Origin of the sequence: Nocardioides sp. Arc9.136 (assembly GCF_030506255.1) — a bacterium.
GTDB lineage: Bacteria > Actinomycetota > Actinomycetes > Propionibacteriales > Nocardioidaceae > Nocardioides.
In genome coordinates this window covers 2762110-2817960 of the sequence record NZ_CP113431.1, presented here as the reverse complement: position 1 = coordinate 2817960, position 55851 = coordinate 2762110, and the positions used below count along the sequence as shown (strand labels likewise).

Annotated in this window: 54 protein-coding genes and 1 pseudogene (2 of these 55 cut by a window edge); 35 read left to right on the top strand and 20 right to left on the bottom strand. The window is 74.9% G+C overall.

Annotated elements, in window-relative coordinates:
* Positions 1-148 carry the end of an ABC transporter substrate-binding protein gene (locus OSR43_RS13595; RefSeq protein ID WP_302267126.1) on the top strand. Its footprint begins 941 nt before the window's first position, so the window shows 148 of its 1089 coding nt (coding positions 942-1089); its start codon lies beyond the left edge, outside the window; it ends in the stop codon at positions 146-148.
* Positions 141-920 carry an ABC transporter ATP-binding protein gene (locus OSR43_RS13590; RefSeq protein WP_302267125.1) on the top strand — a complete coding sequence of 260 codons (780 nt, stop codon included), beginning with the start codon at positions 141-143 and terminating at the stop codon, positions 918-920. Before OSR43_RS13595 ends, OSR43_RS13590 begins: the two co-directional genes overlap by 8 nt.
* Positions 921-960: 40 nt before the next feature.
* Here OSR43_RS13590 and OSR43_RS13585 read toward each other — a convergent pair whose 3' ends face one another.
* The 3 genes from OSR43_RS13585 to OSR43_RS13575 all read right to left on the bottom strand — a co-directional run bounded on the left by OSR43_RS13585 (position 961) and on the right by OSR43_RS13575 (position 3635).
* A complete protein-coding gene (locus OSR43_RS13585; RefSeq protein ID WP_302267124.1) occupies positions 961-2136 on the bottom strand; it encodes a sorbosone dehydrogenase family protein in 1176 nt (391 codons plus the stop codon).
* 35 nt (positions 2137-2171) lie between these two features.
* Positions 2172-3026: a 3-methyl-2-oxobutanoate hydroxymethyltransferase gene (gene panB / locus OSR43_RS13580; RefSeq protein ID WP_302267122.1), complete on the bottom strand. Its 855-nt coding sequence runs from the start codon at positions 3024-3026 to the stop codon at positions 2172-2174.
* A gap of 99 nt (positions 3027-3125) precedes the next feature.
* Positions 3126-3635, bottom strand: coding sequence for a VOC family protein (locus tag OSR43_RS13575; RefSeq protein WP_302267120.1), 510 nt, complete (start codon positions 3633-3635; stop codon positions 3126-3128).
* Between the two features lie 97 nt (positions 3636-3732).
* Between OSR43_RS13575 and OSR43_RS13570 the strand changes: the two genes are divergently transcribed.
* From OSR43_RS13570 to OSR43_RS13515, 12 genes are all read left to right on the top strand, one after another.
* The gene (locus tag OSR43_RS13570) at positions 3733-5778 is read left to right on the top strand and encodes an NAD(+) synthase (protein WP_302271681.1); all 2046 of its coding nucleotides are present in this window, start codon (positions 3733-3735) and stop codon (positions 5776-5778) included.
* Between the two features lie 307 nt (positions 5779-6085).
* Positions 6086-6757 (top strand): TasA family protein, encoded by a 672-nt coding sequence (locus OSR43_RS13565; protein WP_302267118.1) that lies wholly within the window; start codon positions 6086-6088, stop codon positions 6755-6757.
* A 178-nt stretch (positions 6758-6935) separates the two neighbouring features.
* Positions 6936-7580: a hypothetical protein gene (locus OSR43_RS13560; protein WP_302267117.1), complete on the top strand. Its 645-nt coding sequence runs from the start codon at positions 6936-6938 to the stop codon at positions 7578-7580.
* Between the two features lie 90 nt (positions 7581-7670).
* The gene (locus OSR43_RS13555; protein ID WP_302267116.1) at positions 7671-9008 is read left to right on the top strand and encodes a glutamine synthetase family protein; all 1338 of its coding nucleotides are present in this window, start codon (positions 7671-7673) and stop codon (positions 9006-9008) included.
* A gap of 5 nt (positions 9009-9013) precedes the next feature.
* Positions 9014-9409, top strand: coding sequence for a hypothetical protein (locus tag OSR43_RS13550; protein ID WP_302267115.1), 396 nt, complete (start codon positions 9014-9016; stop codon positions 9407-9409).
* The gene (locus OSR43_RS13545; protein WP_302267114.1) at positions 9406-10140 is read left to right on the top strand and encodes a type 1 glutamine amidotransferase; all 735 of its coding nucleotides are present in this window, start codon (positions 9406-9408) and stop codon (positions 10138-10140) included. Before OSR43_RS13550 ends, OSR43_RS13545 begins: the two co-directional genes overlap by 4 nt.
* A complete protein-coding gene (locus tag OSR43_RS13540) occupies positions 10137-13112 on the top strand; it encodes a bifunctional [glutamine synthetase] adenylyltransferase/[glutamine synthetase]-adenylyl-L-tyrosine phosphorylase (RefSeq protein ID WP_302267113.1) in 2976 nt (991 codons plus the stop codon). Before OSR43_RS13545 ends, OSR43_RS13540 begins: the two co-directional genes overlap by 4 nt.
* Before the next feature lie 9 nt (positions 13113-13121).
* Complete coding sequence (locus tag OSR43_RS13535) at positions 13122-13943, top strand: isocitrate lyase/phosphoenolpyruvate mutase family protein (RefSeq protein WP_302267112.1); 822 nt, start codon at positions 13122-13124, stop codon at positions 13941-13943.
* Between the two features lie 97 nt (positions 13944-14040).
* Positions 14041-14751, top strand: a complete 711-nt coding sequence (locus OSR43_RS13530) for a hypothetical protein (RefSeq protein WP_302267111.1) — start codon at positions 14041-14043, stop codon at positions 14749-14751.
* Positions 14752-14850: 99 nt separating this feature from the next.
* A complete protein-coding gene (locus tag OSR43_RS13525; RefSeq protein ID WP_302267110.1) occupies positions 14851-16332 on the top strand; it encodes a PepSY domain-containing protein in 1482 nt (493 codons plus the stop codon).
* Between the two features lie 328 nt (positions 16333-16660).
* A complete protein-coding gene (locus OSR43_RS13520; protein WP_302267109.1) occupies positions 16661-17377 on the top strand; it encodes a signal peptidase I in 717 nt (238 codons plus the stop codon).
* Positions 17378-17382: 5 nt separating this feature from the next.
* The gene (locus OSR43_RS13515; protein ID WP_302267108.1) at positions 17383-17751 is read left to right on the top strand and encodes an Hpt domain-containing protein; all 369 of its coding nucleotides are present in this window, start codon (positions 17383-17385) and stop codon (positions 17749-17751) included.
* 2 nt (positions 17752-17753) lie between these two features.
* On the opposite strand, the gene OSR43_RS13510 is transcribed toward OSR43_RS13515, so the two are convergent.
* Entirely contained in the window at positions 17754-18482 is a 729-nt protein-coding gene (locus OSR43_RS13510; protein WP_302267107.1) for a response regulator transcription factor, read from the bottom strand.
* A 109-nt stretch (positions 18483-18591) separates the two neighbouring features.
* Here OSR43_RS13510 and OSR43_RS13505 point away from each other — a divergent pair, with 109 nt between their 5' ends.
* Positions 18592-19056 (top strand): hypothetical protein, encoded by a 465-nt coding sequence (locus OSR43_RS13505; RefSeq protein WP_302267106.1) that lies wholly within the window; start codon positions 18592-18594, stop codon positions 19054-19056.
* A 321-nt stretch (positions 19057-19377) separates the two neighbouring features.
* Positions 19378-19680 (top strand): STAS domain-containing protein, encoded by a 303-nt coding sequence (locus tag OSR43_RS13500; RefSeq protein WP_302267105.1) that lies wholly within the window; start codon positions 19378-19380, stop codon positions 19678-19680.
* Between the two features lie 97 nt (positions 19681-19777).
* Here OSR43_RS13500 and OSR43_RS13495 read toward each other — a convergent pair whose 3' ends face one another.
* The gene (locus OSR43_RS13495; RefSeq protein ID WP_302267104.1) at positions 19778-20587 is read right to left on the bottom strand and encodes a sigma-70 family RNA polymerase sigma factor; all 810 of its coding nucleotides are present in this window, start codon (positions 20585-20587) and stop codon (positions 19778-19780) included.
* Between the two features lie 339 nt (positions 20588-20926).
* Here OSR43_RS13495 and OSR43_RS13490 point away from each other — a divergent pair, with 339 nt between their 5' ends.
* Genes OSR43_RS13490 through OSR43_RS13475 form a run of 4 tightly spaced genes read left to right on the top strand, consistent with a single transcriptional unit; the run spans position 20927 to position 23716 of the window.
* On the top strand, positions 20927-21682 hold the full coding sequence (locus OSR43_RS13490) for an IclR family transcriptional regulator (protein ID WP_302267103.1): 756 nt from the start codon (positions 20927-20929) through the stop codon (positions 21680-21682).
* Between the two features lie 48 nt (positions 21683-21730).
* On the top strand, positions 21731-22507 hold the full coding sequence (locus OSR43_RS13485) for an SDR family oxidoreductase (RefSeq protein ID WP_302267102.1): 777 nt from the start codon (positions 21731-21733) through the stop codon (positions 22505-22507).
* Positions 22508-22518: 11 nt separating this feature from the next.
* On the top strand, positions 22519-23031 hold the full coding sequence (locus OSR43_RS13480; RefSeq protein WP_302267101.1) for a MarR family winged helix-turn-helix transcriptional regulator: 513 nt from the start codon (positions 22519-22521) through the stop codon (positions 23029-23031).
* Positions 23015-23716 (top strand): alpha/beta fold hydrolase, encoded by a 702-nt coding sequence (locus OSR43_RS13475; RefSeq protein WP_302267100.1) that lies wholly within the window; start codon positions 23015-23017, stop codon positions 23714-23716. The genes OSR43_RS13480 and OSR43_RS13475 overlap by 17 nt, the downstream gene beginning before the upstream one ends.
* Here OSR43_RS13475 and OSR43_RS13470 read toward each other — a convergent pair.
* From OSR43_RS13470 to OSR43_RS13455, 4 genes are read right to left on the bottom strand one after another with little or no spacing between them, the layout of a single operon-like run.
* Positions 23703-24479, bottom strand: a complete 777-nt coding sequence (locus OSR43_RS13470; protein ID WP_302267099.1) for an enoyl-CoA hydratase — start codon at positions 24477-24479, stop codon at positions 23703-23705. The genes OSR43_RS13475 and OSR43_RS13470 overlap by 14 nt on opposite strands.
* Positions 24480-24505: 26 nt before the next feature.
* Entirely contained in the window at positions 24506-25411 is a 906-nt protein-coding gene (gene mmsB / locus OSR43_RS13465; protein ID WP_302267098.1) for a 3-hydroxyisobutyrate dehydrogenase, read from the bottom strand.
* On the bottom strand, positions 25408-26490 hold the full coding sequence (locus OSR43_RS13460; protein WP_302267097.1) for an enoyl-CoA hydratase/isomerase family protein: 1083 nt from the start codon (positions 26488-26490) through the stop codon (positions 25408-25410). The genes mmsB and OSR43_RS13460 overlap by 4 nt, the downstream gene beginning before the upstream one ends.
* Entirely contained in the window at positions 26487-27638 is a 1152-nt protein-coding gene (locus tag OSR43_RS13455) for an acyl-CoA dehydrogenase family protein (RefSeq protein ID WP_302267095.1), read from the bottom strand. Before OSR43_RS13455 ends, OSR43_RS13460 begins: the two co-directional genes overlap by 4 nt.
* Positions 27639-27715: 77 nt before the next feature.
* Here OSR43_RS13455 and cobU point away from each other — a divergent pair, with 77 nt between their 5' ends.
* On the top strand, positions 27716-28267 hold the full coding sequence (gene cobU, locus OSR43_RS13450; protein WP_302267094.1) for a bifunctional adenosylcobinamide kinase/adenosylcobinamide-phosphate guanylyltransferase: 552 nt from the start codon (positions 27716-27718) through the stop codon (positions 28265-28267).
* Positions 28268-28311: 44 nt separating this feature from the next.
* Here cobU and cobS read toward each other — a convergent pair whose 3' ends face one another.
* On the bottom strand, positions 28312-29082 hold the full coding sequence (gene cobS, locus OSR43_RS13445; RefSeq protein ID WP_302267092.1) for an adenosylcobinamide-GDP ribazoletransferase: 771 nt from the start codon (positions 29080-29082) through the stop codon (positions 28312-28314).
* The gene (gene cobT, locus OSR43_RS13440; protein WP_302267090.1) at positions 29079-30107 is read right to left on the bottom strand and encodes a nicotinate-nucleotide--dimethylbenzimidazole phosphoribosyltransferase; all 1029 of its coding nucleotides are present in this window, start codon (positions 30105-30107) and stop codon (positions 29079-29081) included. Before cobT ends, cobS begins: the two co-directional genes overlap by 4 nt.
* A gap of 61 nt (positions 30108-30168) precedes the next feature.
* Here cobT and OSR43_RS13435 point away from each other — a divergent pair, with 61 nt between their 5' ends.
* Entirely contained in the window at positions 30169-30873 is a 705-nt protein-coding gene (locus OSR43_RS13435) for a SprT-like domain-containing protein (RefSeq protein WP_302267088.1), read from the top strand.
* Positions 30874-30889: 16 nt separating this feature from the next.
* On the opposite strand, the gene OSR43_RS13430 is transcribed toward OSR43_RS13435, so the two are convergent.
* Positions 30890-32827 (bottom strand): CocE/NonD family hydrolase, encoded by a 1938-nt coding sequence (locus OSR43_RS13430; protein WP_302267086.1) that lies wholly within the window; start codon positions 32825-32827, stop codon positions 30890-30892.
* Positions 32828-33053: 226 nt separating this feature from the next.
* The gene (locus OSR43_RS13425; RefSeq protein WP_302267084.1) at positions 33054-33314 is read right to left on the bottom strand and encodes a hypothetical protein; all 261 of its coding nucleotides are present in this window, start codon (positions 33312-33314) and stop codon (positions 33054-33056) included.
* 264 nt (positions 33315-33578) lie between these two features.
* Here OSR43_RS13425 and OSR43_RS13420 point away from each other — a divergent pair, with 264 nt between their 5' ends.
* From OSR43_RS13420 to OSR43_RS13410, 3 genes are all read left to right on the top strand, one after another.
* Positions 33579-34547, top strand: a complete 969-nt coding sequence (locus tag OSR43_RS13420) for an MsnO8 family LLM class oxidoreductase (protein WP_302267082.1) — start codon at positions 33579-33581, stop codon at positions 34545-34547.
* 73 nt (positions 34548-34620) lie between these two features.
* On the top strand, positions 34621-35814 hold the full coding sequence (locus tag OSR43_RS13415; RefSeq protein WP_302267081.1) for a 4-hydroxybenzoate 3-monooxygenase: 1194 nt from the start codon (positions 34621-34623) through the stop codon (positions 35812-35814).
* Positions 35815-35875: 61 nt separating this feature from the next.
* Positions 35876-37324, top strand: a complete 1449-nt coding sequence (locus tag OSR43_RS13410; RefSeq protein ID WP_302267080.1) for an aldehyde dehydrogenase family protein — start codon at positions 35876-35878, stop codon at positions 37322-37324.
* A gap of 18 nt (positions 37325-37342) precedes the next feature.
* Here OSR43_RS13410 and OSR43_RS13405 read toward each other — a convergent pair whose 3' ends face one another.
* Both OSR43_RS13405 and OSR43_RS13400 read right to left on the bottom strand, forming a co-directional pair.
* A complete protein-coding gene (locus OSR43_RS13405; protein WP_302267079.1) occupies positions 37343-38128 on the bottom strand; it encodes an IclR family transcriptional regulator in 786 nt (261 codons plus the stop codon).
* A gap of 31 nt (positions 38129-38159) precedes the next feature.
* On the bottom strand, positions 38160-39437 hold the full coding sequence (locus tag OSR43_RS13400; protein WP_302267078.1) for an aromatic acid/H+ symport family MFS transporter: 1278 nt from the start codon (positions 39435-39437) through the stop codon (positions 38160-38162).
* Positions 39438-39573: 136 nt separating this feature from the next.
* Between OSR43_RS13400 and pcaH the strand changes: the two genes are divergently transcribed.
* The 5 genes and pseudogenes from pcaH (at position 39574) to pcaC (ending at position 43424) form a co-directional block, all read left to right on the top strand.
* Positions 39574-40428: a protocatechuate 3,4-dioxygenase subunit beta gene (pcaH, locus tag OSR43_RS13395; protein WP_302267077.1), complete on the top strand. Its 855-nt coding sequence runs from the start codon at positions 39574-39576 to the stop codon at positions 40426-40428.
* Positions 40428-40985, top strand: coding sequence for a protocatechuate 3,4-dioxygenase subunit alpha (gene pcaG / locus OSR43_RS13390; RefSeq protein ID WP_302267076.1), 558 nt, complete (start codon positions 40428-40430; stop codon positions 40983-40985). The genes pcaH and pcaG overlap by 1 nt, the downstream gene beginning before the upstream one ends.
* A gap of 1 nt (position 40986) precedes the next feature.
* The gene (locus tag OSR43_RS13385) at positions 40987-42204 is read left to right on the top strand and encodes a lyase family protein (RefSeq protein WP_302267075.1); all 1218 of its coding nucleotides are present in this window, start codon (positions 40987-40989) and stop codon (positions 42202-42204) included.
* Positions 42201-42938: pseudogene (locus OSR43_RS21320) on the top strand (alpha/beta fold hydrolase); the annotation flags it as partial. The gene OSR43_RS13385 and the pseudogene OSR43_RS21320, both read left to right, overlap by 4 nt.
* Positions 42939-43070: 132 nt before the next feature.
* On the top strand, positions 43071-43424 hold the full coding sequence (gene pcaC / locus OSR43_RS21315; RefSeq protein WP_364869541.1) for a 4-carboxymuconolactone decarboxylase: 354 nt from the start codon (positions 43071-43073) through the stop codon (positions 43422-43424).
* A 28-nt stretch (positions 43425-43452) separates the two neighbouring features.
* On the opposite strand, the gene OSR43_RS13375 is transcribed toward pcaC, so the two are convergent.
* The 3 genes from OSR43_RS13375 to OSR43_RS13365 are packed head-to-tail and all read right to left on the bottom strand — an operon-like array spanning position 43453 to position 46006.
* The gene (locus tag OSR43_RS13375) at positions 43453-44124 is read right to left on the bottom strand and encodes a CoA-transferase (RefSeq protein WP_302267072.1); all 672 of its coding nucleotides are present in this window, start codon (positions 44122-44124) and stop codon (positions 43453-43455) included.
* Entirely contained in the window at positions 44124-44819 is a 696-nt protein-coding gene (locus OSR43_RS13370) for a 3-oxoacid CoA-transferase subunit A (protein ID WP_302267070.1), read from the bottom strand. Before OSR43_RS13370 ends, OSR43_RS13375 begins: the two co-directional genes overlap by 1 nt.
* Entirely contained in the window at positions 44819-46006 is a 1188-nt protein-coding gene (locus tag OSR43_RS13365) for a thiolase family protein (RefSeq protein WP_302267069.1), read from the bottom strand. Before OSR43_RS13365 ends, OSR43_RS13370 begins: the two co-directional genes overlap by 1 nt.
* Before the next feature lie 72 nt (positions 46007-46078).
* Here OSR43_RS13365 and OSR43_RS13360 point away from each other — a divergent pair, with 72 nt between their 5' ends.
* Positions 46079-46981, top strand: coding sequence for a LysR family transcriptional regulator (locus OSR43_RS13360; protein ID WP_302267068.1), 903 nt, complete (start codon positions 46079-46081; stop codon positions 46979-46981).
* 10 nt (positions 46982-46991) lie between these two features.
* Here OSR43_RS13360 and OSR43_RS13355 read toward each other — a convergent pair whose 3' ends face one another.
* Complete coding sequence (locus tag OSR43_RS13355; protein ID WP_302267067.1) at positions 46992-47381, bottom strand: MerR family transcriptional regulator; 390 nt, start codon at positions 47379-47381, stop codon at positions 46992-46994.
* A 65-nt stretch (positions 47382-47446) separates the two neighbouring features.
* Here OSR43_RS13355 and OSR43_RS13350 point away from each other — a divergent pair, with 65 nt between their 5' ends.
* From OSR43_RS13350 to OSR43_RS13335, 4 genes are all read left to right on the top strand, one after another.
* The gene (locus tag OSR43_RS13350; protein WP_302267065.1) at positions 47447-48982 is read left to right on the top strand and encodes a SulP family inorganic anion transporter; all 1536 of its coding nucleotides are present in this window, start codon (positions 47447-47449) and stop codon (positions 48980-48982) included.
* 106 nt (positions 48983-49088) lie between these two features.
* Complete coding sequence (locus OSR43_RS13345) at positions 49089-50618, top strand: DUF3375 domain-containing protein (protein WP_302267064.1); 1530 nt, start codon at positions 49089-49091, stop codon at positions 50616-50618.
* On the top strand, positions 50615-51376 hold the full coding sequence (locus tag OSR43_RS13340) for a DUF4194 domain-containing protein (RefSeq protein ID WP_302267063.1): 762 nt from the start codon (positions 50615-50617) through the stop codon (positions 51374-51376). Before OSR43_RS13345 ends, OSR43_RS13340 begins: the two co-directional genes overlap by 4 nt.
* Before the next feature lie 2 nt (positions 51377-51378).
* Positions 51379-54885, top strand: a complete 3507-nt coding sequence (locus OSR43_RS13335) for an ATP-binding protein (RefSeq protein WP_302267062.1) — start codon at positions 51379-51381, stop codon at positions 54883-54885.
* Between the two features lie 202 nt (positions 54886-55087).
* Here OSR43_RS13335 and OSR43_RS13330 read toward each other — a convergent pair whose 3' ends face one another.
* Positions 55088-55851: the 3' portion of a helix-turn-helix domain-containing protein gene (locus OSR43_RS13330; protein ID WP_302267061.1), read on the bottom strand. It continues 79 nt past the right edge of the window; the window shows 764 of its 843 coding nt (coding positions 80-843); its start codon lies beyond the right edge, outside the window; its stop codon occupies positions 55088-55090.

The window sequence follows — 55851 nt, the reverse complement described above, 5'->3', positions numbered from 1 at the left end:
CGACTACCTGTCCGCCTCGTTCCCCGACGACCTGCTCACCACCGCCGGCTTCCTGCTCGACCAGGGCGGCATCGAGGCGGTCGGCACCGCGGAGCAGTACGCCGAGCACGTCGACGCCGGCCCGGCGAAGAGCGCCCTCGGTGGTTGATCGGACCGACCGCCGGGTGGCCTTCCGGGACGTGCGGCACCACTTCACCGTGGGTGGTGCCGCCGTCCCGGCGCTCGGGCCGGTCGACCTGACCATCGACGCCGGCGAGCTGGTGACCATCGCCGGTCCCTCGGGCTGCGGCAAGACGACGCTCCTGCGGCTGCTGGCTGGCTTCATGCGCCCCACCGACGGCTCGATCACCGTGGGCGACGCCCCGGTGAGGGGACCGGCGGCGGAGCGGGGCGTGGTCTTCCAGCAGCCGACGCTGTTCCCCTGGCTGTCGGTCCGGCGCAACGTCGAGCTCGGTCCGCGCCTGCGCGGCACCGGGTCCGCCGAGCGGCGCGCGGCCGCCGAGCGCTACCTGGAGCTGGTCGGGCTGCAGGACTTCGCCGAGCACCGTCCCTACGAGCTGTCCGGCGGCATGCAGCAGCGCTGCCAGATCGCCCGGGTGCTCGCCAACGAGCCGGACATCGTGCTGATGGACGAGCCGTTCGGCGCACTGGACGCGCTGACCCGCGAGCGGCTGCAGGAGGAGCTGCTCGAGATCTGGCGCTCGACCGGCCGGACCATCCTGTTCATCACCCACAGCGTGGACGAGGCGGTGTTCCTCGGCTCCAGGGTCCTGGTGATGAGCCCCCGGCCGGGCCGCATCGTCCTCGACGAGCGGGCGGTCTTCACCGACGGTGGTGGACGCGTGCCGGCCGAGGAGATCCGCGCGCTGCCGGAGTACGTCGCGCTGCGCGAGGAGGTCCGGGGCGCGATCGCGGCGTGACGCCCGAGCCGGCCGGCGGGCCCTGCCGCCGGTGCTCCGGTCAGCGCGGGCTGACGCGGAGCAGGCGGTCCTGGCCGTCGCCGTTGTCGGTGGTGAGCAGCAGGTCGCCGTCGGGGGCGCTCACGACCGAGCGGATCCGGCCGAACTCCCGGAGCGCGGCGGGGGTGCGGGAGCCCTTGAGCCGGCCGCGGGCGTCGAAGCGGAGGAAGAGCACCCGCTGACCCTTCTGCACCCCGACCGCGAGCATCCCGGCGTAGCCGCCCCAGCCCCCGCCGCCCCGGACCCACGCAGCGCCGGACGTGGCCAGCGTCGGGTCGCCGGAGCGCCACCGGGCCGCCTGCTGCTCGCCCGGCAGCGACTGGTCGGTCATCGGCACGTCCTCGTTGTAGCCGGGGACCGGGTGGTAGCCGTAGTCACCGCCCCGCTTGAGCAGGTTGACCTCGTCGTCGCGGTAGGTGCCCTGCTCGACCGACCAGATGCTGCCGTCGGCGCGCTGCGCCAGGCCCTGGACGTTGCGGTGGCCGTAGGTGAAGACGTAGCGCTTGTTGCGGTTGCCGGCCTTCGCGAACGGGTTGCCCGGCCACGGCTTGCCGGTCCTCCGGTCCAGGCGCAGGACCTTGCCGCCGAGCGACCGCAGGTCGCGCGGGTTGGTGCCGACGGCGGCGTCGCCGGTGCCGACGAGGAGCGCGCCGTTGCGGGCGACGAGCAGCTTGCAGCCCCCGTGCCGTCCGCTGCTGACCGGGAAGCCGCCGACGAGCTTGCGGACGGGCTTGGCCGCCCCGCCCTTGAGCTTCCAGGCCATCACCCGGACGTCGTGCCCACCGCCGCCGGTGAAGCCGCCCTGGCAGGTGTAGAAGCGCTTGTTGTCGGCGAAGTCCGGGTCGACCTCGAGCGACATCAGCCCGGTCTCGCCCGAGACCCACACGGACCCGCTGGGGAAGTCGACCGGCCGGGCGGTGCCGCCGTCGACCACCAGCAGCCGGGCGCTGTCGCGCTCGGTCGCCAGCAGCCGCCCGCCGGTGATCGGCTTGACGTCCCAGGGGTGGTCGAGCCCCGACGCGAGGGTGCGCACCCGGAGCGCGGGCAGGGCCTTCGCGGCCCGGTCCGGCCCGCCCGCCGCGGTCCGCGGGGGGCCGTCGAGGGGCGCCGCCCCGGCCGGGGCCGGGGCGAGCCCGACGACGAGGGTGGTGAGCAGTCCGGCCGAGAGCGCGCGCATGCGGTGACGGTGCCCGTCCCGCTGCCCGACAACCCTCAGAACGTGTGCTCGGGCCCGGGGAACGTGCCGGCCCGGACGTCCGCGGCGTACTCCTGGGCGGCGGCGAGCAGGACGCCGTGCAGGTCGGCGTACTGCTTGACGAAGCGCGGCATCCGCGCGGTCCGGAGCCCGAAGGCGTCCTGCCAGACCAGCACCTGGCCGTCGCAGGACGCGCCGGCGCCGATCCCGATGGTGGGGATGGCGAGCGCGGCGGTCACCTCGGCGGCGACGTCGCCGGGGACCATCTCCATCACGACGGCGAACGCGCCGGCGTCCTCCATCGCGCGCGCCTCCTCGAGCACCCGCTTCGCGGCCTCGCCGCGGCCCTGGACGCGGTAGCCGCCGAGGGTGTGCTCGCTCTGCGGGGTGAAGCCGATGTGGGCCATCACCGGGATGCCGCCCTCGACGAGCTTGCGCACCTGCGGGGCCATCTCGACGCCGCCCTCGAGCTTGACGGCGTGCGCGCCGGCCTCCTTCATGAAGCGCACCGCGGTGAGGTACGCCTGCTCCGGCGAGGCCTGGTAGGAGCCGAACGGCAGGTCGGCGACGACCAGCGCGCGGCGGGCCGAGCGGGTCACGGCGCGCGCGAGCGGGAGGAGCTCGTCGACGGTCACCGGGAGCGAGGTCTCGTTGCCGAAGACGTTGTTCGAGGCGCTGTCGCCGACCAGGAGGACGTCGATGCCGGCCTCGTCGAAGGTCTGCGCGGCGTACTGCTCGTAGGCGGTGAGCATCGTGAACCGCTCGCCGCGCTCCTTCATCTCGCGCAGGTGGTGGGTGCGGACGCGCTTGACCGGTGCGCTCGCGGCCGGCTTCGCCGGACCGGTGCCGTACGGCGCGGTCTCCTCGCTCATGACGGGCTCCTCGGGTGTCATCTCGCGGCCTCCTGATGAGGTCCACGGACCGCTCCCCAGGCTAGTGCCGGGCCGCCACCCGAGCGCCTGTGCCGCTCGTCACGCGGGGGCGCCGGTGGCGGCGTCCGCGGCCGCCTCGAGGTCGGCGACGACGAGCCGGCGCATCCCCAGCATCGCCTGGACGGCGGCGCCGGCCCGGACCGGGTCGGGGTCGGAGACCAGCTCGTAGAGACGGGTCGGCACGACCTGCCAGGACAGCCCGAACCGGTCCTTGAGCCACCCGCACATCGACTCCTCGCCGCCGTCGGCGAGCAGGACGTCCCAGTACCGGTCGACCTCCGCCTGGTCGCGGCAGGCGATCTCGAAGGACACCGCCTCGGTGAACCGGAACTGCGGGCCGCCGTTGATGCCGCGGAAGGTGATCCCGTCGAGGACGAAGTCGCCGGCCATCACGGTGCCGGGCTCGCCGGGCCCGGCGTCGCTGTAGCGGCTGAGGTGGCCGAGCGAGGAGTTCGGGAAGACCGACACGTAGAACGCCGCGGCCTCCTCGAGCTGGTCGTCGAACCACAGGCAGGGACTGATGCTGGTGGGGTGGGCGGTGACGGACATGGTCGCTCCTCGGGTGGGTGTCGCACGGCTGCCTGCTCCGACCGCCGCCGCCGCGCGGACTCATCGCTCGTGCATGCCGGGGAGCGGACCTGGGAAACTGCCCGGCGTGGACTTCTACTCGGCCTACGCCCACGGGTTCGCGCGCGTCGCGGCCTGCACCCTGCCGGTCGCGCTGGGGGACCCGGCGGCCAACGCCCGCGCCGTCCTCGAGCAGGCCCGCGCCTGCGCCGAGGAGGGGGTGGCGGTCGCCGTGTTCCCCGAGCTGTGCCTGAGCGGCTACTCCGCCGAGGACCTCTTCCTCCAGGACGTGCTGCTCGACGCCGTCGAGGACGCGCTCGCCGAGATCGTGGCCGCCTCCGAGGACCTGCTCCCCGTCATCGTCGTCGGCGCCCCGCTGGCCCACGGCAACCGGGTGCTCAACGCCGCGGTCGTGGTCCACCGCGGCCGGGTGCTCGGCGTGGCGCCGAAGTCCTACCTGCCGAACTACCGCGAGTTCTACGAGCGCCGCTGGTTCGCGCCCGGCGACGACCTCGGCGGCACGACCGTCGTCGCCGGTCAGGAGGTGCCGCTGGGCGCCGACCTTCTCTTCGCCGCGACCGACGTGCGCGGGCTGGTCCTGCACGTCGAGGTCTGCGAGGACATGTGGGTGCCGATCCCGCCGAGCGCCGAGGCGGCGCTGGCCGGTGCCACGGTCCTGGCGAACCTCTCCGGCAGCCCGATCACCGTCGGCCGCGCCGAGGACCGCAAGCTCCTGGCCCGCTCGGCGTCGTCGCGGTGCCTGGCGACCTACGTGTACGCCGCGGCCGGCCAGGGCGAGTCGACCACCGACCTGTCGTGGGACGGGCAGACGATGGTCTACGAGCACGGCGAGCTGCTGGGGGAGACCGACCGGTTCCCCGACGGCCCGCGCCGCACGGTGGTCGACACCGACCTCGACCGCAGCCGGCTCGAGCGGCTCCGCACCGGCACCTTCGACGACAACCGCCGCTCGCACGCGACGTACGCCGACTTCCGCACGGTCGAGTTCGAGCTCGACCCGCCGACCGGCGACATCGGGCTGCTGCGCAAGGTCGACCGCTACCCGTTCGTCCCCGACGACGCCGAGCGGCTCGCGCAGGACTGCTACGAGGCCTACAACATCCAGGTCTCGGGCCTGGAGCGCCGGCTGGACTCCATCGGCCAGCCCAAGGTGGTCATCGGCGTCTCCGGCGGGCTGGACTCCACCCACGCGCTCATCGTCGCGGCCCGGGCGATGGACCGGCTCGGACGGCCCCGCAGCGACATCCACGCCTTCACGCTGCCGGGCTTCGCGACCGGCGACACCACGAAGTCCTACGCCACCCGGCTCTCCCGGTCGCTCGGCGTGACCTTCGAGGAGATCGACATCACCGCCGCGGCGGGCCAGATGCTCGCGGACCTCGGCCACCCCTACGCCCAGGGGGAGGAGGTCTTCGACATCACCTTCGAGAACGTCCAGGCCGGCCTGCGCACCGACTACCTCTTCCGCCTCGCCAACCACCGCGGCGGGATCGTGCTGGGCACCGGGGACCTCTCCGAGCTCGCGCTGGGGTGGTGCACCTACGGCGTCGGCGACCAGATGTCGCACTACACGGTGAACTCGGGCGTGCCGAAGACGCTGGTGCAGCACCTGATCCGCTGGGTCATCAGCAGCGGCCAGTTCGAGGAGGACACCAACGAGGTGCTGCAGGAGATCCTCGAGCAGGAGATCACCCCCGAGCTGATCCCCACCCGCGAGGACAAGCTCCCGCAGCGCACCGAGGACAGCGTCGGCCCGTACGCCCTGCAGGACTTCACGCTCTTCCACGTCCTGCGCTACGGCATGCCGCCGTCGAAGATCGCGTTCATGGCCTGGCACGCCTGGCACGACAAGGAGGCGGGGGACTGGCCTCCGAACTTCCCCGAGCACCGGCGCGCCGAGTACGACCTCCCTGAGGTCCGCCGCTGGCTCGTGCTGTTCGTGCAGCGGTTCTTCGCCAGCCAGTTCAAGCGGTCGGCGCTGCCGAACGGGCCGAAGGTCTCCGCGGGCGGCACGATGTCGCCCCGCGGTGACTGGCGGATGCCCTCCGACGCCTCCGCGGCCGCGTGGCTCGCGGAGATCGAGGCGCACGTCCCCGAGGGCTAGGGCCGCCCGGGTCCAGGCGCAGGGAGTCGCTGTGCGCGCACCTCCGGCGAGGACGCTGAGGCTCGACCCGGACGCCGCCATGACGTGACTCGCTGACCCCGCAGGGCGGCCCCCGCGCCCTCGCCGACCGGCGTCCGCGTGGCCCGGACCACACGCGGGCGGGGAGTCTCAGGGGACTTGCGGAGGGCTTGAGGAAACGTCGCGGAGAAGGCGGGGAGTGCCTTGATCCGGGCTCGGCAGAGTTCTGGTCATCAAGGAACACCCCGCCGGAGAGACCGGCGGCCACCTCGTCGAAAAGGACTCCCCGATGCGCGCCACCGGTACCCGCAAGGCCACCTCCGCCACGACCCGCAAGGCGAAGCGGACCACCGCCGCGAAGCTGGCCGCCTCGGTCCTGCTGGTCGCCGGTGCCGCCTCCGTCGCCGGCCTGGGCACCTTCGGTTCCTTCACCTCCAGCACCTCGGCCTCCGAGCAGGTCGCCTCGGGCACCATCAAGCTCGGCCTCAACCAGGGCGTGCAGGGCACGACGCTCGCCGCGACCGGCCTGGTCCCCGGCGACACCGTGCAGCGCGACGTCACCCTCACCCGCGGCGCCACGGACGAGAAGTTCGGCTCGCTCCGCCTCACCTCGACCGCCTCCGCCGCCAACGCCCTCTCCACCGACACCACCAACGGCCTGCGGATCGCCGTCGACCAGTGCTCGGTCGCCTGGACCAAGGGCGCCACCGCCGGCGCCACCGACAAGACCCCGCTGACCTGCGGCGGCACCGTCACCCCGGTCCTCACCGAGCGGGCGCTCGTGCAGTCGAACGTCGACCTCCCCAACGCCCTGGCCGCGCTCAACACCGACGCCTCCCGCACCTCGAACCTGCGCGTCACGCTGACCCTGCCCTCCGCCGCCGGCAACGAGTTCCAGGGCCTCTCGAACACCGCCAACCTCGTCTTCGACGTCACCCAGCGCGCCGCCGAGAGCCGCTGACCCCAGCCCCGCTCGACACGGACGAGCGGTTCCCGACCACGAGCGGTCGCCGGTCCCCGGCGGCCGCTCGTGGCGTTGCTGCGCGTCGCGGGGGAGCGTGCAACCGGATGCGGTCCCCGGGCGTATCCCCCTCGCACGCGGGCGGAGGGCCCGCGGCGGGACAGGAAGCAGGGAACAGATGGAGCTCCGTACGGCGGCGGCGGTCGCCGCAGTGACCGTGGCCCTCTCGGGGGTCGCGGCAGGCACGTCCGCCGCGGCTCCGGGAACGGCCACCGGCAGCAGCGCCCCGGCCAGCAGCACGGGCAGCGGCGCGGGCAGCACCGGCCCGGCGATGACGCGGCTGGTCTACGAGGTCGCCGGGTGCGAGGGGTGCTCGGTCCAGCTGACCAGCGCCCGGCAGCCGGCGGACCGGGAGGAGCCGGTCGTGTGGACCTCGAAGGTCAAGCAGGTCGAGGACGGCGAGGTGCGGTTCACCGTCGCCACGCGGCGTACCTGGGGCATGACCACGACGCTCGAGGCGCCGTGGGAGGGACAGACCGGCTACGTCACGAACGTCGTCCAGCGCTACCGCGGACTCGGGGTCGGCGACCGGGTCGGGTTCGGCGAGGCGCGCCGCCACGGCTTGGCGTACTCCTGCTGGGCCGGCACCCGCCAGGACGAGGTGCGCACCGAGGTGGTCGTGCGCAGGGTCCGCGTCGCGGGGGTGCGCGGCCGGGTCCCCGGGACGATCGCGTTCACCCGCACCACCCAGGACTGGCAGGGCGGGATGCGCCGGGCACCCGGGGGCGTCCTGGGCGCCCAGGACGTCGAGGTCTGCCGCTGACGGGGGCCGGGCGGCGTCGCCCGTCGGGCGGCGCCGTCCACGGCCGGGTCCGGCGGCGGGGTCGGGCCCGTCCGGCCCTAGGCTGGCGCCATGGGCAAGCAGGAAGACTTCGTTCTCCGCGCTCTCGAGGAGCGCGACGTCCGGTTCGTCCGGCTCTGGTTCACCGACGTGCTCGGCTTCCTGAAGTCCGTCGCGGTGGCCCCGGCCGAGCTCGAGGGGGCCTTCGCCGAGGGCATCGGCTTCGACGGCTCGGCGATCGAGGGCTTCGCGCGGGTCTACGAGGCCGACATGCTGGCCAAGCCGGACCCATCGACGTTCCAGATCCTGCCGTGGCGGGGTGAGGGACCCTCGACGGCGCGGATGTTCTGCGACATCGAGATGCCCGACGGCTCGCCGTCCTACGCCGACCCCCGCTACGTCCTCAAGCGGACGCTCGGCAAGGCCGCCGACCGGGGTTTCACCTTCTACACCCACCCCGAGATCGAGTTCTACCTGTTCAAGAACGCCCCGGAGGCGGGGGAGGAGCCGGTGCCGGTCGACCGCAGCGGCTACTTCGACCACACCGCGCAGTCCAAGGGCGCCGACTTCCGCCGCGAGGCGATCACGATGCTGGAGTCGATGGGCATCTCGGTGGAGTTCAGCCACCACGAGGGCGGCCCGGGCCAGCAGGAGATCGACCTGCGGTACGCCGACGCGCTGACCACCGCCGACAACATCATGACCTTCCGCACGGTCATCCGCGAGGTCGCGCTGGGCCAGGACATCTGGGCGTCGTTCATGCCCAAGCCGTTCACCACCCACCCCGGGTCGGGCATGCACACCCACGTCTCGCTCTTCGAGGGCGACCAGAACGCCTTCTACGAGCCGGGTGCGCAGTACCAGCTCTCCCGCACCGGCCGGCAGTTCATCGCCGGCATCCTGCGGCACGCGCCGGAGATCAGCGTCGTCACCAACCAGTGGGTCAACAGCTACAAGCGGATGATGTTCGGCGGCGAGGCGCCGTCCTACATCTGCTGGGGCCACAACAACCGCTCCGCGATGGTGCGGGTGCCGATGTACAAGCCGAACAAGGGCCCGTCGACGCGGGTCGAGCTGCGCACGATCGACGCCGCGTGCAACCCCTACCTCGCCTTCGCCGCGGTGCTCGCCGCCGGCATGAAGGGCATCGAGGAGGACTACGAGCTGCCGCGCGAGGCCGAGGACGACGTGTGGTCGCTGACCGAGCGCGAGCGCGGGGCGCTGGGCATCGAGCCGCTGCCGAAGAACCTCAACGAGGCGATCACCATCGCCGAGCGCTCCGAGCTGCTGGCCGAGACCCTCGGCGAGCAGGTCTTCGACTTCTTCCTGCGCAACAAGCGGGCGGAGTGGGACGAGTACCGCGGCCAGGTCTCCGCCTTCGAGCGGGACCGGATGCTCCCGGTCATCTGAGCGCCGTGCCCGCCACCGACCGCCCGACGGTCGTCTACAGCCAGGACCGCGCGCGCCGCCTGCGGATCGCGCTCCTCGTCGCCCTCGGCGTCGGGGTGGCCGTCGCCGCCCTGGCGGCGTGGGTGCTCGTGGACGTGCTCCCCGAGGACGGCGGGGCGGCGACGTACGCCGTGTCGCTCTCGGTGGCGGCGGTCGCCGTGCTCGGCCTGACCGCCCTGGCGCTGCGGTCCCTGCCGGCCCGCGGCGCGGCGGCGCGGCGGGCCTGCGTGGCGGTCGGCGTCGCGCTGCTCCCGTGCTCGGTGCTCGTCGGCCAGCTGGGGTTCGTGACGATCGTCGTCGGCCTGAGCCTGCTCTTCCTCGCGCTGATCGCCGACGACCCCGACCTGGCGGCGAAGCGGTGACGGGCCCCCGGGTGCTCGTGGTCGAGCACGACCGCGACTGCCCGCCCGCCCTCGTGGGCGACTGGCTGGTCGAGGCGGGCTGCACGCTCGAGGTGCTCCGCCCCCACGCCGGCGACGTGCTGCCGGACGCCGTCGCCGCCGACGCCCTGCTCGTCCTGGGTGGGCCGATGGGCGCCCGCGACGACGCCGAGCACGCCTGGCTCGCTCCGACCCGCGAGCTGGTCCGGGCGGCGGTCCGCGACGGCGTGCCCACGCTCGGCATCTGCCTGGGCCACCAGCTGCTCGCCGTGGCGCTGGGTGGCGAGATCGCGGTCAACCGCCACGGGCAGCAGCTCGGGCTGCTGGAGGTCGGCTGGACCGCCGAGGCGGCCGACGACCCCCTCCTCGGAGAGCTGGCCGCGGGTGCGCGCCGCGGCGTGCACTGGAACAACGACGTCGTCACCGCCCTCCCGGCGGGCGCGGTCGCCCTGGCGCACGCCCCCGACGGCACCGTGCAGGCGGCGCGCCACGCGGCCGCCGCCTGGGGCGTCCAGCTGCACCCGGAGGTGACGGCCGAGGTGCTCGGCCCGTGGGCCGAGGACGACCGCGGGTCGCACGAGGCGCGCGGGATCGACCAGGCCCGCCTGCTCGAGGACGTCGACCGGGCCCGCCCCGAGCTCGACGCCGCCTGGCGGCCGCTGGCCCGCCGCTTCGCCGAGCTCGCCGAGCGGTCCGCGGGCGGCTCCCGGTGAACCGGGCCGCGACCTCGAAGGGCGCGCTGCTGCGGCTGGGCTTCCTCGACGGCGAGGACGCCATGGCGCACCTGCGCGACCTGGGGCCCGCCGCCGAGGAGCTGCTCCACCTGCTGGCCCGCACGGCCGACCCCGACCTCGCCCTGGCGACACTCGTCCGGCTCGCCGGGGCGCTCGAGGACCCGGCCCCGATGCTCCGCGCGCTCACCGAGGACGAGGGCACCGCGATGCGGCTGCTCTCGGTGCTCGGCGCCTCGGCGGCGCTCGGCGACCACCTCGTCCGGCACCCGGGCCACTGGCAGGAGATGACCGACCCGACGCTCGGCTCGACCCGCCCGGCGGCGTACGCCCTGCGTGCCTCGCTGCTGCGCAGCGTCGGCGCCGACCCCGACGACGCCGCACCGGTCGCGACGCTGCCCGACGTGGAGGCCCGCGACGCGCTGCGCGTGGAGTACCGCAGGCTGCTGCTCCGGCTGGCCGCCCGCGACCTGGCCCACGACCTGGGCGTCGACGACGCGGCGGCCGAGCTGAGCGACCTCGCCGCCGGCACGCTCGAGGCCGCGCTCGCCGTCGCCCGCCAACGCGTGGGCGAGCAGGGTGCGCTGGCGCGGCTGGCGGTGGTCGCGATGGGCAAGTGCGGTGGCCACGAGCTCAACTACGTCTCCGACGTCGACGTGGTCTTCGTCCACGAGCCGGCCGAGGGCGCCGACGACCACGCCGCGCTCCGCGCCGCCACCCAGCTGGCCAGCAACCTGATGCAGGTCTGCTCCGACCAGACCGGCGAGGGCACGATCTGGCCCGTCGACGCCGCGCTGCGACCGGAGGGCAAGGCCGGGCCGCTCACCCGGACCCTCGCCAGCCACCGCGGCTACTACGAGCGGTGGGCGAAGACCTGGGAGTTCCAGGCGCTGCTCAAGGCGCGCCCCGTCGCCGGGGACCGCGAGCTCGGCGCGGCGTACGTCGAGATGGTCGCCCCGCTGGTGTGGAGCGCCGCCGAGCGCGAGGGCTTCGTGGCCGACACCCGCGCCATGCGGCGGCGCGTCGTCGAGCACATCCCGGCCCGCGAGGCCGACCGCCAGCTCAAGCTGGGGTCCGGCGGGCTGCGTGACGTCGAGTTCGCCGTGCAGCTGCTGCAGCTGGTCCACGGGCGCGGTGACGAGGGGATCCGGGCCACCGCCACGCTCAGCGCCCTCGCCGAGCTGACCCGGGGCGGGTACGTCGGGCGCGAGGACGGCGAGGCGCTGCACGAGGCCTACGCGTTCCTCCGCACCCTCGAGCACCGGATCCAGCTCTTCCAGCTGCGCCGGACCCACGTGGTGCCCGAGGAGGAGGAGGCGATGCGGCGGCTGGGCCGCAGCATCGGCTACCTGCGCGACTCCGCGGCCGCGCTGGACAAGGAGTGGCAGCACCACCGGCGCGAGGTGCGCCGGCTGCACGAGAAGATCTTCTACCGGCCGCTGCTCGAGGCCGTGGCGGCCATCCCCGGCCCCGGCGTCCGGCTCTCGACCGCGGCGGCGGGCGAGCGGCTCGCCGCCCTGGGCTACCTGGACCCCAAGGCCGCGCTGCGCCACCTCGAGGCGCTGACGACCGGCGTCTCGCGCAGCGCGAACATCCAGCGCGCCCTGCTGCCCGTCATGCTGCAGTGGTTCGCCGAGGGCCCCGACCCCGACGGCGGGCTGTTCGGCTTCCGCCGGATCAGCGAGGCGCTGGGCGACAGCCCCTGGTACCTCAAGACCCTGCGTGACGAGGGCCAGGTCGCCGAGCGGCTGGCCCAGGTGCTGTCCCGGTCGCGGTACGCCACCAGCCTGCTCGAGCGCGAGCCGCAGGGCGTCCGGATGCTGGGGGAGGACCTCACGCCGCTCGCCGGCGAGGCGCTCGTCGACGAGATGCGTGCCTCGGCCCGCCGGCAGCAGGACCCCGAGAAGGCCGTGCGCGCGGTCCGCGCGATCCGCCGGCGCGAGCTGTTCCGGATCGCCGCCGGCGACCTCGTCGGCCTCACCGAGGTCGACGCCGTCGGCGCCGGCCTGAGCAGGCTGACCGACGCCACGCTCGAGGTGACCCTCGACGTGGTCGGCCGGTCGGTCTGCGCGCAGCGCGGGCTCGAGGAGCCGCCCACCCGGATGGCGATCGTGGCGATGGGCCGGTACGGCGGGTTCGAGCTGTCCTACGGCTCCGACGCCGACGTGCTGTTCGTGCACGAGCCGGCGCCGGACGCGGACCCGCAGCGGGCGTCGTCGTACGCCCAGGCGGTGGCGAACGAGCTGCGCCGCCTGCTGGGCCTGCCCGGCGGCGACCCGCCGCTCGCGGTCGACGCCGACCTGCGGCCTGAGGGCAAGCAAGGGCCGCTGGTCCGCACGCTCGACTCCTACGCGGCGTACTACGCGAAGTGGTCGAAGGTCTGGGAGGCGCAGGCGCTGCTGCGCGCCGACGCGGCCGTCGGCGACCCCGACGTGCGACGGCGGTTCGAGGAGGTGGTCGACCCGCTGCGCTTCCCGGCGGCCGGCATCTCGGAGGACGACGTGCTCGAGGTGCGCCGGATCAAGGCGCGCGTGGACCGCGAGCGGCTGCCGCGGGGTGCCGACCCGCAGATGCACCTCAAGCTCGGCCGGGGCGGCCTGGCCGACGTGGAGTGGACCGTGCAGCTGCTGCAGATGCGGCACGCCGGCCGGGTCGAGGGGCTGCGGACCACCCGCACCATGGCCGCGCTGGACGCCGCCCGCGACGCCGGCCTGGTCGAGGCCGAGGACGCCGACGTCCTGCAGCAGACCTGGCGGCACGTGAGCCGGGTCCGCAACGCGGTGACGCTGGTCCGTGGGAAGCCGTCGGACGAGATGCCGCGCGACGCGCGGGAGCGCGCGGCCGTCGCGAGCATCCTGGGCTACCCCGCCGGCGAGACCGACGCGATGGTCAACGACCACCTGCGGCGCACCCGGCAGGCGAGCGCGGTCGTGGAGCGGGTGTTCTGGGGGTAAGGGTGGGCCATGACCGACGCCACCGCCGACCCGACCGCCGACGCCACCGCCACCGCCGACGCCACCGCCGACAAGGCGCGTGAGCTGCTCCGCCTCCACCGCGAGCCCGAGCTGCTCACCGTCGTCAACGTCTGGGACGCCATCAGCGCCAGGGTCGTCGCCGACGTCCCCGGCACGCGGGCACTGGCGACCGCGAGCCACTCGATCGCCGCCACCCTGGGCTACGAGGACGGGGAGAACATCCCGGTCCAGGAGATGCTCGACATGGTGGGCCGCATCGTCCGGGCCACGGACCTGCCGGTGACCGCCGACCTCGAGGGCGGGTACGGCGACGCGGCCGGCACGGTCCGGCGGGCGATCGACATCGGCGTCGTAGGCGCGAACCTCGAGGACCAGCTCAAGCCGCTGCCCGAGGCCGTCCGCCAGGTGGAGCAGGTGATGGCGGTGGCCGAGCAGGCCGGGGTCGAGTTCGTCCTCAACGCACGCACCGACGTGTTCCTCCGGGCGGGGGACCGCGACCGGGGCGAGGTGCTGGCCGAGGCCACCGAGCGCGGACGCGCGTTCCTCGACGCCGGCGCCCCCGTGGTGTTCGTGCCGGGCTTCCTCTCCGAGGAGGAGGTGGCCCACCTCTGCGACGCGTTCGGACCGCAGCGGCTGACCGTCATCGGCCTGCCCGGGCACCCGCCGCTCGCGCGGCTGCAGGAGCTCGGCGTGGCCCGGATCAGCTTCGGCCCGGTCTCGCAGAACGTCGCCCTCACCGCGCTGCAGAAGATGGTCGAGGACGTCCACCGCGGCGGCACCGCGCCGGAGGACACCCGCCGGCTGAACTGACCGGGCGGGGCGGTGGGACGGCGGCTCGCCCGGGCTCGCCTGCTCGACCAGCGACCGGCACCGTCGACGCGCGCCCGCCGACCTTCGGGGGCGTGGGATGATCGCGGGCGTGGAGGGCCGGATGGATCCCGTCGTGCTGTGGGCACGCGCGCTCCTGGTGACCCTCCTGGCCGTCTTCCTCGGCGCGGCCGGGCACGTCACGGCCGACGGGCTGCTGCCCGGCCCGGGAGTGCTCGCGCTGGTCGTGGTGGTCGGCTCGGTCGCCTCGGCGGCGCTGCTCTCGCGGCCCGCCTCGACCCTGCGGGTGGTCGGCCTGCTCGTCGCCGGCCAGGCCGCGGTCCACGCGGTCCTCACGGCCACCGGCGGCCACGTCGGTGACGCCCCCACCTCGCCCGGCCGGGCCGCCGCGGAGCCGGCGGGCGCCGTCCTGCCGCTCGTCGACGGCCGGCGGATGGGCTCCCTCCAGGAGGCTTACGAGTCCGGGAGCCACGCGGTCGCACCCGCGCTGCCGGTCGGCCACCTCCTCGACGACCTGTCGGCGCACGCGCCGATGATGGCCGTCCACCTCGTCGCCGCGGTCCTCGTCGGGCTCTGGCTCGCCGCGGGGGAGCGCGCCCTGTGGACGCTCGTCGCGCTCGCCTCGGCCGTGGTGCTCCGGCCGCTCCTCCTCGCGCTGGCGCTGGTCCTGGCCGCGCCCGTCGTGGTCACCACTCCCGCCCACGCGCCGGCCACCCGACCCGCCCGCCGGCCGACCGACCTCCTCGCGCGCTGCGTCGTACGACGCGGGCCGCCTCTCCTCGCGGCCTGACCCAGCCCGTCCCAGCGGACCACCTCTGCGGTGGTCCGTCGTCCCGTGCGTGCCCGTCGCCCGACGGCGGCCGCGGCACGCCGTCTCGAGGAGAGACCCATGACCGACCTCCGCGCGCCCGAGCGCGCTCCGACCCCACCCACCCCGCCGCGGCCACCGGGCAGGACCCGCCCGAAGGGATCCGGCAGCGGCCTCTTCCGGGCCGTGTGGCGCTGGCACTTCTTCGCCTCGTTCGTCGTGGTGCCCGTGCTGCTCGTGCTGGCCACGACCGGCCTGATCTACCTGTTCCGGTTCGAGCTCGAGCCGATGCTCCACCCCGACCTGATGAAGGCCGAGCCCTCGGCGACCCAGCCCGCCGCCCAGCCGTACTCCGCCCAGCTCGCCGCGGTGCGCTCCGCCTACCCCGACGCCACCGTGGTCTCCCTGGCCGAGCCACGGGAGGAGGGCCGCAGCACCGTCTTCTCCGTGACGATGCCCGACGGCGAGGGCCGCGACGTCTTCGTCGACCCCTTCGCGGTGGAGGTGCTCGGGTCGATGGACCCCGACACCACGCTGTCGGGCACCGCGGTCCGGCTGCACGCCGACCTGATGGCGGGGCGTGTCGGCGACGCGGTGATGGAGCTCGGTGCGTGCTGGGCGATCGTCATGGCCGTCACCGGCTACTACCTCTTCCTCCGCGGGCGCCGCGCCCGGAAGCGGCTGGCGAGGTCGGGGCGCAAGGGCGCGAAGCTGCGCGGCAGGCACGGCGTCGTCGGCGCGGTCGTGGGGCTGGGCCTGCTGTTCCTCCTCGTGTCCGGGCTGCCGTGGACCGGGTTCTGGGGCGCCCAGGTGCAGTCGCTGGCCACCAGCCAGGGCTCGTCGCTGTGGAGCACCGACCACGGCGCCGCCTCGAGCCCGCTGTCCACGCTCGACGAGTCGCTCCCGCACAGCCACGCCCAGGACATCCCGTGGGCCCAGCAGAAGGGCGACGTGCCGACCTCCGAGGTGCCCGAGGACACCGGGGGCGCCCGGGGCGGCGAGCACGGCGAGGGCGAGGTCAACGTCGCGAACGTCGACACCGCCGTCGCCGTGGCGGAGCGCGAGGGCCTCCGGCGGCCCTTCACCGTCGCGCTGCCGGCGACCGACGACGGCGTCTTCTCCGTCATCGGGTACGCCTTCGACGCGCCCTCCGACGAGCAGACGGTGCACGTGGACCGGTACGGCGGCCAGGTCGTCTCGACCTACGGGTTCGACGACTACCCGGCGCTCGCGAAGGTGGTCGCCCAGGGCATCGGTCTCCACGAGGGGCGCAGCCTCGGCCTCTGGTCGTTCTGGGGGGCGGCGCTGATGTGCCTCGGCGTGATCTTCTCCTGCGTCACCGGGCCGCTGATGTGGTGGCGTCGCCGGCCGAAGCGGCACGGCTCCGTGGCGGCACCGCGCGGCCGGATGCCGCTGCGGTCCTCACCCGTCCTGGTCGTCGGGATCGTCGCCCTCGGGGTGCTGCTGCCGTTCTTCGGCATCTCGCTGCTGGCAGTGCTCCTGCTCGACCAGCTGGTGCTGCGGCGCGTGCCGGCGCTGGCGGGCTGGTTCGACAGCGTCTGAGTGCCGCCGTACCGGTGGCTCGCCCGGGGCCCCTCCCGCTCGTGCGGGGGAGGCCCCGGGCGCTGTCCGAGGGGTTTGCGGGCGGCTTGAGGAAACCTGCGGTATTCACCGGCTCGAGCCTTGATCTGCGAGCGGCAGAGTTCTGGTCATCAGGTTCCCGGCAGCACCACCCGCCGGACCACCTGAGGACCACCACCGGACGGAGCCCCCGCCCAGCGGGCCGGCGAGCTCCGCTGACCGACTCCCGTGCGGCTGACGGCGATCCCGCCGGCCGCACGGGGCCCCACCCCGCCAGCCACCCACCCCGACCACCCGAGGAGACCCGCTCGTGAGCACCGTCGCAGCGCAGGCCGTCGTCGTGGGCCGCCACCGCGCCGAGCAGCCGCAGCGCCCCGCGCTGCGCCAGGGCGCCCTCGCCGGCCGTGTCGCCGACGCCCCGGGCCAGGACGCCCGGCCGGGCGGCGAGCAGGGTGCTGCCGGGGGCGAGCGTCCCGGTCGTGGCTGGGGCCGCCGGGTGGTCAGCCTGGTGACGAGCCTGGTGCTGCTCGTGTGCGCCGTGGCGTTCTGCTTCCTCGCGGTCGGCCCGCACCTGCTGGGCTACCGCACCTCGACCATGCTGACCGGCAGCATGGAGCCGGGCATCATGCCCGGCGACGTCGTGGTCACCACGCCGCAGCCGGCGGCCGACGTCGCGGTCGGCGACGTCATCACCTACCAGATCCCGGTCGAGGACCACCGCGTCGAGACGCACCGCGTCGTCGAGGTCATCCACGGCGAGGACGGCTCGGTCGCGGTCCGCACCAAGGGCGACAACAACGAGAACGCCGACCCGTGGGTCGCCACCCTCGAGGGCGACACCGTCTACGAGATGCAGGCGGTCGTGCCGAAGCTGGGCTCCGCGATCCGCGCCCTCCGGTCGCCGGCCGTGCAGGACGGCGTCCGCTGGGTCGCCCTGGCCGGTGCGCTGCTCCTCGGCTTCTCCCTCATCTGGTCACCCGCCGAGGACGGGGACCAGGACGAGGACACCGCGGGGGACGAGGCGTGATCGCCATGCTGAGCCCCGACGGCGTGCTCGACCGCGACGCCCTCGTCCGCCTCGGCGAGGACGTGCAGGACCACGGCTTCGCGCTGTCGTTCGCGCAGCGCTACCGGGCGATGCTGTCGGGCCGCGTCGAGCGGCTCGTCGCCGCACTCGCCCAGGGCGACCTGGTCGACGCGATGGACGCCGTGCTGAGCCTCAAGGTCTCCTCGATCACCATGGGGACCCGGGAGCTCGCCGGCCTCGCGATCTCGGTCGAGCAGGAGGTGCGCCGACGGGACGTGGCCGCAGCCTGCTCCCGGGCCGCGCACCTGCGGTCGGCGGCCACCCGTGCGGAGTCGGCCCTCGACGACTACCTCGCGTCGTACCGACCGCGCTGAGGCTAGAGCGACTCCATCCGGTAGCCGACGCCCCGGACGGTCCGCACGAACTTGGGGCCCTCGCGCTTCTCGCCGAGCTTGCGCCGCAGGTTGCCGACGTGGACCTCGACCAGGTGGGTGTCGGTCGCCCAGTCGGTGCCCCACACCGAGCGCAGCAGCGCCTCGCGGGTCCAGACCCGGGCGGGGGTGCGCATCAGCTCGGTGAGCAGGTCGAACTCGGTGCGGGTGAGCGCGAGCTCCTCCTCGTCGCGGAACGCGCGCCGGCCGTCGACGTCGACCCGCAGCGCGCCGTGCTCGAGGACCTCGTGCTCGGGCTCGGAGGACGTCGGCGCCACCGACAGCGCCGGACCGCGGCGAGGCCGCCGGAACAGCGCGTTGACCCGCGCCTTGAGCTCACGGACGCTGAACGGCTTGGACAGGAAGTCGTCGGCCCCGGTCTCCAGGCCGATGAGCCGGTCGATCTCGTCGTCGCGGGCGGTGATCATCACGATGTAGGCGTCGCTGGTCTCGCGGATCCGCCGGCAGGTCTCGATGCCGTCGATCCCGGGGAGCCCCAGGTCCAGCGTGATCAGGTCCGGGTCCAGGGAGTGCACCGCCTCGACGCCGGCCAGGCCGGAGTCGACCGCGGTGACCACGAACCCCTGGGTCTGCAGGGTGAACTCGATGAGGGAACGGATGTCCTCGTCGTCCTCGACCACCAGTGCCGTGCGTTCGTGCTCCGCTGCGTCCACGGGGCGAGTGTGCCAGACCTTGCGGAATTCTTGAGTTTTCTGGTCGGCCCCCTTGAAGCCGTGTCGGCAGACTTCTCATCAGTCCCTCCCGAGACCCGCAGGAGCCCGCATGAACCGCACCGACACGTGGCGCCGCGCCGCGGCCGTCGTGCTCGCGGTGGTGTGCTTCCTGCTGGTCCCGCAGGTCGCCCAGGCGGTGTTCAGCGTGCGTCAGGCGCCTGCCGGCACGGGCGTCTCGATCGCCCGGATGGCCACCATCTCCTCGGTCACCGGATCGTTCCAGTGCACCAGCAACGCCGGTCGGCTGGCCGCGGGAGGTACGGCGACCATCAGGGGCGTCGGCGACGCCGGCCAGCTGGGCGGCACGACCTACGAGGTCGAGGTCTCGGACAACGGCGCCACGTCCGCCCCCCTCAGCAACAAGCAGGGCAGCGTCACGCACACCCAGGAGTTCCGCCTCTTCAGGTCGTCGACCTACACCGTCACGGTCACCGCGAGCTTCCGGTCGTGGACCACCGAGTGGTCGCGGGAGTTCACCTGCAACCCGTTCAGCACGGCGACGACGACCTTCTGACGGACACGCCGGTGCTCGTTGCGCACGGCAGGGCGGGCCTGTGCCAGGATCCTGCCGCCAGGTCGCGACCGATGCCCCCCAGAGGTCGCGTCCTGGCCCTTCCGCGCCGTTTCCGGGGCACGGGTGCCCAGCCCTGACCTGCCTGGACAGCGGCTCGCGCCGCGCCTCACCCGCAGGGGTGGCTGTCCCGATTGTTCGTCCGCTGATGGTGACGTGGACACCGAGGCGGCGTAGCGTCGAGGTGTGCCGGGGACTCCGGCGCACCTCCACCAGGACCTCACGGCCCGGATTGTCGGTTCCTTGTACTTCTCAGTGAACGCCGTGGTCGATCCCCCTCAGCTGCGCGTCGTCGTCACCGGCGAGCTCGACGTCCTCTCGGCGTCCGGCTTGCGGGCATCGATCGCGCGCCGCACGGCGGACGGCTGCAGCTCTGTCGTGCTCGACCTCGACGGAGTGACCTTCATCGACTGCACCGGCCTCTCGGCACTGTTGGCCTGCCAGCAGGAGGTGGCCGCCTCCGGTGGCTCCTTCAGCGTGGCAGCGCTCAGCGCCGCGGTGGCCCGCGTCATCGACCTGACCGGCACGACCGGTCGGTTCGACCACGCGGAGCGCGTCCCCGCCTGACGGCGACAGCTCCTCCAGCCAGGCACGACAGCCAGACACGACGAGGCCCGCCGCTCCCCTCGGGAGCGGCGGGCCTCGTGTCGTGCCGTGGGGCCGGTCAGCCGGCGGTGGGCTCCAGCTCGCCGATGCCCTCGCGCAGCGTGCCGAGGATCCGGCTCAGGAGGCGCGAGACCTGCATCTGGGTGACGCCCAGCTGGTCGGCGATCTCCTGCTGGGTGCAGTCCTCGGCGAAGCGGAGGTGCAGGATGCGACGGTCGCGTTCGCTCAGCTCGCGCATGAGCGGGGTGAGCATGGCCCGGGCCTCCGCGGCGCGCTCGCCGCTCGGGTCGTCGTCGCTGAGCGTGTCGCCCAGGGAGCCGCGACCGTGGTCGGGGGAGACCGGCACGTCGAGCGAGAGCGGCTGGAAGCAGCCGTCGGCCATCAGCGCGGCCCGGACCTCGGAGGGCTTCAGGTCGAGCTGCTCGGCGATCTTCTCGGCAGAGGCGGGCTCGCCGGCCTCGCGAGCGCGCTGGTGGGCGGCGACGACCTCGGACTGGATCTCCTGGACGCGACGGGGCGGACGCACCATCCAGCCGAAGTCACGGAAGTAGCGCTTGAGGTCGCCCCGGATGGAGGGGACGGCGTACGCGAGGAAGTCGCGGTCCTTGCTGGCGTCGAACTTCGGCACGATCCGCACGAGGGTGAGGAGGGCGACCTGCTCGAGGTCCTCGATCGGCACGCCGCGGTTGCGGAACCGCGAGGCGAGGGTGCGGGCGACCTCGATGTTCAGCAGGACGATCTCCTCGTGGAGGCGCTCCCGCTCGGCCTCGCTCACGGCGGTGGCCGCTTCGTCGAAGAGGCGCTTGGTCTCGGCCTTGCGCCGGAGGTCCTTCGGTCGGCGTCCCAGCGGTACAGCACTCGTCGTCATGGCTGGTCCCTACCCGACGGCACACCCGTGAAACCGGGACAGGGACAAATGACCCGAAAGGGTGAGGTGAACCATCGGAGCCGGTCCTCGTCCCGCCGAAACATCCGCGACACGTGGCACCCGTAGGGTTCCGCGGCGGGCCACCTCCCAAACGCGGCAGGGCCCGGAGGACGGCCGGAGCCGAGGTCACGGAACGGTCACGGAACGGTCACGAGACGGTCGTGAGGCGGTCGCGGACGCCTCGGGACCCGCTGACCGGGAGATCGCGCCCGGCCACCCCGCCGCGCTGCTAGCGTCCGGCCGTCCAACGAGGGTGCGTGGCAGTCCCCAGGAGGTCCGGTGCCGCTGCTGACGGCCGACGAGGTCGGTGAGACGGGTACGCCGGTGACGATGGTCGAGCGGATGACGCTCATCCTCGACGCGTTCGGGTCCGCGCGCACGCGGCTCTCGCTCGAGCAGGTCGCCGCTGCGACGGCGCTCCCGCGGTCCACGGCCCACCGCATCCTCGAGCAGATGGTGCGCCTGGAGTGGGCCGACCACTCGCCGTTCGGCTACGCGCTCGGCCGCCGGGCCCAGGGGCTCGCCCGCCGCACGGACGGACACCTCGGGCTGCGCGAGGCGGCGGCGCCGCACCTGCACGAGCTGCACGTCCGCACCGGCCTCGTGGTCCACCTGGCCGTGCTGGAGGACGCCGACGTCAGCTACCTCGACAAGATCGGCGGACCCCGGGCGAGCACCGTCCCCTCCCGGGTCGGGCGCCGCCTGCCGGCGCACCGCACCGCCCTGGGCCGCGCCATGCTGGCCTGCCTGGACTCCGAGGACGTCGACGTCCTCGTCGGTCCGGCGCTGGACGCCGAGGCGCTGGCGCGGTTCCACCACGAGCTCCACCGGATCCGTGGCCGGCACGGCCTGGCCTTCGAGCGCGGCGCCTACGCCCGCGACGTCGCCTGCGTCGCCGCGCCGGTGCGGTACGGCGACGGCCAGGTCGCCGCCCTCTCGCTCGTCGGTGACGCCACCACCCCGCTGACCCGCGTCGCGCCGCTGGTCGTCGACGCCGCCCGCTCGGTCGGCCGCCGGCTCGCCGACGGCACCTGACGCCCCAGTTCCACGCACCGTCCCGACCCACCTCACCAGGAGGCCCCCGTGCCCCGTCGTACCGTCGTCACCGGCAGCGCCTCCGGCATCGGCCGCGCCCTCAAAGAGCAGCTGCGCGCCCGCGGCGAGGAGGTGGTCGGGGTCGACCTGCGCGACGCCGAGGTGGTCGCCGACCTGTCCACGCCCGCCGGCCGCGCGGACGCCGTCGCGGCGGTCCGCGAGCTGACCGGCGACCGCATCGACGCGCTGGTCACCTGCGCGGGGGTCTCCGAGCCGAGCCCGCTGATGGTGCGGATCAACTACTTCGGCACCGTCGAGGTGGCCCAGGCGCTGCGACCGGTGCTGGCGGCCTCCGACTCCCCGCGGGTGGCGGTCGTCGGCTCCATCGCCGGCACCCAGCCCTTCGACGAGGAGACCACGCGCGCCTGCCTCGACGGCGACGAGGACGCGGCGCTCGCGCGCGCGACCGCGCTGGGGGAGCGGGGCGCCGGCTACTCGGTCTACCCCTCCTCGAAGCGGGCGCTCGCGACCTGGGCGCGGCGCACCTGCGTGACCGCCGGCTGGGCCGACGCCGGCATCGCGCTCAACGTGGTCGCGCCCGGCGTGGTGCTGACCCCGATGACCACCTGGCTCTTCGAAGACCCGGCGATGCGCGAGGTGATGGACGCCGCGGTGCCGATGCCGCTGAACAGCTACGCGCCGCCCGAGGCCGTCGCGTCGGTCCTGGGCTTCCTCGTCTCGGAGGCCAACACCCACGTCACCGGACAGGTGGTGTACGTCGACGGCGGCGCCGAGGTGAGCCTGCGCAGCGACGACCTGTTCTAGGCTCTGCCGCGATGAGCAGCCCACCGACGCCCGGCCGCGACCCGATCGCCGAGGCCCGCCGTCAGTGGACGGCCCACGGGTGGGACGACGCGGCGCCCGGGATGGCGGCGGTCACCTCGATCATGCGCGCCCAGCAGCTGCTGCTCACCCAGATCGACGGTCTGCTGCGACCCTTCGGGCTGACGTTCGCGCGCTTCGAGCTGCTGCGGCTGCTGTCGTTCGCCTCCGAGCAGCAGATGACGATGCGACGGGCCGGCCAGCGGCTCCAGGTGCACCCGACGTCGCTGACCAGCCTCGCGGCCCGGCTCGCCGAGGACGGGCACGTCCAGCGGGTCGCCAACCCCGACGACGGCCGGTCGGCGGTGCTGGTCCTCACGGCCTCGGGCGCGCGGCTGGTCGAGGAGGCCACGGCCGTGCTCAACGCCGAGGTGTTCGAGGCGATCGGGCTGGCCGAGGAGGACGTGGCGGCACTGGTCGAGGTCCTCGGCCGGTTCCGCGCCGGTCGCGGTGACTTCGCGCCCTGAGCCCGGGCCGGCGCTCGTCGCCGTGCCGGGCCTCGGGCTGCGCCCGACCGCGTGGGACACCACCCTCGCCGCGCTGCCCGGCCACCGCTCACGCACCGAGGTGCTGCCGGGGTACGGCGTGCGGCCGCGCCGCGGGGAGGCGCTCGACCCGGCCACCCGCGGCCTGCGGCTCGCCGCGGTGCTGCAGCCGGAGGACGGGCCGGTCGTGCTGCTCGGGCACTCGGCGGGCGCGCAGGTCGTCGCCCACGCCGCCGCGGCCGCGGCCGACCGCGTGGTCGGCCTCGTGCTGGTGGGTCTGAGCACCGACCCGCGTGCGCGGACCTGGCCGGCACTGGCCGGGCGCTGGCTGCGGACCGCCCGCCACGAGCGGCCCGGCCAGGTGCCGTTCCTGGCGTGGAGCTACTCCCGCACCGGGCTGCTGCACATCCAGCGGACGATGGACGCGGCCCGGCACGACGACGTCGAGGCGACGCTGGTCGACGTCCGCTGCCCGGTGCTGGTGCTGCGCGGGCGCCACGACCGGATCTGCCCGGCGGACTGGGCCGGGCGGCTCGTGGCCGCTGCGCCGGCCGGGTCGCGCGTCGAGACGTTGCCGGCCGGGGCGCACATGGTGCCGCTGACGCACGGGCCGCAGGTCGCCGCCGCGGTGGCGGCGTACCTGCGGGCCGACGTCAGCGGTGCTTGAACTCGGCCTTCCGCTTCTCCACGAAGGCGCCCATGCCCTCGGTGCGGTCCTCGAGCGCGAACGCCGCGTGGAAGGTGCGGCGCTCGAACCTCACACCCTCGGCGAGGGTGGTCTCGAAGGCGCGGTTGACGGCCTCCTTGGTGGCGTAGAGGACCGGCAGCGACTTCTCGGCGATCGTCGCGGCGACCTCGGCGACCTGCGTGAGCAGCTCCTCGGTCGGCACGACGCGGGAGACCAGCCCGACCGCGAGCGCCTCCTGGGCGGTCAGCGTGCGGCCGGTGAGGATGAGGTCCATCGCCACGGCCTTGCCGACGGCCCGGGTCAGCCGCTGGGTGCCGCCGATGCCGGGGAAGACGCCCAGGTTGATCTCCGGCTGGCCGAAGCGCGCCGACTCGGCGGCGAGGACCATGTCGCACATCATCGCCAGCTCGCAGCCGCCGCCCAGGGCGTGGCCGGAGACGGCTGCGATGACCGGCGTGCGGAGGGAGGCGAACCGGTCCCAGTCGGCGAACCAGTCACCGAGCGCCATGTCGGCGTAGGACTGCTCGGCCATCTCCTTGATGTCCGCGCCGGCCGCGAACGCCCGCTCGGAGCCGGTGAGGACGATCGCGCCGATGCCGCGGTCGGCGTCGAGCTCCTCGGCCGCGGCGACGACCTCGGTCATCAGCTGGGCGTTGAGCGCGTTCAGCGCCTTCGGGCGGTCGAGGGTGATCGTCCCGACGCGGCCCTCGCGGGTCACCTGGATGGTCTCGTACGACGGCATGGGGCTCCTCAGCGGTGCTGGTGTGGTCACCCGGCCGCGGTGGCCGAGCGCTCCCGGATGGTGTTGACGATGGCGGAGAAGTCGAGGCCGGCGCCGCCCTCATCGGCGAAGCGACGATAGAGCTCCTCGGCGAGCGTGCCCACGGCGGCGTCGGTGCCGGACTCCTCGACCGCGCGGCGCGCCAGGCCGAGGTCCTTGGCCATCAGCGCGCCCGCGAAGCCGGGCTTCCAGTCCCGGTTGGCCGGGCTCGTCGGCACCGGTCCGGGCACCGGGCAGTTGGTCGTCAGCGCCCAGCACTGGCCCGACGCGGTGGAGGCGACGTCGAAGAACGCCTGGTGGGTCAGGCCGAGCTTCTCGCCGAGCACGAACGCCTCGGAGATCGCGATCATCGACGCGCCGAGGACCATGTTGTTGCAGATCTTCGCGGCCTGCCCGGCGCCCGAGGCGCCGCAGTGGACGACGCGGCCGGCCATCGGGTCGAGCAGCGCGGTGGCCTCCTCGAGGAGGGCGTCGTCGCAGCCGAGCATGAAGGTCAGCGTGCCGGCCTCGGCGCCCCCGACACCACCGGAGACCGGTGCGTCCGCGGCCCGGTGGCCGGCCGCGACGGCGCGGTCGGCCGCGGTGCGGGCGTCGGAGACCGCCACGGTCGAGCAGTCGACGAAGAGGGTGCTGGGTGCCGCGGCGGCCAGCACCTCGTCGTACACCGAGAGGAGGAGGGCGCCGTTGGGCAGCATGGTCACGACCGAGCCGGCACCGTGGACGGCCTCCGCGGCGGACCCCTTGACGTCGACGCCGGCCTCGCGGGCCCGGTCGCAGGCCTCCTGGCCGACGTCGAAGCCGGTGACGTCGCGGCCGGCGGCCACCAGGTTCGCGGCCATCGGGCCGCCCATGTTGCCCAGGCCGATGAAGGCGACGGTGGTGCTGGTGCTCATGCGGTTCCTCCGGAGGTGGTGGGGAGCTCGAGCTCGCCCGAGGGCAGGGGCTCGAAGAGGGCGGCGACGGCGGCGGGGTCCACCTCGTCGAGCGACGCGGGCCGCCACTGCGGGTCCCGGTCCTTGTCGATGACCTGGGCGCGCACGCCCTCGACGAAGTCGGGGACGTCGAGGAACCGCACGGTCAGCCGCAGCTCCATCGCCAGGGCCTGGCCCAGGTCGGCGAGCCCGCCGGCCTCGCGCAGCGCGCGCAGGGTGGCCGTCACGGCGAAGGGCGAGCGCTTCGCGAGCGTCCCGGCGGCCTGCTGGGCCTCGGGGGCACGGTGCTCGCGCAGCCGGGCGAGGACCGCGGCGGCGTCGTCGCCGGCGTAGCACTCGTCGATCCAGTCGCGCTGCGCGAGCAGCGGCGCCTCGGGCGCCTCCTCGGCGAGGTCGGCCAGCACCGCGTCCGGCTGCTCCTCGGCGAGCCGGCGGACCAGCTCATCGATCCGGTCGGAGGGGACGAAGTGGTCGGCCAGGCCGAGGGCGATGGCGTCGCCGGCGCCGACCGAGCCGGCGGTCAGGCCCAGGTGCGTGCCGAGCTCGCCGGGTGCGTGGGAGAGCAGCCAGGTGCCGCCCACGTCGGGCACGAACCCGATGCCGGTCTCGGGCATGCCGAGGGAGGAGCGCTCGGTGACGACGCGGTGGCTGGCGTGCGCCGAGACGCCGATGCCGCCGCCGAGGACGATGCCGTCCATCACCGCGACGTACGGCTTGGGGTAGCGGCCGATCGTGTGGTTGAGGACGTACTCGTCGGACCAGAAGCGGGCCGACTCGTGGGTGCCGGCCTTGGCGTCCTTCCAGATCGAGACGATGTCGCCGCCGGCGCACAGGCCGCGCTCGCCGCGGCCGGTGAGCAGCACCGTGCGGACGGCGTCGTCGTCGCGCCAGGCGTCCAGCGCCTGCTGGAGCAGGCCGACCATCGGGTGGTTGAGCGCGTTGATGGCGCGGGGGCGGTTGAGCTCCAGCCGGCCCAGGTGGCCGGTGGTGGAGACGACGACCTCGGGCTCGGCCGGTGCGTCCGGCTGGTGGTCGCTCATGCCGGTCCCCGGGTGAGCGCGCGGCCCACGATGACTCGCATGATCTCGTTGGTCCCTTCGAGGATCTGGTGGACACGGAGGTCGCGGACGACCTTCTCGACGCCGTACTCGGCAAGGTAGCCGTAGCCGCCGTGCAGCTGCAGCGCGGTGTTCGCGGCCTTGAACCCGGCGTCGGTGACGAAGCGCTTCGCGCCGGCGACGACCACGGCCGCGTCGGGCTCGCCGGCGTCGAGCCGGGCGGCGGCGTCGTGCAGCATCGTGCGCGCGGCCTGCAGCTCAATGTGGGCGTCGGCGAGCGCGAAGACCAGGCCCTGCTGGTCCGACAGCGGTCCGCCGAAGGCCTGGCGGGTGCCGATGTGCTCGGCGGCGCGGTCCACGGCCCACTGGGCGCCGCCGAGGGAGCAGGCGGCGATGTTGAGCCGGCCGCCGTTGAGCCCCCGCATCGCGATGGCGAAGCCCTGGCCCTCCTCGCCCAGCAGGCTGTCGGCGGGGACGCGGACCTCGTCGAGGACGACCTGCCGGGTCGGCTGGGCGTGCCAGCCCATCTTCTGCTCCTCGGCGCCGAAGGACAGGCCCTCGGACCCCGCCGGGACGATGAACGCGCTGATGCCCTTCGGGCCGGCGCCGCCGGTGCGGGCCATCACGACGTACACGCTCGAGGCGCCGGCGCCGGAGATGAACTGCTTGGTGCCGCTGAGCACCCACTCCTCGCCGTCGCGGCGGGCGCTGGTGCGCAGGTTGCCCGCGTCGGAGCCCGCGTCGGGCTCGGTGAGGCAGTAGCTCGCGAGGTTCTCCATGCCGGCCAGGTGCGGCACCCAACGGGCGCGCTGCTCGTCGGTGCCGAAGGTGTCGATCATCCAGACGGCCATGTTGTGGATCGAGATGTACGCCGCCACCGCGACGTCGCCGCGGGCGAGCTGCTCGAAGATCAGCACCGCCTCGCTGCGGCCCAGCCCGGAGCCGCCGACGTCCTCGCGGGCGTAGATGGCGCCGAGGCCGAGCCCGCCGGCCTCGGCCAGCACGTCGACGGGGAAGTGGTGGTCGCGGTCCCACGCCACGGCGTTCGGGGCGATCCGGGCCTCGGTGAAGTCGCGGACGGCCTCGATGATCGCCCGGCGCTCGTCGGGGTCCAGCGCTGCGGTGCTCATACCGGGCACTCTGCCATTTGGTTGGATGTCCAAGCAAGAGGTCGGGCGCCCGACCATCGGGTCGCTAGGCTGCCGCCGTGCTCGGGTCGACGAAGGTGCTGGTGACCGGCGGCGTCCGCTCGGGGAAGTCCACCCACGCCGAGCGGCTGCTGGCCGACGAGTTGGCCGTGGCGTACGTCGCCCCGGGCCCGGTCCCCTCGGCGGACGACGCGGACTGGACGGCCCGGGTCGCCGCGCACCGCTCGCGCCGCCCGTCGTCCTGGACCACCCACGAGACCCGGGACCTCGCCCCCGTGCTGTCGGCCGCCGCGGGCGCCGTGCTGGTGGACTGCGTCGGCACCTGGCTGACCGCGGTCGTGGACGCGGCGGCCCTGTGGGAGGCGCCGGCCGAGGAGGTGCACGGCGCGGTGCTGGCCGAGCTCGACCACGTCCTCGCCGCGCTCGGTGCCGCCGCGGGCCCGGTCGTGCTGGTGACGAACGAGGTGGGCCTCGGGGTCGTCCCCGCGTACCGCTCCGGCCGGCTCTTCCGCGACCTGCTGGGCACGGTGAACCAGCGGCTCGGCGCCGCCTGCGACGAGGTGCACCTCGTCGTCGCCGGGCGGGTCCTGCGGCTGCCCGACCCGCTCTGAGCGGCTCTGAGCGGCCGCGGAGGGGCCGGCTCAGGTGGGCCGGGTCAGCCGGCGGAGGCGACGACGAGCAGGGCGGCGAGGGCGAGCTCGACGGCCGCGCCGAAGACGTCGCCGGTGACGCCGCCGAATCGGGTGACCGTGCGGCGCAGGACCAGCACCACCACGCCGGCCGCGACGACGACCGCCACGACGCCGGCCACGCCGGCCAGCACGGCCGCCAGCAGGGCCGCGCCCAGCCACAGGGTGACCGTGGCGAGCGGGCGCACCGAGCCGACGTACGTCGCGCCGAGGCCGTCGGGGCGGGCGCCGGGCACGCCGCGGGTGCAGGCGAGGGCCAGTGCGCAGCGGGAGAGGCACACGAGCGCGCCGGCGAGCAGCCACCCGCGGTCCTCGCGGAGCACGGACGTGAGCGCGGTGACCTGGAGCAGCAGCACGAGGACGACGGCGGCGACGCCGGCGGGACCGGCCGTGCCGGACTTCATGACCTCCAGGGAGCGGCGCCGGTCGTAGGACGCGGTGAGCCCGTCCGCGGTGTCGGAGAGGCCGTCGAGGTGGAGCGCGCGGCTGCCGGCGGCGAGGCCGGCGACAGCGAGGACGGCGGTGACCAGTGGGGCCAGGCCCGCCTCCCGGCCGGCCAGGCCGACCACCGCGACCAGCAGCCCCAGCGGCAGCACGGCGAGTGGCGCGAGGAGCATCGCGCGACCCGCGGTGCGGGCGTCCACGGTGCGCGGGGGCGCGACCGGCACGGCGGTCAGCGTGCCGACCGCGAGCCGCCACGCGTCGGCGGGGGAGCCCACGTCGACGGGCCGGGTCACCCGGGGAGCAGGTCGCTGAGCAGGGCGACGTCGCGCATCAGCGCGACCGCGCTGCGCAGCACCGGGACGGCGGCGACGGCGCCGCTGCCCTCCCCGAGCCGGAGGCCGAGGTCGAGCAGCGGGTCCAGGCCGAGCTTCTCCAGCGCCAGCGACTGCGCCGGCTCGGTCGAGCGGTGGCCGGCGACGAACCAGGCGGCGGCCCCGGGGGCGAGGCGCTCGGCGGTGAGCGCGCAGGCCACCGACATCAGGCCGTCGAGGACCACCGGCACGCCGGCCTCGGCGGCGGCGACGAGGAAACCGGTGGTCGCGGCGAGGTCGGCGCTCGCCAGGGCGGCGAGCGACTCGAGCGGGTCGGCGGTGCGGCCGCCGGCGCGGCGCAGCGCCTGGGCGACGACCTCGGTCTTGCGGGCCAGGCCGGCGTCGTCGACGCCGGTGCCGCGGCCGACGACGTCCTCGGCGGGGAGGCCGAGCGCGGCGGCGACGAGCGCGGCGGCCGGGGTGGTGTTGCCGATGCCCAGGTCGCCGCTGATCAGCACCTGGGCGCCGGCGGCGAGCTCTTCGGCCGCGACGGTGCGGCCGACCTCCAGCGCGCGGCGCACCTCGTCGGCGGCGAGGGCGTCCTCGAGGTGGATGGCCCCGCTCGCGCGGCGCAGGTGGTGGGCGGAGACCTCCGCGGGCACGCCGTCGAGGTCGTCGTCGACCGCGATGTCGAGCACGCGGACGGACACGCCGTGGGCGCGCGCGAGCGCGGAGACGCCGGCGGTCCCCGCGACGAGCGAGCGGACCATGGCGGGGGTGACGGCGGCCGGGTAGGCCGAGACGCCGTGCTCGGCGACACCGTGGTCACCGGCGAAGACGACGAGCCGGACGTCGGTGAGCTCCGGCGGCGGGACCGATCCGAGGGCGGCGCTCAGCCGGGCGCCGAGGTCGCCGAGCCGGCCGAGGGCGCCGGCCGGGGTGGCGAGGCCGGCGAGGCGCTCGCGCGCCGCGGCCTCGAGGGTCGGGTCCGGAGGAGTGATCGACACGGGCGGAGCGTACGACGCGGCGCTGCCGCGGTCCGTCGGTGGACCGGCCTAGGGTGCCGCCGTGGACCTGGACGAGGCGGCGCGGATGGCGCGCGGGCTGCTGGACGATCACGGCCTGCGGGACTGGACGCTCGTCTTCGACCGGGCCAAGCGGCGGGCCGGCGTCTGCCGTCCCCACGAGCGCCAGATCGGCCTCAGCGGACCCCTCACCCGGCTGCACGACGAGGCGGAGGTGCGCGACACGGTGCTGCACGAGGTGGCGCACGCACTGGTCGGCCCTCGCCACGGCCACGACGCGGTCTGGCGGGCGACCGCCCTGCGGATCGGCTGCTCGGGCCGGCGCTGCTCGGACCCGGACGCCCCCACCATCGAGGGGGACTGGGCCGGCACCTGCCCGGCCGGCCACCGGGTCACCCGGCACCGCCGACCGACCCGGCCGGCCTCGTGCACCCGGTGCTCGCGCACGTTCAGCCCCGAGCACCTGCTGTCGTGGACGCACCGGGGTGCCGTCGTACCTCTCGGCGAGGAGTACGACGCCGCGCTGCGCCGGGTTCTCGCGGGGCCGGCGGCCGGTGCCGCGGGACCCGCGGGCGCCTCGGTCCGTCCGGCGCCGCGCGTGGGCCAGCGGGCGCGGATCGTGGCGGCCGGTCGCTACGAGGGCACCGTCGGCACCGTGCTCAAGCGCGGGCGCACCCGTTTCCACCTGCGCGTGCGCGACCAGGTGCTCACCGTGCCGTTCGCCCTGCTCGAGCCCGTCGACGGCTGAGCGGTTCCGGCGCGGTTCAGCGCGCTCCGGCCGGCAGCCACGGGATCGTGAGCCGGGAGGGGTGGGCGCGCGAGGTGTGCAGGGTCAGCGGGGCGAGTGCACCCGGCAGGTCCGGCAGCGAGGGCAGCAGGTGGGGCACGTCGAAGGATTGGACCGCGATGCGCAGCCGGTGGCCCTTCCGGATCTTCGCCGCGGTCGGGAAGACCTCGACGTTGACCGGCACGACCCTGCCCGGCGCCGGGGACCGGGACCCGCGGGTGAAGGGGTGGTAGGGCTGGAGCACCTCCCCGTCGAGGTAGCGGGTCCGTCGCCGGTCGAGCTGCCGCTGGGCGAGGAGCTGCCAGCCGCCGGTGAGGCGGGTGACCCGCCCGGAGGGCGAGACGTCGGAGACCGAGACCGCCAGCATGCCGCCACCGGTGGGGCTCGAGGCGTGGAGGCGTGCGTTGAGCGGTCCGGCGAAGCGGACCGGCCTGGTGACCGGTGCGGTCTCGTAGACGATTCCGGTGGCGTCGTTGAGCGCGTTGTCGGTGAAGCACGGCAGGTCCCCGGCCAGCAGGCCGGGGATGCCCGCGGTCCACTGGCTCGCCGATCGGGTGCACAGCCCGGAGACCGGCACGGGCGGCACGACCGCCGTGCCGTCCCGGGCCGTACCGGTCGTCAGGCTGCCGGGCCGGAGACCGGTCGTCGCGCTCCCCGACAGCCGGTAGCTGCGCGCCCGGGCGTCGCGGCTGATCCACTCCCGCTGGGTGCGCCACGTGCCCGACCCGTTCTCGTGGACGGTGACCGGTGCGATCCGGCCCAGGCGGGTGCCCGTCGCCCCGCGCAGCCAGCGGTCGAACCAGCGCAGCTGCAGCTGGGAGAGGGTGCCGTGGCCGGCCTTCTCCAGGCCCGTGCCGGCCGAGCCCTCGAGGTGGTTCCACGGTCCGACGACGAGCCGGGTCGGCACGCCGCGCTCCTGGAGCGCCTCGAACAGCAGCGGCGTCCCGCGCTGGAAGAGGTCCTGCCGCCCGCCGACGAGGAACGTCGGCACGTCCACCTCGTCGACCACCTCCAGAGGTGAGCGGGTCCGGTAGAACGGCCCGTCGTGCGCCGCGTCGCCGCCGAGCACGGCGTCGAGCAGCAGCGGGGCGGTGAACGTCGCGGCGCCGTGCACGTGGGACAGCAGGGCCCCGATCCCGGAGGCCGGGTCCGTCGCGGTCACCGCGGGCGGGACGACACCGGTCGTCGTGACCAGGCCCAGCCACAGCGGGATGAAGCCGACGTCCACCTGGCCGCCGGAGGCGACGACGTCGCGGTAGACGTCACCCGCCGGCACCTGGGGGAAGATCGCCCGGAGGCCCTTCGGGTGCAGCGCTGCAGTGAAGAGCTGGTTGATGCCCATGTACGACGGGCCGCGCATGCCCACCTTGCCGTTGCTCCAGGGACGTGCCCGGGAGGAGGCCCACTCGACGACCTCCTTGCCGTCGAGCTGCTCGCGCTCGCCGAAGGCGTCCCAGGTGCCCTCCGAGCTGCCGGTGCCGCGGGCGTCGACGGTGAGCGAGGCGTAGCCGCGCCGGACCAGGTAGCCCGGCTCGTCCTCCCTGAGCGAGGACCCGGCGACGGACTTGTTGTACGCCGTGATCGTCACCAGGACCGGGAACCGGCCGGCCGCGGCCCGGCCGTTGGCGCCGGCCGGCAGCTCCAGGTCCCCGCGCAGGACCGTGCCGTCGGACATCGCGATGGCGAGGTCGCTGCGCGCGACGGTGCCGGGGTACGTCGCCGGGCGGGCCCGCCACCCGTCCGGCACCGTGGCCGCGCGATCCGCGTGCGCCGCCCCGGGTGCCGGGGCTGCCACCGAGGCGGGGGTGCCGGGGAGGACCGGTGCGGCGGCGCCGACCGCGCCGAGCACGCCGGTGGCGAAGAGGGCGGCTGCCCGGGAACGGGTGCTGGTGCGGCTGCGGGCCGGGTGCTTCACGTCGGGTCCTCGGGGCTCGGTGGCGACGGTCACCGGCTCAACGGCCGAGCCGGGGGTCGGTTACCCGCTGGGTCCCGCGGAGGTCCGGACGTGGGGACGGCCCACCAGCCGTGGTCTCAGCTGGTGGGCCTCGAGCGCGTCCCAGGTGCACCTCGGAGGCGCCCGTGGGGTGCAGGTACCTCGTCCGGTACCGGCCAGACCCCGGCGGGGCGTCGAGGGGAGAGGCTCAGATGCGCGCGATGAGGCGCGCGATGTCGCGCCGCACGCGGCCGGTGACGGCGGCGGCCGGCCCGGCGGCGGGGACCGGCGGACCAGCCGCGCCCGTGGCGACCGGCAGCGGCGGTGCGGTCCGCTGGCAGCGGGCGAGCTCCTCCGCCGTCGGACGCCGCCCGTGGACGCGGATGAACTGGTGGACGGCACAGTGCTCGTCGACACCGGCGAGCGGGATGGGTGCGGTGGTACGCCAGGGTGTGGTGGTACGCCCCATGGGTGGACACCTCCGGGTGGAGCGGTCTGCGACGCCGGGTGCTCAGCGCCGCTCTGGAGGTGCCCGCGGCCGCCTTCCCGGACCCACCCCCGAGTGGGTGAGAGCAGCTGGAGGCGAAGGTCGCGGCCGACGGCGACGACCGGCTGGGCACCGGGCTCCTCGACGACCGGAACGCCGAGGTGCCCGGGTCCGGCGAGCCGCCGGACTGAACCGGCCGGCGCGCGCGGCGGGAAGCCTCGACGGCACCGCACCGTTGGGGACGGCATGAGGTTGTCCCTGCTCGACCGCTCCCGCACGCGCGCCGGCCGCCCGGAGGGCGAGGCCCTGGCCCACACCGTCGAGCGGGCCGTCGCGGTCGAGCGGCTGGGCTACCACCGGTTCTGGGTCGCCGAGCACCACGGCGTGCCCGGCGTCGCCTCCGGTGCGCCGGCGGTGCTGCTGGCCGCGGTCGGCGGGCGGACGACGACGATCCGGATCGGCTCGGGCGGGGTGATGCTGCCCAACCACCAGCCGTACGTCGTGGCCGAGCAGTTCCGGATGCTCGCCGCGCTGCACCCGGACCGGGTCGACCTGGGCGTCGGCCGGTCAGTCGGGTTCACCGCGCCGGTGCGGCGCGCGCTGCGGCGCGGCTCCGAGGAGCCGGACACCTTCGCCGAGGACGTCGCCGAGCTGCGCGCCTACCTCGAGGACGCCGGCCCGGTCACCGCCCGTCCGGCCGGGGTCGGCGCGGTCCCGCTGTCGGTGCTGGCCACCGGGCGGGGGCTCGAGGTCGCCGCCGGGCTGGGCCTGCCGGTAGTCGTCGGCGGACCGGTGCTGGACGAGCCGGACGTGGGGGAGCGGCTCGCGGCGTACCGCCGGGGGTTCCGGCCGCACGGGGGCAGCGATCCCCAGGTCACGGTGTCGCTGGACGTGCTGGTCGCCGACACCGACGCCGAGGCGCGCGAGCTGGCCCTGCCGGAGGTGTGGGCGATGGCGCGGTCGCGCCGGACCGGCGTCTTCGGCCCGCTGGAGCCGGTCGCCGACATCCGTGGGCAGGACTGGGACGCCCAGGACGCCGGGCGGGTGGAGAAGGGCCTGGCGGCCGTGACCGCCGGCAGCGCGGGCACGGTACGACGGCGGCTCGAGCGGCTCGTGGAGCGCACGGCCGCCGACGAGCTGCTCGTCACCGGCTCGACGTACGACCGCGACGCGCTGGCGGCCTCGGACGCCGCGCTCCCCGCGCTGGTCGGCTGACCACCGCAGGGCACTTCCGCCGAGCGGAAGGGTGGCATGGTCCCGGCGTGGCCGTGGGCGCAGGATGCGCGGCATGACGCCTCCCACGCCGATCCGGACGCAGGTGGCCATCGTCGGAGCCGGGCCGGCGGGCCTGATGCTCTCCCACCTGCTGTCCTCGGCCGGGATCGAGTCGGTCGCGGTCGACCTGCGCAGCCGCCGGGAGATCGAGGAGACCCAGCGGGCCGGCATCCTGGAGCAGGGGTCGGTGGACCTCCTCGTCGAGACCGGGGTCTCGGACCGCGTGCACCGCGACGGCTACCGCCACGGGGGCATCGAGCTCGCCTTCGGCGGCGCCAGCCACCGCATCGACTTCGAGGGCCTCGTCGGCGCCGCCGCCCAGCTCTACCCGCAGACCGACGTCTTCATCGACCTCGCCGACGCCCGTGCGAGGGACGGCGCCGACGTGCGGTTCGGCGTCACCGACGTGGGTGTCGGCGACCTCACCTCGGAGCGGCCGGTGCTGCGGTTCACCGACGCCGAGGGCGTCGCCCACGAGGTGCGGGCCGACTTCCTCGTCGGCACCGACGGGTCCCGCAGCCTGTGCCGCCGCGAGGTGCCGGAGCAGGAGAGGACGCAGTACTTCCGCGAGTACCCCTTCGCCTGGTTCGGGATCCTCGCCGAGGCGCCGCCCAGCGCGCCCGAGCTGATCTACAACCACTCGCCGCGCGGGTTCGCGCTCATCAGCCAGCGCACGGAGACCCTGCAGCGGATGTACTTCCAGTGCGACCCGGCCGCGGACGTCGGCGACTGGTCGGACGACCGGATCTGGTCGGAGCTGCAGGCGCGGGTGGGCCACAACGGGCACGTGCTGCAGGAGGGGCCGATCACCTCGCGGACCGTGCTGCCGTTCCGCAGCTTCGTGCAGGAGCCGATGCACCACGGCCGGCTCGTCCTGGCGGGCGACGCCGCGCACACGGTGCCGCCGACCGGCGCGAAGGGGCTCAACCTCGCGCTCGCCGACGTCCGCGTGCTCGCCGAGGAGCTCGAGCGGGCGGTCGCGCAGCGCAGCACCGAGCCGTTGGCGACGTACAGCGAGCGCGCGCTGGGCAGGGTGTGGAAGGCACAGCACTTCTCGTACTGGATGACCACGATGCTCCACACGCTGCCCGAGGCGACGCCCTTCGACGTACGCCGCCAGGAGGGCGAGCTGGCCTCGCTCACCGGCTCGCCGAGCGGGTCCGCGTACCTCGCCGAGGGCTACACGGGCTGGCCGGGGCAGCGGTGAGCGCCCCGGCCCCGCTGGGGACGGGACACGCCCGTCGCCAGGACACGAGAGGACGGACGCCATGGTGACCGAGGCCTGGGACGGCAAGATCTTCAGCGGCGGCTTCGTCGCGGGCGGCGCGGGCACCAGTCCCGTGCTCGCGCCGGCGACGGGGGAGACCATCGCGAGCGTCGGGCAGGCCGACACCGCCGACCTCGACCGGGCGGTGCGGGCCGCGGCGGCTGCTCAGCCGGCGTGGGCGGCGCTGCCCTACACCGAGCGCGCCGCGGTGATGGCCCGGGCGGCTGCGCTCCTCGGCGACGAGCCGGAGCGGCTGACCCGCTGGTTGGTGCCGGAGTCCGGCTCCGGCCAGGGCAAGGCCGGCTTCGAGGCGATGCTCGTGACCTCCGAGCTGCAGGCCGGTGCCGCGCTCGCGGCCCAGCCCTACGGGCAGCTGCTGCGCAGCATGAAGCCGCGCATGTCGATCGGCCGCTACGTCCCGGTGGGCGTCGTCGGCGTGATCAGCCCCTTCAACTTCCCGGCGATCCTCTCGATGCGATCGGTCGTGCCCGCCCTCGCGCTCGGCAACGCGGTCGTCCTCAAGCCCGACCCGCGCACGTCGGTCTCCGGCGGGCTCGCGCTCGCCGCGCTCCTCGCCGAGGCCGGCCTGCCCGAGGGCCTGCTGCACGTGCTGCCCGCCGGCGCCGACGTCGGCGCGGCGCTCGTCGCGCACCCCGACGTCCCCTGCATCTCCTTCACCGGCTCCACGGCCGCCGGCCGCCGGATCGGGGAGACCGCGGGTGGGCTGCTGAAGAAGGTGCACCTCGAGCTCGGCGGCAACAACGCGCTGCTCGTGCTGCCCGACGCCGACATCGACGCCGCGGCGTCGGCCGGCGCCTGGGGGTCCTTCCTGCACCAGGGCCAGATCTGCATGACGACCGGCCGGCACCTGGTGCCCCGGGACCGGCTGGAGGAGTACGCCGCGAAGCTGGCCCAGGCGGCCGACCGGATCTCGGTGGGCGACCCGACCGACCCGGCCAACGCGCTCGGCCCGATCGTCGACCAGGGCCAGCTGGAGAAGGTGCACGCCCTGGTCGGGTCGACCGTCGAGGCAGGGGCCCGGCTGCGGGCCGGCGGCACGCACGAGGGGCTCTTCTACCGACCGACCGTGCTCACCGACGTACCCCTCGACAGCCCGGCCTGGCGCGAGGAGATCTTCGGCCCGGTCGCCCCGGTGACCGGTTACGACACCGTCGAGGAGGCGATCGACATCGTCAACTCCTCGGAGTACGGCCTGTCGGTCTCGATCCTGACCGCGGACCCGTTCGCGGCCCTCCAGCTCGCCGACCGCATCAAGGCGGGGGCGGTCCACGTCAACGACCAGACGGTCGACGACGAGGCGGTGGCGCCGTTCGGCGGCACGAAGGCCTCCGGGGCCGGCGGCCACTTCGGCTCCTCGGTCAACCTCGACACGTTCTGCGACGTGCAGTGGGTGACGATCCAGTCGGACATCCAGCGCTACCCGTTCTGACCGGGTGACGCCGGCCGCTCAGGTGCTCCGCACCTCGGGCGGGACGACGGCGGGCAGGCGGCCCACGGCACGCTCGATGCCGCGGGCCGCCACCTCCAGGGCCGCCACCAGGCGGGGCCGGTCCGTGCGCAGCGACGCCACCACGAGCCCGAGCGCCGCGACCACCTCGCCACGCTGGCGCACCGGCACCGCGACCGAGCAGGCGCCCAGGCTCATCTCCTCCGCGGTGGCCGCCCACCCCTCGCGTCGGGCGCGGCTGAGCTGGCGCCGCAGCGTGCCGGGCTGGGTGACGGTGTACGGCGTCACCGGCTCCAGCAGTGCGAGCGCCGCGGCCTCGACCTCCGGGCCGGCGTGCGCGAGCAGGACCTTGCCGACCCCCGTCGCGTGGAGGGGCAGGCGGGACCCGACCGTGCTCACCACCGGCACCGACGAGCTGCCGCGGAGCCGGTCGACGTAGAGCACCTCCAGGCCGTCGCGGACGGCGAGGTGCACGGTCGCCGCGGTCGCGCCGTAGAGGTCGTGGAGGTACGGCGACGCCGCCTCCCGGAGGCCGGTCTGCACCGGGGCCAGCAGGCCGATGTCCCACAGCCGGCGGCCCACCACGTAGTCACCGGACGGGCTCCGGCTGAGGGCGCCGAACGCCACCAGCTCGCCGACGAGGCGGTGCGCGGTGCCGAGCGGCAGGTCGGCGCGGCGAGCCATCTCGCTCAGGCCGAGCCGCCGGTGGGTCTCGTCGAAGGCGGTCAGCAGCGACAGGGCGCGCGCGGTGACGCTGACGCCCGGGGAGCTCGAGTTGCCGGCCACCCGACCAGTCTGCCGCGCCGGTCGTCCCGGCTCAGGCGGTGGCCGGTGCGGCGACCGGCTCCGGGGTGGTCCGGGAGGGCACGGTGGCCAGGGCCAGGACGGCCAGCACGGCGGCGACCGCGAAGGCGTAGAAGCCCCAGGGGTAGGCGATCCCGGCGGTCACCATCGCGCCGCCGAGGGAGGGTCCGACGATGGCGCCGACCCGGCCGACGCCGGCCGACATGCCCAGCGCGGTGCCGCGCACGGCGGCGGGGTAGAGGGTGCCGACGAACGCGTAGACGAGGACCTGCGCGCTGAAGACGAAGATGCCGGCGAGCAGCACCGCGACGTACACCAGCACGGTGCTCTCGATCTTGATCGAGAGCAGCGCGAGGAAGACCGCGGCGAGGCCGAACCACGCGAGCACGGTGCTCTTCCCGCCGCGGGCGTCGGCGATCGAGCCGGCGACGACCAGGCCGATGACGGCGCCGACGTTGAGCACCAGCAGCAGGCCGGTGCCGGCGTTGATGGAGTAGCCGGCCTCGCCCATGATCTTGGGCAACCAGGTGTTGAGCCCGTAGACGAGCAGCAGGCCCATGAACGAGGCGACCCACAGGCCGATGCTGATCCGCAGGTAGCGGCCGCGCACGACGTCGACCGGACGTGCGACGGGCTCCGCGGTGACGCCGGACCGGACGGCCTCGCGGGCGGCGAGGTAGCTGTCGGACTCGGGGAGGCGCGCGACCATCACGGGCACGACGAGCAGGCCCGCCACGCCGCCGACGACGAACATCGACTCCCAGCCCCACGCGTCGATCACCCACAGCGCGAGCAGCGCGGTCAGCACGGCACCGACGTGGTAGCCGGTCATCATCCGCGTCGTCGCGGAACCCGAGCGGCTCGTCGGGGCGTGCTCGGCGATGTAGGCGAGCGCGGTGGGCAGGCACGCCCCGAGCCCCAGCCCCGCGAGGAAGCGCAGCACGGTGAACTGGGTGACCGACTGAGCCAGGGGGATCGCCAGGGTCAGCACGGAGAACAGCGCGATGCTGCTGATGAGCGCGCGCCGGCGACCGAAGCGGTCGGTGAGGGGGCCGATGAGGACGGCGCCGATGCCGACGCCGACGAGCCCGAGGGTGGAGGCCGTCGTCAGGGAAGCGTCGGTGAAGCCGAGCGCGCCGGACTCCGAGAGCACCGGGATGACCGCGCCGAGCACGACCAGGTCGAAGCCGTCGAGCGCGACGGCGAGCCAGCACAGGACGACCGGCCAGGCGGGGTGGGGCGACGTCCCGCGGACGGACCCCGGGGACGAGGTGGACGGTGTGCTGCTCACGGGGGTGCTCCTAGCTCAGGTGGTGCGGGGACCCGCTCACCGTGACACCGGCGTCCGGGAGCATGGCACGACGGGCTTCCGCTGGCCGGAAGCGTGCTGAGGCGGCCGTCACACACGGGGGCTTAGCGTCGGACCCGTGAGCGAGAGCAGCGCGGCGGCCGCCGCCGGGAGCACCGCGGCCAACCGACCGGACGTCGAGCGGGACCCCACCAGCGGGCTGGAACCGCAGGCCGCGGTCTCGGCCGAGATGCGCCGGACCGCCGAGGAGTACGCCGCGCGCGACGCGGACGCCGGCGAGGAGACCCGGCCGCGGTTGGACTACCCGCCGTACCGCTCGAGCCTGCTGCGCTACCCCACGAAGGCCCTGGTGCAGGTCGACCCCGAGGGCGTCGAGCTGTGGGCGCCGTGCTTCGGGGAGCGCGACGTGGACCCCCTCGAGGCGGACCTGACCATCCAGCGGGGCGGCGAGCCCGTCGGCGAGCGCACGGTGGTCACCGGGCGCGTGGTCGACGGCGACGGCCGGCCGGTGCGGCGCCAGCTCGTCGAGATCTGGCAGGCCAACGCGGGCGGGCGCTACGTCCACCAGCGCGACCAGCACCCGGCCGCCCTCGACCCGCACTTCACCGGCATGGGGCGGTGCCTGACCGACGAGGACGGCTGGTACCGCTTCACCACGATCAAGCCGGGGCCCTACCCGTGGCGCAACCACCACAACGCGTGGCGGCCGGCGCACATCCACTTCTCGTTGTTCGGCACCGACTTCACCCAGCGGGTCGTGACGCAGATGTACTTCCCGGGCGACCCGCTCTTCGCCCTGGACCCGATCTACCAGTCGATCGTGGACCCGCGGGCCCGCGAGCGGTTGGTGGCGACGTACGACCACGACCTGACCCAGCACGAGTGGGCCACCGGCTACCGGTGGGACATCGTGCTCACCGGGGCCCACCGGACACCGGTCGAGACCGACACCACCGAGGAGGGGGACGCGTGATGCCGCGCCGGACCGCCACGCCCGGCCAGACCGTCGGGCCGTTCTTCCACTACGCCCTGCCCTACGCCGGCGACCGCGACCTGGTCGCCCCCGGCACGCCCGGTTCGGTGCTCCTGCACGGTACGGTCACCGACGGAGAGGGCCGGGGCGTGCAGGACGCCCTGGTCGAGATCTGGCAGGCGGACCCCGCGGGGAACGTCGTCCAGCGTGCCGGCTCCCTGCGGCGCGACGGCCACACCTTCACCGGCTGGGGCCGCTCGACCACCGACCGGACCGGCCGCTACACGTTCACGACGCTGGAGCCCGGCTCCGTGGACGGCCGGCTGCCGTGCTTCGCGGTGACGGTCTTCGCCCGGGGACTCCTCGACCGGCTGTTCACCCGGGCCTACCTGCCGCTGGCCGAGCGCCCGGGCGCCGGGCCCGACGGGCTGCTGCGCTCCACCGGCGACCGGGCCGGCACGCTGCTGTGCGAGCGCGACGAGCACGGGCTGCGCTTCGACATCGCGCTGCAGGGGGCGGACGAGACCGTGTTCCTCACCTATCCGGGACACTCCTGAGGTGACGACTCTGTGGTGGCCCGGCGACCACCGCGCCGGCCCGGCGATGTCGGACCGTGCGCTCCTCGCCGCGATGGTGTCCGTCGAGCACGCATGGCTCCGGTGCCTCGTCGACGCGGCCGTGGCCCCGGCGTCGGCCGGTGCGGCGCCGTGGCCCGATCCGGCCGCGGAGCCCGCGGTGCTGGCGTCGCTCGCCGTCGAGGCCGAGCGCGGCGGCAACCCGGTGATCGGGCTGGTGCGGCTGCTGCGCGAGCGCCTGCCGGAGCCCGCCGCCACCTGGGTGCACCGCGGCCTGACCAGCCAGGACGTGCTGGACACGGCCTTGGTCCTCTGCGCCAGGGACGCGGTGGCCGCCGTCCGTGCGGAGGTCGCGGACCAGGTCGCCGTCCTCGTCGACCTCGTCGAGCGGCACCGCGGCACACCGATGGTCGCGCGCACGCTCACGCAGCCGGCCGTGCCCACGACCTTCGGCGCCAAGGCCGCGACCTGGCTCCACGGCGTGCTCGACGCCGACGAGCTCCTCGCGGCCCTGGCCCTGCCGGTGCAGCTCGGCGGCGCCGGCGGCACCCTCGCCTCGCTCGTGGAGCTCGCCGGTGCGGACGGCGCGCGCTCCCTGCGGCGGTCCCTCGCACCGGCACTGGGCCTCGAGCAGCCGTCCGCCCCCTGGCACACGCGCCGCACCCCGGTCACCCGCCTCGCCGACGCCGCCGTCACCGCCTCCGACGCCTGGGGGCGGGTCGCCAACGACGTGCTCGCGCTCGGCCGGCCGGAGGTGGGCGAGCTCCGGGACGGTTCCGCCGGCGGCTCCTCGGCCATGCCGCAGAAGGCCAACCCGACCCTGGCCGTGCTCGTCCGCCGCGCCGCGCTCGCCGGCCCGCAGCAGGCGGCCGCGCTGCACCTGGCCGCGGCGGAGCAGGTCGACGAGCGCGCCGACGGCGGGTGGCACCTGGAGTGGCACACGATCGCGGTGCTGCTGCGCCGCACCGTGGTGGCCGCCTCCCATACGTCCGACCTCCTGCGGGGGCTCTCCGTCCGGACCGACCGGATGGCCGCCCGCCTCGCCGAGGTCGAGCACGACGTGCGCGCCGAGCAGCGCTCGCTGGCCGGCCTGACCGGACGCGAGCCCCTCGCGTCGTACGACGGGCTGGTGGGGGACCTGGTCGACGAGGCCCTGGCCCGCGCCGCCGAGCACCCGCGACCTCGAGGAGACCGATCGTGACCGTCACCGCCGTCCACCTCGGAGGCCGTCCGGACCTGCCGCTCCTGGTCCTGGGCCCGTCGCTCGGGACGTCGGTCACGGCGCTGTGGTCGGCCGCCGCCGAGCACCTCGCGCGCGACTTCCACGTGGTCGGCTGGGACCTGCCGGGCCACGGCCGCAACCGGCTGCCGGTCGGCGCCTCCCCGGTCACCGTCGGCGGGCTCGCCGCCGACGTGCTCGCGGTGGTCGACGAGGTCGCCGGCCCGTCCGCCGCGTTCCACTACGCCGGGGACTCCGTCGGTGGCGCGGTCGGGCTCCAGCTGCTGCTCGACGCCCCGGACCGGGTGCTCACCGCGACCGCGCTCTGCACGGGCGCGACGATCGGCACCCCCGAGTCCTGGCTCGAGCGCGCGGCGACGGTGCGCGCGTCCGGGACACCGTCGATGGTCAGCGGCTCGGCCCAGCGCTGGTTCGGACCCGGTTTCCTCGAGCGCGAGCCGGCACGCGGGTCGGCGCTGCTGCACGCGCTGTCCGACGCCGACGACGAGGGGTACGCCGCGGTCTGCGGCGCGCTCGCGACCTACGACGTCCGGCACCGGCTCGCCGAGGTCGCGGCCCCGGTGCTGGCGGTGGCGGGGGAGCTCGACCAGCCGACGCCCCCGTCGGCGCTCGAGGAGATCGCCGACGGGGTCCCGGACGGCCGGGCGGTCGTCCTGCCGGGTGTCGCGCACCTGGCCCCGGTCGAGGCGCCGGAGGAGGTGGCCCGCCTCGTGCGCGAGCACGCACTCCGCGGGCCCGGGAGGCGTCCCGGCGGTGGCTCCACCGCCGAGGGCCCCGCGGGCGCCCGCAGGCCGGACGCGACCGTCGCGCAGGTGCGCGACGCGGGGATGGCGGTGCGCCGGGAGGTCCTGGGCGACGCGCACGTCGACCGGGCGACGGCCGCGGCCACCGACCTCACGCGGGACTTCCAGGAGCTCATCACCGAGTACGCCTGGGGCGGCATCTGGACCCGCCCCGGGCTGGACCGCCGCTCGCGCTCGATGGTCACCCTGACCGCCCTCGTGGCGCGGGGCCACCACGAGGAGCTGGCGATGCACGTCCGTGCCGCGCGGACGAACGGGCTCAGCGTGGAGGAGATCAAGGAGGTGCTGCTGCAGACCGCGATCTACTGCGGGGTGCCCGACGCCAACACGGCGTTCCGGATCGCGCAGGCCGCCCTCGCGGAGCTGGGCGAGGCCTGACCCCGGCGGTGCGGGGCCGGGCGGCCGCTCAGGTCCGGTCGACGAGCGCGACGGACAGGCGCTCCTGCAGTCCGGCGACGGTCGTCCCGAACGTCGCCAGCACGCCCACCTCGCCCGGGGCGAGCGTGTCGTCGCCGACCGCGAAGACCCCGTGGTCGGTGTAGACCCGGCTGACGCAGGCGACGCCGGTGAGCGGGTAGGTGCACGCGGGCACCAGCTTGGGGGAGCCGTCGCGACCGAAGAGCGACATCATCACGCGCACGGACTTCGCGCCGATCGCGAGGTCCATGGCGCCGCCGACGGCGGGGATGTCGTCGGCCCGCCCGGTGTGCCAGTTGGCCAGGTCGCCGGTGGCGGCGACCTGGTAGGCGCCGAGGACGCAGACGTCCAGGTGGCCGCCGCGCATCATCGCGAAGGAGTCGGCGTGGTGGAAGTACGCCGCTCCCGGCAGCTCGGTGACCGGCACCTTGCCCGCGTTGGTCAGGTCGGCGTCGACCTCGTCGGGGCCGGCGGCGGGGCCCATGCCGAGCATGCCGTTCTCGGTGTGGAGGACGACCTCCTGCGCGGGGGTCAGGTGGTCGGCGATGCGGGTCGGCTGGCCGATGCCGAGGTTGACGAACGATCCGGCCGGGATGTCGGCGGCGATGACCGCGGCCAGCTCCTCGGTCGACAGCGGGGCGTCGGTGGAGGTCAGGGTCATCAGCGGGCTCCTCGGACGGTGTGGTGCTGCGGCTCGACGGCGACGACGCGGTCGACGTAGATCGAGGGCGTCACGACGGCCTCGGGGTCGAGCGAGCCGGTCTCGACGACCTCAGCCACCTGGACGATCGTCGTCGCCGCCGCGGTCGCCATGACCGGCCCGAAGTTGCGCGCGGTCTTGCGGTAGACGAGGTTGCCCGTCCGGTCGGCGCGGTGGGCCGCGACGAGCGCGTAGTCACCGCGGATCGGGTGCTCGAGCACGTGCTCGCGCCCGTCGATCACCCGGGTCTCCTTGCCCTCGGCGAGCGCGGTGCCGGCGGCGGTCGGGCTGAAGAACGCGCCGATGCCGGCGCCGGCCGCACGCATCCGCTCGGCGAGGTTGCCCTGGGGGACGACCTCGAGCTCGATCCGCCCGGAGCGGTAGAGCTCGTCGAAGACGTAGGAGTCGGACTGCCGCGGGAAGGAGCACAGGATGCGGCGGACCCGGCCCGCCTTCAGCAGCGCAGCCAGGCCGACCTCCCCGTTGCCGGCGTTGTTCGCCACGACCGTGAGGTCCGTGGCGCCCTGGCGGACGAGGGCGTCGAGGAGGTCGAAGGGCATGCCCGCCAGCCCGAAGCCGCCGACCAGGACGGTCGCGCCGTCCTCGATGCCGGCGACGGCCTCGTCGGCGGTCTCCAGCACGGCGGTCCGGGCCATCAGGCGGCCGCCTCGTTCTCGAGGACGACGGCCAGGCCCTGGCCCACGCCGATGCAGATGGCCGCGACCCCCCAGCGCTCGCCGCGCTCGCGGAGCACCTTGGCCAGCGTGCCGACGACCCGGCCGCCGGAGGCGCCGAGCGGGTGGCCGAGGGCGATCGCGCCGCCACGGGTGTTGACGATCTCCGGGTCGACGCCCCAGGCGTCGAGGCACGCCAGCGACTGCACGGCGAACGCCTCGTTCAGCTCCACCGCGCCGACCTCCCCCCAGCCGATGCCGGCGCGGGCCAGTGCGCGGTTCGCGGCCTCCACGGGGGCGTAGCCGAAGGCCTGGGGCTCCAGTGCGTGCGCCGCGCGCCCGGCGATCCGCGCGAGGGGAGCGGTGCCGAGCCGGTCCGCGGCTCCGGCCGACCCCAGCAGCACCGCCGAGGCGCCGTCGCTCAGCGGCGATGCGTTCCCGGCCGTGATCGTGCCGTCGGGACGGAACGCGGGCTTCAGCCCGGCCAGGGTCTCGGGCGACGCCGACGGGCGGATGCCCTCGTCACGGGTCAGGTCGGTGCCCTCCACGGTGACGACCAGGTCGTCGTAGAAGCCGTCCTCCCAGGCCTGGTGCGCCAGCCGGTGCGACCGCGCGGCGAAGGCGTCCTGGCGCCCGCGGTCGATGCCGAACCGCTCCTGCAGCTGCTCGTTGGCTTCGCCGAGGGAGACCGTCCACTCCTGGGGCATCCGCGGGTTGACCAGCCGCCAGCCCAGGGTCGTGGACACGGCGGTGGTGTCCCCGGCCGGGAAGCCCTTCGCCGGCTTCGGCAGCACCCACGGGGCGCGGGACATCGACTCCACGCCGCCGGCCAGCACGACGTCGGCGTCCCCGGTCTCGATCGCGCGCGAGCCGGTGACCACCGCGTCCAGGCTCGAGCCGCAGAGCCGGTTGACCGTCGTGCCGGGCACGGTCACCGGCAGGCCGGCCAGCAGGGAGGCCATCCGGCCGACGTTCCGGTTCTCCTCACCGGCGCCGTTCGCGTTCCCCCAGACGACGTCGCCGATCGCGGCCGGGTCGAGCCCGGGCGTCGTGGCGAGGACCGCCCGGATGACCGAGGCGGAGAGGTCGTCGGGGCGGACACCGGCCAGCGCGCCGCCGTACCGGCCGAAGGGCGTGCGCACGGCGGCGTAGACGTAGGAGGAGCTCATGCCCTCGACCGTAGGCGGAGCGGCCCGGATCCTGAAGTATCAAGATGCCGCCCGATTGATATGTTCGGTGATATGGATTCGCTCCGACAGCTCCGTTCGTTCATCGCGGTCGCGGAGGAGCGGCACTTCGGCCGGGCGGCCGAGCGCCTGCACATCGCCCAGCCGCCGCTCTCCCAGCAGGTCCGTCGGCTCGAGGCCGAGCTCGGCGTGGAGCTGCTGACCCGCACGACCCGCAGGGTCGACCTCACGCCCGCGGGTGCGGCGTACCTGGTGCGGGCCCGGGGGATCCTCGCTGCCGTCGAGGACGCCGCCCACGAGGCCCGGCGCGCGGCCGCCGGGGTGGTGGGCCACCTGACCGTCGGGTGCGTGGGCTCGGTGACCTACAGCCTCCTGCCGGCGCTGGCGAGACGGCTCAGCGAGGGGCTGCCCGGCGTCGACGTGTCGTTCCGCGGCGAGATGCTGGCCGCCGACCAGCAGGAGGCCCTGCGGCAGGGTGCCGTCGACCTGGCGCTGCTGCGCCCGCCGGTGACCGACGGGACGCTCACGGTCACCCCGCTGCGCGAGGACCGCCTCGTGGCGGCCGTGCCGGACGACCACCCGCTGGCCGGCCGTCGGCGCCTGCGCGTCGCCGACCTCCAGGGTGTCGAGCTGCTGGTGCACGCCTCGGAGCGCCGCTCCGCGATGTACGACGTCGTGCGGGGGCTGTGCCGCGACGCCGGGTTCGAGCCGACGGTGCGGCACGAGGTGGGTGAGACCTCGACCCTCGTCACCCTGGTCGCCGGGGGGCTCGGCATCGCGGTCGTGCCCGAGCCGGTGCGGGCCCTCCCGCTGGGCGGGGTGACCTACGTGCCGCTCGTCGGCCCGGTGCCGCGCGTCGCGCTGGTCGCCGCCCACCGGGCGGCGCGGGACGAGCCGCACCTGCTCGCCGCCCTCGACGTCGTGCGGCAGCTGGCGGCCGGCCGGTCGGGGCGCTAGGTGCATCGAGCTAGGAGGTCTCCCGGCCGAGCAGGTCGATGAACTCGTCGGCCATGCCGAGCTGCCGCACGAGCCGCTCGCGCCTGCCGACGGCGTCGTCGCGGACCGCCTCCAGCCGAGCGCCCGCCTCTCGGCGCGCGTCGGGGCCGGTGCCGGGGTCGCGCAGGACCTCGATGTCGGTCATGACGGCCTTCATCTCCTCGATGCTGAAGCCCAGCGGCTTCATCCGCCGGATGACGAGGATCTTGTCCACGTCCTCCTCGGTGTAGAGGCGGAAGCCGCCGTCGGTGCGGCCGGAGGGGTGAAGCAGGCCGACCTCCTCCCAGTGGCGCAGGCTGCGCAGGGAGAGCTCGGTGCGGGCCGCGACCTCACCGATGTGCATGCTGCGCGCGGTGTCCATGCCCACGCTCCTCACTGTCGTCCGGGATGCCAACCCTACCCTCACGTAAGGGTAGGGTCCGGGCGGTGCCGACGTCCCACCCCACGCCCGCCCCCGCACCTGCTCCCGGCGCCGCCGCGCCCGTCGAGCCGTCGGTCCGCGCCGCGCTCCGCTCGCCGAGGCTGCTGCGCACCGAGGTCCTCGCCGGTCTCGTGGTGGCCCTCGCCCTCATCCCCGAGGCGATCTCGTTCTCGATCATCGCCGGGGTGGACCCGCGGGTGGGCCTCTTCGCGTCGTTCACGATGGCCGTCGCGATCTCGTTCCTGGGCGGTCGCCCGGCGATGATCTCGGCCGCTACCGGTGCGGTCGCGCTCGTGATCGCGCCGGTCATGCGCGACCACGGGTACGACTACCTGATCGCCACCGTCATCCTCGGCGGCCTCGTCCAGGTCGTGCTCGCCTCGGCCGGCGTCGCGCGGCTGATGAGGTTCATCCCGCGCTCGGTGATGGTCGGCTTCGTCAACGCGCTCGCGATCCTCATCCTCGAGGCCCAGGTCGACCACCTCGTCGACGTGCCGTGGCTGGTCTACCCGATGGTCGCGGTCGGCATCGCGGTCATCGTCGGCTTCCCGCGGGTCAACAGCGTCGTGCCGGCGCCCCTCGTCGCGATCGTCGCGCTCACCGCCTTCACGCTGGTCGGCTCCTTCGACGTCCCGGACGTGGGCGACGAGGGCCGGCTGCCGGACAGCCTGCCGAGCTGGTTCGTCCCGGACGTGCCGTTCACGCTCGACACCCTCGAGACGATCGCGCCGTACGCCCTGGCCATGGCGGTCGTCGGGCTCCTGGAGTCGCTGCTGACCGCCAAGCTCGTCGACGACATCACCGACACCCCCTCGGACAAGACCCGTGAGGCGTGGGGGCAGGGCACCGCCAACCTGGTCACCGGCTTCTTCGGCGGCATGGGCGGCTGCGCGATGATCGGCCAGACGATGATCAACGTGAAGGTCTCCGGGGCCCGCACGCGGATCTCGACCTTCCTCGCCGGCGTCCTGCTGCTGGTGCTCGTCGTCGGCTTCGGCGACGTCGTCGCGCTGATCCCCATGGCCGCGCTCGTCGCGGTCATGGTGATGGTCTCGGTCGGCACCTTCGACTGGCACTCGGTCCGCCCCCGCACCCTGCGCCGGATGCCGCGGTCGGAGACGGCCGTCATGGTCGCGACGGTCGTCGTCACGGTCGCCACCCACAACCTCGCGATCGGCGTCGTCGTCGGCGTCCTCGTCGCGATGACGCTCTTCGCCCGCCGGGTCGCCCACCTGACCGCGACCGAGCGCACGCTGGTCGAGGACGAGCACGGCGCGGCCACGGCGGTCTACCGGGTCACCGGCGAGCTCTTCTTCGCCTCGAGCAACGACCTCCCCACCCAGTTCGACTACGCGCACGACCCCGGCCGGGTGGTCATCGACCTCGCGGACGCCCACGTCTGGGACGCCTCGACCGTCGCCGCGCTCGACGCGATCACCACGAAGTACGAGCGACGCGGCACCGCCGTCGAGATCGTGGGCCTCGACGCGGCCAGCGCCGAGCGGCACCGCCGGCTGAGCGGGCGGCTCGCCGCGCACTGAGCCGGCAGGAGCGTGACGGGGACCGCGTTTCGGCGCACGCGACCGGCCCTGGGATGCTTGGCGGTCGCACGAGCGGCGCAGCAGGCACGACGGAGGGGCAGCAGGCATGAGCGGGATCGCGGGGGAGCTCGCGGGGGTCCGGCGCGCCTTCGCGCAGCCGACCCTCACCCTGCTGCACCAGCGCCAGGCCGCCGTCGTCATCACGATCTTCCGCGAGGCCTTCGGCCGCAACAACGTGCCGATCCCCACCGCCCGGCTGCACGCGCAGGTCGAGGAGCACCTCGCCGAGGTCCGCGCCGCCGGTGAGACCGACCTGCCGACCGGCAGCGGTCGCGAGATCTGCCAGCGGTGGATGCGCGGGCAGTGGCTGGTCCGGTCCCTGGACGAGGGCGGCCGCGAGGTCTACACGCTGACCTCGCACGCCCAGCAGGCGCTGGAGCTGGTCAAGAACCTCGCCCGCGACCGCGCCACCCTCAGCGAGCACCGGATCGCGACGATCCTGGGCACGGTCCGCCGCTTCAACGCCGAGGCCAACCCCGACCGCGGCGCGCGCGTCGGGCTGCTCAACGCGGAGATCGCCCGGCTGCAGGCCGAGCGCGACCGGCTGGTCGACGGGGCCGAGCTGGTGGGGGCGACCGAGGACTACATGCTCGAGGGGTTCACCGAGCTGCTCTCGCTCGTCTCGGCCCTGCCGAGCGACTTCGCCCGGGTCGAGGAGCGCTTCGCCACCATCCGCGGCGAGATCCTGGCCGCCTTCCGGGCCGAGGACCGCCCGCCGGGCCAGGTGATCGACGACTACCTGGCCCGCGCCGACGCGCTGATGACCGCCACCCAGGAGGGCCGCGCGTTCGAGGGCGCGTTCGCCCTGCTGCGCGACGACGGCCTGGTCACCCAGCTGCGAGAGGACCTCACCGCGCTCCTCGAGCACCCGCTCGCGGACCGGATCACCAGCGACGCCGAGCGGGCGGAGCTGCGGGGCACCGTCCGGCTCGTGCGCGACGGCCTGGACCGCGTGCTGGCCCAGCGGTCCCGGGTCACCGCGACGCTCAAGGAGTACATCGTCTCCCGCGACGCCGTCCGGGACCGCGAGCTCGAGCAGACGCTGCGCCAGGTGGAGTCGGAGCTGATGACGTGGATGGTCGGCACCGGCCCCCGCGCCACCCACGACGTGCCGCTGCTCCCGGCGCGGACCGGCATCGAGCACCTGCGCGAGCGGTTCCACGACCCCGCCGACGACGTGCTGCCCGAGCGGATCGGGCACCCCGACCCCGAGGACGCCCCACCGCTGTCGATGGCCGACCTGGTCGCCCAGGGCGGCCCGCGCCTGGCCGAGCTGCGCGAGCGGCTGGACGCCTCCCTCGCCTCCCTCGCGCCGGCGGGGTCGCTCGGCGAGCTCTTCGACACCCTGGAGCCGCCGCTGCGCCGACCGGTCGAGGTCTTCGGGCTGCTGCACCTCGCCGCCGACCGCGACTGGACCAGCGAGGAGGACTCCGTGGAGGCCTTCGCCGCCGTGCGCCCCGACGGCTCGACGCGCACCTTCGCGGTGCCGCGGACGCCGCTGCCCGACCCCGACCGGCCCGACCGACCCGACCGACCCGACCGACCCGACCGACCCCAGGGGGAGACCCGAGCATGAGCGTGGACACCGGCGACGAGCTGGACCTGGGCCCCGGGCTGGCCGGTGGGCTGGACGGTGGGCTGGACGACACGTCGGTCTCCCTGTGGGAGGGCGACGAGGGCGGGCTGGAGCACGCGCAGCGCCACGCCCTGGTGACCCTGCTCAAGCAGCGCTTCATCAGCGCCCGCACGCACCCGCGCGACTGGCAGGTCCTCGTCGAGCACGAGCGGGTGCTGCGCTCCCGGCTCAACGACCTCTTCCTCGACCTGGTCGTCGACCGCGTCCGCGAGGTCGCCTGGAAGCGCCAGGCGACCTCGGAGACCGGCAGCCGGTTCCCGACCCTGCTGTACGACGCGGCGTGGTCGCGCGAGGAGACCCTCGTGCTCGTGCACCTGCGCGACCGGCTCCGCGCCGGCGCCGCCGGGGGCGAGTCCCGGGTGTTCGTGGACCTCGAGGACGTCCTCGAGCACGTCGCGAGCTTCCGGCCGGCGCACGCCACCGACGAGGCCGGCGACGAGAAGCGCGCCCGCAACGCGGTCACCAGCATCGTCAAGGCCGGGCTGCTGGTCGCCGGCGACCACGAGGACCGGTTCGAGATCAGCGAGGCGGTCGAGCCGCTGCTGCCGCTCGAGCTGCTGCAGGAGCTGCTCGAGGCGCTGCGGCGTGCCAACACCGAGCCGCGCGCGACAGAGGAGGAGCCGGAGGGCGCCGGCCTCTTCGGCGACCACGCCGCCGCCGATGAGGCCGCCGACGCCGCCGTGCAGGCAGGGGAGTGACCATGTCGATCGACGAGACCGAGCAACTGACCCAGCACCCCGAGGACCCCGCGCGCCCGGAGCACGTCGAGGGCGAGCGCTCCGACGGGCTGTTCGACCGGCAGGTCGTGGCCCTGCCCTCCGACGACGGGATGCAGTGGCGCGCCGCGCTGATGCAGCTGGTCAACTGGGGCGGCTTCGGCGGGCTCACCACCATCCCGCTCCGCGGGGACGCCACGATGATCTCCGGCGCCTCCGGCGTCGGCAAGAGCACCGTGCTCGACGCCTACACCGCGCTGATGATGCCGTCGGACACCAAGTTCAACGGCGCCTCCAACGACGCGGTCGCCGGGCGCGCCCGGGGCGTCGGCCAGCGCAACCTGCTGTCGTACCTGCGCGGTGCCGTCGACGTCGTGGACGACCCCCGGACCGGCCGACCGGTCGAGCGGCTGCTGCGCGGGCAGGGCTCCGACACCTGGGGCGCCGTGGCGATGACCTTCGTCAACGACCGGGGCGGCCGGTTCACCGCCCTGCGCACCTACTACGTCCCGCGCCGCGCGACCCGCTCCGCCGACGTGCAGATGCAGCTGGCCACCCACGAGGGCGCGCTCCCGCTGGCGACGCTCGAGGTGGCGGTCCCGGACCGGTTCCACGCGAACACGCTCAAGAAGCTCTTCCCCGGCGTCCGGGTCCACCGGACCTACGCGGACTTCTCCGCGGTCCTGCACGCGCGGCTCGGCATCGGCGCCAACGGCGACGGCGCCAAGGCGCTGCGGCTGCTGGCCCGGATCCAGGCCGGCAACCAGGTCCGCAGCGTCGACGAGCTCTACAAGGAGATGGTGCTCGAGCGGCCCAGCACGTACGCCGCCGCCGACCGCGCCGTCGAGCACTTCGACGACCTCGAGCGCGCCTACGCCGCGATGCGCACCGAGGAGCAGAAGCTCGCACTGCTCGAGCCGATCACGGCCCTGCACGAGCGGCGGGTGGCCGCCGCGGCCCGGCTGGCCGAGCTGGACTCCTACGGCGTGACGCTGCCCGGCGACACCCCGCTGCGGCTGTGGCTGCTGCGCACGCACCTGCGGCTGATCGAGGCCGCCGTGGCGGAGAACCGCGAGGCCCGGGCCACCACCACCAGCGAGCTCACCAGCGCGCTGTCGACCGAGAAGACGCTGCTCGGCGACCTCGAGGCCGCGAAGGAGGAGCACCGCGCCGCCGGCGGCTCCACCCTGCAGTCGCTCGGGCTCGCCCTGGAGCAGGAGCAGGTCGTGCGCGAGGACCGGCTGGCCCGGCGCGCCGCGCTGCAGGAGCGCCTGCTCCCGCTGGTCGACACCAGCGACGGCGAGGGGCCCGACCTGGACGGCGCGCTGATGTCGGCCGAGGCCTTCGCGGTGCTCCAGCAGCACGCGCGGCAGTGGCTCTCGGGGTGCCGGTCGGCGCTCGAGACGATCAAGCGGGACCGCGACGGCGCCCGCGACCGGCGCTACCCACTTCAGCAGCGGCAGGGCGAGCTGCGCCGCGAGCGCGCTTCCCTGGAGAGCCGGGCCGGCCGGGTGCCGGCCGGCATGCACGAGATGCGCGCCGAGGTCGCCCGCGCCAGCGGGCTCGCCGCCACCGACCTGCCGTACGTCGCCGAGCTGCTCGACGTCGCCCCGGAGGAGTCGCGGTGGCGCACGGCGGTGGAGACCGTGCTCGGCGGCACCGCGCGCCTCATGCTGGTGCCGCTCGACCGGCTCGACGACTTCTCGCGCGCCATCGACGGCCTCCGGCTGCGGGGACGGCTGACGTTCGAGGGCGCCGAGCTCGACCTGCCCGACCTCGGACCGGCAGACCCCGAGCGGATCGCCGGCAAGCTCCTGTACCAGGACTCGCCGTTCTCCGGCTGGGTCCAGGCCCACGTCGCGCACCCCTCGCGCAACGCGCGCTGCGTCGAGACCGCGGCCGACCTGTCCGGCGACGGGTTCCGTGTCACGCCCGCGGGCCAGACGCGCAACGGCCGCCGCGGCACGCACGGCCGCTCCGAGGTCCGCAGCATCATCGGCTTCTCCAACGCCGAGGCGATCGCCGAGATCGACGCCGAGCTGGCCGCGCTCGAGGAGCAGCTGCGCGGGCTCGACGCCGAGGTCGCCGAGCTCGACCGGCGGGCCGGCGTGCTCGAGCAGCGGCGCACGGCGTACGAGACCGTCGCGGCCGCGCGCTTCGACGACCTCGACGTCTCCGCGAGCGACCGTCGGACCGCGGACCTCGAGCGGCGCCGGGAGGAGATCCTGGGCTCCGACGACCGGCTGCAGGTGCTGCAGGCCCAGGTCGAGGAGCTCTCCGAGCGGCTCGAGGTGGTCCGGCGCGAGCGGTTCGCCCTCGAGCAGCGCCAGCGGGAGCTGGCCGGGGCGCACGCCGCGCTCGTCGACGACGAGGACGCCGTCAAGGACCGGCTCGAGGCCGTCGAGCAGGCCGGCGAGGTCGAGCTGACCCCCGAGCAGGACGCCGCCCTGGCCGCCGAGCTCGCGGTGGCTGCCGCGCCGGCGGATCCCGAGGACCTCGAGCGGTTCCACGAGAGCTCCCACCGGCTCGCCGAGGGGCTGCGCGCGGCGGTGGCCGACGCCGAGGCGGAGACGCGCCGGGTCGAGGAGGAGCTCAGCGCGATCTTCCGGCTCTACAAGGTCCAGTGGGACTCCCCGAACCTGGGCACGAGCGCCGACTCCTACCCCGACTACGCGCGGATCCTCGACGAGGTCCGCGGGACCGGGCTGGCCCAGCGCCGCTCGGAGTGGCGACGCCGGCTCACCGAGTGGAGCGGGCAGGACCTCGTGCCCCTCGTGGGTGCCATGGCCGCCTCGATCGAGGAGATCGAGGACCGCCTCGAGCCGATCAACGCGATCCTGCGCCGGCTGGAGTTCGGCGCCACCCGGGACCGCCTGCGGATCCGGCTGCGCCGGCTGGCCCCGGCGCACGTGCAGGTGTTCCTGCGCGACCTCCGCGCGCTCTCCTCCGGCACGACCCGGGAGCTGGACGAGGCGGGCCTGGAGGAGCGGTTCGACCAGCTCAGCCGGTTCATGCAGCAGCTGCGCCGGCCCGCCCAGAACGGCGAGGCCGGCCCGGTCACCACCGACCGCGACCGGCTGCTCGACGTGCGCCGCCACGTCGAGGTCAGCGCGGAGCGCTACGACCACACGACGGGCGAGCTGCGCGCGACGTACCGGACGCTGGGGGAGAAGAGCGGCGGTGAGACCCAGGAGCTGGTCGCCTTCATCGTCGGGTCCGCGCTGCGCTTCCGGCTCGGCGACGAGCTGCGCTCGCGGCCGCGGTTCGCCCCGGTCTTCCTCGACGAGGGCTTCGTCAAGGCCGACTCGGAGTTCGCCGGCCGCGCCGTGCAGGCCTGGAAGGGGCTCGGCTTCCAGCTGGTCGTCGGCGTCCCGCTGGACAAGGTGACCGGTCTGGAGCCGCACATGGACGAGCTGCTCGCGATCACCAAGAACAGCGCCACGCACCAGGCCTGGATCACCCCGATCAGCGACGTGGTGGCCGGGGGCTAGCCGGCCGGGCCTGGCCTGGCCTGGCCTGGGGCGCGGCCGTGCCTGTCGGTCCATCAAGGTATGTCGCCGAACGGTCGCCTCCCGTGGCGAGCTCACCCGGGGAAGCGCTGGTCCACCAAGGTATGCAGACGAACCAGCCGCCGTCGCTCCGTCTGCATACCTTGATGAACCGACGAGGGCGAGGGTGCAGCCCCGGCGACGCTCACCGCGGCTCGGCGGCGAACGCGCCCGGCGTGGTGCCGGTGACCGCGCGGAAGTCGCGGGTCAGGTGCGACTGGTCGGCGTAGCCCAGCTCGGCGGCGACGGTCGCGAGTTCGGCCCCCTCGCCGGCACGCAGCCGCTCGGCGACCTCGTGCAGCCGGCGGCGCTGGACCAGCCACTTGGGCGACAGTCCGATCCGGCGGGCGGTGAGCCGCTGCAGGGTGCGCTCGGTCGTGGCGAACCGCTCGCACAGGTCGCCCACGCGGCGGATGCCCGGGTCGGCCTCGACCTCCGCCACCAGCCGGTTGACGAGCAACCCCTCCTCGTCGACGGGCAGGAGGGCGGCGAGCGCCGTCGCCAGGAGCGAGCAGGCCTCGGCCTGGCGCTCGGGGTCGGCCGGCCCCGGCGCCATCACCGCCCGGACCCGCGACGCGAGACCGGCCGCGCCGCCCGCGGCGTCGAGCCCCCGCACGGCCGCCAGGTCGAGCTGCCGATCCGTGAGCGCCGTCATCGGCCCGCCGGCCAGCACCGTGCCCGCGGCCGGCTGCAGCATGACGCCGACCGCCCAGCCGCTGCCGCGCAGCTCGCGAGTGCCCATCCCGCGGTCCGGCCCGACCAGGACCGCCTCCTCGGAGCCGACCACGAGCTGGCAGACGGGGTGCTGCAGGACCCGCTGCACCGAGGAGGCGCCTGGCGGCAGCGACCAGACCGGCACCCAGAACCGGCGTACGACGTCGTCGAGGGCGGCCGGAGGTGCCCAGCGCC

Excerpts from the sequence above, each read along its gene's own strand:
- OSR43_RS13555 (WP_302267116.1), top strand. The coding sequence starts at position 7,671 with ATGGGCAAGCAGGAAGACTTCGTTCTCCGCGCTCTCGAGGAGCGCGAC.
- OSR43_RS13370 (WP_302267070.1), bottom strand. The coding sequence starts at position 44,819 with ATGGCCCGGACCGCCGTGCTGGAGACCGCCGACGAGGCCGTCGCCGGC.
- OSR43_RS13575 (WP_302267120.1), bottom strand. The coding sequence starts at position 3,635 with ATGTCCGTCACCGCCCACCCCACCAGCATCAGTCCCTGCCTGTGGTTC.
- OSR43_RS13505 (WP_302267106.1), top strand. The coding sequence starts at position 18,592 with ATGAACCGCACCGACACGTGGCGCCGCGCCGCGGCCGTCGTGCTCGCG.
- OSR43_RS13375 (WP_302267072.1), bottom strand. The coding sequence starts at position 44,124 with ATGACCCTGACCTCCACCGACGCCCCGCTGTCGACCGAGGAGCTGGCC.
- OSR43_RS13515 (WP_302267108.1), top strand. The coding sequence starts at position 17,383 with ATGCTGAGCCCCGACGGCGTGCTCGACCGCGACGCCCTCGTCCGCCTC.
- OSR43_RS13365 (WP_302267069.1), bottom strand. The coding sequence starts at position 46,006 with ATGAGCTCCTCCTACGTCTACGCCGCCGTGCGCACGCCCTTCGGCCGG.
- OSR43_RS13410 (WP_302267080.1), top strand. The coding sequence starts at position 35,876 with ATGGTGACCGAGGCCTGGGACGGCAAGATCTTCAGCGGCGGCTTCGTC.
- OSR43_RS13425 (WP_302267084.1), bottom strand. The coding sequence starts at position 33,314 with ATGGGGCGTACCACCACACCCTGGCGTACCACCGCACCCATCCCGCTC.
- pcaC (WP_364869541.1), top strand. The coding sequence starts at position 43,071 with ATGGCGGTGCGCCGGGAGGTCCTGGGCGACGCGCACGTCGACCGGGCG.
- OSR43_RS13535 (WP_302267112.1), top strand. The coding sequence starts at position 13,122 with ATGACCGACGCCACCGCCGACCCGACCGCCGACGCCACCGCCACCGCC.
- OSR43_RS13585 (WP_302267124.1), bottom strand. The coding sequence starts at position 2,136 with ATGCGCGCGCTCTCGGCCGGACTGCTCACCACCCTCGTCGTCGGGCTC.
- OSR43_RS13460 (WP_302267097.1), bottom strand. The coding sequence starts at position 26,490 with ATGAGCGACCACCAGCCGGACGCACCGGCCGAGCCCGAGGTCGTCGTC.
- OSR43_RS13495 (WP_302267104.1), bottom strand. The coding sequence starts at position 20,587 with ATGACGACGAGTGCTGTACCGCTGGGACGCCGACCGAAGGACCTCCGG.
- OSR43_RS13345 (WP_302267064.1), top strand. The coding sequence starts at position 49,089 with ATGAGCGGGATCGCGGGGGAGCTCGCGGGGGTCCGGCGCGCCTTCGCG.
- panB (WP_302267122.1), bottom strand. The coding sequence starts at position 3,026 with ATGAGCGAGGAGACCGCGCCGTACGGCACCGGTCCGGCGAAGCCGGCC.
- OSR43_RS13420 (WP_302267082.1), top strand. The coding sequence starts at position 33,579 with ATGAGGTTGTCCCTGCTCGACCGCTCCCGCACGCGCGCCGGCCGCCCG.
- OSR43_RS13470 (WP_302267099.1), bottom strand. The coding sequence starts at position 24,479 with ATGCCGTCGTACGAGACCATCCAGGTGACCCGCGAGGGCCGCGTCGGG.
- OSR43_RS13565 (WP_302267118.1), top strand. The coding sequence starts at position 6,086 with ATGCGCGCCACCGGTACCCGCAAGGCCACCTCCGCCACGACCCGCAAG.
- OSR43_RS13560 (WP_302267117.1), top strand. The coding sequence starts at position 6,936 with ATGGAGCTCCGTACGGCGGCGGCGGTCGCCGCAGTGACCGTGGCCCTC.
- OSR43_RS13340 (WP_302267063.1), top strand. The coding sequence starts at position 50,615 with ATGAGCGTGGACACCGGCGACGAGCTGGACCTGGGCCCCGGGCTGGCC.
- OSR43_RS13355 (WP_302267067.1), bottom strand. The coding sequence starts at position 47,381 with ATGGACACCGCGCGCAGCATGCACATCGGTGAGGTCGCGGCCCGCACC.
- OSR43_RS13480 (WP_302267101.1), top strand. The coding sequence starts at position 22,519 with ATGAGCAGCCCACCGACGCCCGGCCGCGACCCGATCGCCGAGGCCCGC.
- mmsB (WP_302267098.1), bottom strand. The coding sequence starts at position 25,411 with ATGAGCACCAGCACCACCGTCGCCTTCATCGGCCTGGGCAACATGGGC.
- OSR43_RS13455 (WP_302267095.1), bottom strand. The coding sequence starts at position 27,638 with ATGAGCACCGCAGCGCTGGACCCCGACGAGCGCCGGGCGATCATCGAG.
- OSR43_RS13525 (WP_302267110.1), top strand. The coding sequence starts at position 14,851 with ATGACCGACCTCCGCGCGCCCGAGCGCGCTCCGACCCCACCCACCCCG.
- OSR43_RS13335 (WP_302267062.1), top strand. The coding sequence starts at position 51,379 with ATGTCGATCGACGAGACCGAGCAACTGACCCAGCACCCCGAGGACCCC.
- OSR43_RS13415 (WP_302267081.1), top strand. The coding sequence starts at position 34,621 with ATGACGCCTCCCACGCCGATCCGGACGCAGGTGGCCATCGTCGGAGCC.
- OSR43_RS13360 (WP_302267068.1), top strand. The coding sequence starts at position 46,079 with ATGGATTCGCTCCGACAGCTCCGTTCGTTCATCGCGGTCGCGGAGGAG.
- pcaG (WP_302267076.1), top strand. The coding sequence starts at position 40,428 with ATGCCGCGCCGGACCGCCACGCCCGGCCAGACCGTCGGGCCGTTCTTC.
- OSR43_RS13530 (WP_302267111.1), top strand. The coding sequence starts at position 14,041 with ATGATCGCGGGCGTGGAGGGCCGGATGGATCCCGTCGTGCTGTGGGCA.